This window comes from Streptomyces sp. MS06 (assembly GCF_047200655.1).
Classification (GTDB): Bacteria; Actinomycetota; Actinomycetes; order Streptomycetales; family Streptomycetaceae; genus Streptomyces.
The window spans coordinates 1-50,415 of the sequence record NZ_JBJZOJ010000055.1 but is presented as its reverse complement, the minus strand read 5'-3'; the positions used below and the strand labels follow the sequence as shown (position 1 = coordinate 50,415).

The following is a 50,415-nucleotide window of genomic DNA, read 5'->3' as shown; positions in this document are numbered from 1 at the left end:
GCCGAGCACGTAGTCGGTGTAGTGGTCGCTCCAGTAGGTGCGCCCGAACTGCATCGGCCCCGTCGCGGCCCACGGCGTCGTGTAGGAGGTGGTGCCCTGCAGCCGGCCGTTGACGTACAGGCGCAGTTGCCGGGCCGACGCGTCGTACACACCCGTCAGGTGGGTCCACACACCCAGCGCCGCGGAGTCCTGGGAGAGGACCCGCTGGTACGACCAGGTGCCGCCGGTCGGTGCGTCCGAGTCGACGGCCCGGAAGCTCCACTGGCCGCCCTTCCATTCGTAGCCCAGGTAGAACTGGCTGCGGTGGCTGCCGTTCTGGCTGACGTAGGTGCGGTTGCGGCTGCCGTCCTCGAGACGCACCCAGGCCGACACGGTGTACGAGCCGCGGGTGTCGAGCACCGGTCCGGCAGTGGACGCGTAACCCGTGCTTCCGTCCAGGGCCAGGCCCTTGTCGGTGACCGGCGCCGGCAGGGGGCTGCCCGAGGCGTCCGTGGTCAGCAGCCCGCGCCGGCCGCGGTCGTCGCGCGTCGCCCCACCGCCCGGTGTCGCGTCGTACTGCGGGACACCGCCGTCGGTGGCGGAGTCGACGGCCGCACCGCTCGACTCGTCGAAGTGCCAGCGGCCCGCCGGTCCCGCGCCGGAGGCGACCAGGAAGTCCAGCTGCCTGGTCTCGCCGGGACGGCCGCCGTCCACGTCGTCCCGGGCCCGGACCCGGAGGGAGAACGTGCCCGAGTGCTGCGGGGTCGTACTCACGGTGGCCGTCGACCCGCTCACCGTGGACCAGGTGTCGTCGGTGGAGAACTTGTACTCGTAGGAGACGATGTTGGCGTCGCCCGCCGCCGGGCTGATCGTGAAGGTGGCCGTCTGGCCCGGCCCGCCGTGGGCGGCGCAGTCGTTGGCGACGCACTCCGTGTACGGGGACGCCAGGGACACCTGCGGGGACTTCGGTGCCGTGGAGTCGACCTTGAAGTAGCAGAAGTAGGTCGTGCCGTAGCTGGTGAGGTGGCTGGCACCCTTGTTGTAGTACGACCAGGTCGCCGCGTGGTAGCGGTACAGCTTGCCGTCGGTCAGCGCCGACCACTTGAGCGCCAGGGCCGTGCCGTCCCCGACGTAACCGGTCGAGGGGCGCAGCTCGCCGTTGCCCGGGGTGGTGTCCGTCCAGGTGCCGTCGGGGTTCTGCTCGTCCAGATCGAAGTAGACCCGCAGTTGGGCGTCCTGCTCGCCGCCCGGCTTGGTCTGCGCCGTGCCCCGCAGGGTCGGCTGCGCGTCGGACACGATCGCCGGGTGCGAGACGTCCCGCTCGCAACTCGTGCCGGAAGCCGTCGCCACGCCGAGGGAGGTCGGCTTGTCCGGCAGGCCGACGTAGTCCACCACGAGTGCCGCGTCGTTCCTGAACCGCTTCCAGGCGGAGGTGTCCGACTCGTCGTGCGCACTGAGTTCGAGCGTCAGCCGGGAGAACTTGCCCGCCGCGAAGTCGCGGACGGTCGGCGTCAGGTTCTCGTTCGACTCGGCGGGGTTGTCGTGGAACTCGATCGGCGCGTCCGGCTGCGAGGGGTCGCAGGCCGTGCCGCGTCCTGCCGAGACGTTCCGGTCGACCATCAGGTCCCGTTCCGCCGGCCGGGTCGCCCAGGTCGTGGAGGAGGAGATGTTGTCGGTCCGGATCAGGTCCACCACCCGTGCGGTGCAGGTGAACGACCAGGTCTCGGTGGCCCGGAACGTGGCGTCGAGGATCTTCTTGCCGCTGAGCTTGGACGGGGAGAACTCGAAGTACAGGCGCTGCGTGTAGCCGGGGCCGCAGTAGTAGCCGTTCCAGGTGCCGCAGTGGCCGACGCCCTCGCCCTCGTTGTCGGAGCCGTTGCCCCAGCCGTAGGACTCGTAGCCGTCGCTGCGCAGCAGGGTCCGCTCCGACGCGTCCAGGCTCACCTCCGGGTCGATGAACAGCGGGAACGCCGAGGCGTCGGTCCCGGTCAGCATGCGCCGGTCCGGTACCACCGACAGCGCGTCGTCGGTGACGGCCACGTCCATGTCGGCCACCTTGTCGCCCTGCCCGGGCGCCAGGCCCGAACGCCTGGGCGCGGCCTCCGCAGGGTCGGACGGCGCTGCCTTCTTCGGGGCGGACGGCACGGCCTCCTGTGTGCCGGACCGTGCGGACTGCGCTCTGCCGACCGCCTTGGTCCTCGCGGTCGGTGTCCGCTTGCCGGTCTCTTCCCCGGCGGAGTCCCACATCCGGGCGGGCGGCGCCCGGAACACCGTGCGGCCCGCGCCGTCGACCGCCGCCAGGCTTCCGGCCGCGTTCTTGTGCAGCCGCAGGTTCTCGGCGTTCAGCTCGAAGGTGAGCTTCTTCAGCTTTCCACTAACCGCGGCCTGCGGGGTCTTCACGACGAACACCGGCTGGAGGCTCTCCGGGGTCGTGTTCACCCGCAGGTCGACGCCCGGCAGCACCTCCGGGTACACGGCGCTGGCGCCGTCCAGCGTCGGCGCGGGCAGCTTGCCCGGCCACCGCAGCTGAAGCGACCGGCCATGATCCGTGATCCGGGCCAGAGGCGCCTTGTCACCACCGCCGGACAGGGCGATCTGCACGGCGGCCGCCTTCGGCGCCACCGAACCGTCCGCCCGCTTCACCAGCGTCGCGTCCGGCGCCTGCCAGCCCCCACCCGACGCCGGCACCCGCACCGGCGCCGTCGCCTCCTCCAACGTGAAGGTGTAACCGTCCGGGTTGGCGTACACCGTCGTCCGCTCCGTACGCTCCCCCGTCACCTCGACCCGGTGACCGGACTCCGCGGCTTGCGCCAGCGCCCGCTGCCCCTCCGACAGCGGCGCGGAATCCGACTCCGCGGCGGAAGCCCCCGCCTGCTGCACCGGTAGCGCCAGTAGGGACAGCAGCGTGGCGAAGGCGATCGCCGCGGTGCCGCTCCCCCTCCGTCGCGCGCTCCCACGACGTCTTGTCACGCCGTGTCTCTTCCACCCTGCCTGCACGGAAACCCGCCCCCAGAATCTCAAGATCTTCAAAATGCCTGAAGATTGAAACCGCCCGCCGGCCTAGGGTCAAGGGACGATCATGCCGGGCGGCGCAGGGGTGGTTGCCGCGGCAGGGTTGCGGCTTGCGCCGAACGGCACTCGCGCCACCCGCTCAGCCCTGCCGCACCCCCCGCCGCCACACCTCCGCCACCAGCGGCACGCCCGGGCGGTACGCCAGGTGCACGTGGCTCGGTGCGTCGAGCAGTGCCAGGTCGGCGCGGGCGCCGGGGGTGAGACGGCCGATGTCCTCGCGGCGCAGGGCGGCCGCGCCGCCCGCGGTCGCCGACCACAGGGCTTCGTCCGGCGTCATCCCCATGTCGCGGACCGCCAGGGCGATGCAGAACGGGACGGAGGAGGTGAAGGAGGAGCCGGGGTTGCAGTCCGTGGAGAGGGCGACGGTGGCACCGGCGTCGAGGAGGCGGCGGGCGTCCGGCCACTCGGCGCGGGTGGAGAACTCGGCGCCGGGCAGCAGGGTGGCGACCGTGTTCCCGGCGGCCAGGGCGTCGACGTCGGCGTCCGTCAGGTGGGTGCAGTGGTCGGCGCTGGCCGCGTCGAGTTCCACGGCGAGCTGCACGCCGGGGCCGTAGCCGAGCTGGTTGGCGTGGACGCGGGGGTGCAGGCCCTTCGCCCTGCCGGCGGTGAGGATCGCGCGGGCCTGGTCGCCGTCGAAGGCGCCCTTCTCGCAGAAGACGTCGATCCAGCGGGCGTGCGGCGCGCAGGCGTCCAGCATCTCCCCGGTGACCAGGGCGACGTAGCCGGCCGGGTCGTCGGCGTGGTCCGGGGGGACGATGTGCGCGCCGAGGAAGGTGACCTCGTCGGTGTGGCGGGCCGCGATGCGCAGGGCCCGGGACTCGTCCTCGACCGTGAGGCCGTAGCCGGACTTGGTCTCGAAGGTGGTGGTGCCCTGGCGGAGCGCCTCGGCGAGGTAGCGGGTGAGGTTCGCCTCCAGTTCCGCGTCGGCGGCGGCGCGGGTCGCGGCCACCGTGGTGCGGATGCCGCCCGCGCTGTAGGGGCGTCCGGACATGCGGGCGTTGAACTCCCGGGTGCGGTCGCCCGCGAAGACGAGGTGCGAGTGGGAGTCGACGAAGCCGGGGATCACCGCCCGGCCGGCGGCGTCCACCCGGTGGTCGGCGGCGGGGGCGCTGCTCGCCGCGCCGGCCCAGGCGACGCGGTCGCCGTCGATGACGACGGCCGCGTCCTCGATCTGCCCGAGGGGGGATCCGTCGCCGAGCGAGGGGTCGTTGGTGACCAGCGTGGCGATGTTGGTGATGACGGTGCTGGTGCTCATGGCGTCCTTGGGGTTGCCGGGGCGGTGGGGGCGTCGGTCCCGCGGGGGTCTTCCCGGGGGGCGGGGGCGTCAGTCGCGCAGGGCTGCCAGGGCGGACGTGAGGGCCTGCGGCACGTCCGGTACGAGGGTGTGGGCGCCGTCGCGGACCACGTGCCGGCCGCCGACGACGGTGTGCCGGACGTCGGCGGAGGTCGCCGCGAACACCGCGGTCTCGGTGCCCAGCCGGGCCGGCGGTCCCGCGGTGCGCACCGAGTCCAGGGCGACGGTCGTGAAGTCGGCGAGTGCGCCGGGGACGAGGGTTCCCGCGTCGGGCCAGGCCAGGGCGGAGTGGCCGTCGGCGGTGGCGGCGCGCAGCAGCGCGGCGGCCGTCCAGTGGCCGCGGGTCCGGGTGCGCAGCCGCTCGTTCAGCTCCATCGCCCGCGCCTCCTCGAGCAGGTCGATGACGGCGTGGCTGTCGGAGCCGAGGGAGAGCGGCGAGCCGGCCCGTTCGAGGGCGGCGGCGGGGCCGATGCCGTCGGCCAGGTCGCGTTCGGTGGTCGGGCACATGCAGGTGCCGGTGCGGGAGCCGCCGATCAGCTCGATGTCCCCGGCGGTCAGGTGGGTGTTGTGGACGCCGGTGGTGCGCGGGCCGAGCACGCCGTGGTCGGCGAGGAGCCGGGCCGGGGTGCAGCCGTGGGCGGCCAGGCAGGCGTCGTTCTCGGCGGTCTGCTCGGACAGGTGCACGTGCAGCGGGGCCCGCCGGTGCTCCGCCCACTGCGCGACGGTGGCGAGCTGGCCGGCGGGGACGGCCCGGACGGAGTGGACGGCCGCGCCGATGCGGGCGTGCTCGCGGTCCTCCAGGGCCGAGCAGCGTGCGGCCCAGTCCTCCGCGGTGCCGTCGGAGAAGCGGAGCTGGTGGGTGTCGGGCGGCGCGCCGAAACCAGCCGACAGGTATGCGGTGTCCAGCAGGGTGATGCGGATGCCGGCCTCGGCGGCGGCCGCGAGGAGCGCCTCGCCCATCGCGTTGGGGTCGGCGTACGGGGTGCCGCCGGGGGCGTGGTGGAGGTAGTGGAACTCGCCGACGCAGGTGATGCCGGCCAGGGCCATCTCGGCGTACACCGCGCGGGCGAGCGCGTGGTACGTCTCGGGGGTCAGCCGGTCGGCGACCGAGTACATCACCTCCCGCCAGGTCCAGAAGGTGCCGCTGCCCACCTGCACCGTGCCGCGCAGGGCGCGGTGGAAGGCGTGGCTGTGGGCGTTCGCCAGGCCGGGCAGGGTGAGCCCGCGCAGGACCTCGGCGCCGGGCGGCGGCGCGGGCACGCCGGTGCGGAGGGCGAGGACGCGGCCGTCCCGCACGTCCAGCGCCACGCCCGACTCGATCCGGTCGCCGAGCCAGGCGTGCTCCAGCCAGTACGCCGGCGTGCGGTGCGTCGGCTGTGTGGGCTGCTGCGTGGGGGTCACCTGCAGGCCAGTCCTTCCAGTACGTCGGCGAGGGCGAGCACCCCGGCGACGCAGTCGTCCTCGGTCGCGGACTCGGCCGGGGAGTGCGAGACGCCGGTGGGGTTGCGCACGAACAGCATGGCGGTCGGGATCCGCCCGGACAGGATTCCGGCGTCGTGTCCCGCTCCGGTGCCGAGGACCGGCACGGTCAGGCCGGTCTCCTTGCCCAGGATGCGGGCGAGTTCGTCGCGCAGGGCGTGGTCGAACTCGACGACCGGTGTGAAGGACTCGCGGACCACGTCGAGGTCGGTCCCGTGGGCGCCGGCGTACTCGCGGGCGGCACGTTCGACGGCCGCGACGACGGTGTCGAGGGCGTCCTGGCCGGGGGCGCGGGAGTCGAGCCAGCCGCGGACGAGGGAGGGGATCGCGTTGACGCCGTTCGGCTCGACGGCGATCTTGCCGAAGGTGGCGACGGCTCCGGCGAGCGCGGCCTCGCGGCGGGCGGCGAGCACCGTCTCCGCGTACGGCAGCATCGGGTCGCGGCGGTCCGCCAGGCCGGTGGTGCCGGCGTGGTTCGCCTCGCCGCGGAAGTCGAACCGCCAGCGGCCGTGCGGCCAGATCGCGCTGGCCACGCCGACCGGGTCGCCGGACAGGTCCAGTGCCCGGCCCTGCTCGACGTGCAGTTCGACGAAGGCGCCGATGCGGCCCAGCCGGTCCGGGTCGGGTCCGATGGCCTCGGGGTCGTGGCCGGCGGCCTCCATGGCCTGCGGGAGGGTGGTCCCGTCGCCGTCGGTGAGCCGGTGCGCGTCCTCGACGGTGAGCTGTCCCGCGGTGAGCCGGGAGCCCACGCAGGCCAGCCCGAAGCGGGCGCCCTCCTCGTCGCCGAAGTTGACGACGGCCAGGGGCTTGGTGAACCGCGCTCCCCTCCCGCGCAGTTCGTCCAGGGCGGCGAAGGAGGACACCACGCCGAGGGGGCCGTCGAAGGCGCCCCCGTCCGGTACCGAGTCCAGGTGGGATCCGGTGACGACGGCGTCGCCGGCGTCCGGGTCGCCGAGCCAGGCCCACTGGTTGCCGTTGCGGTCGACCTCGTAGGCGAGTCCGCGCGCCCCGGCCTGCTCCCGGAACCAGGACCGGCAGTCGGTGTCGGCCGCGGTCCAGGCGTAGCGGCGGTAGCCGCCGGAGGAGGAGCTGCGGCCGATCGGCCGCAGCTCCTCCCACATGCTGTGGAAACTCAACGGTCGCCGCCCTCGCGCATCGGGACGCGGACGCCCTTGTCCGCGGCCACGGACTCGGCGATGTCGTATCCGGCGTCCACGTGCCTGATGACGCCCATGCCGGGGTCGTTGGTCAGCACCCGGCGGATCTTCTCGCCGGCCAGCGGCGTGCCGTCGGCGACCGTGACCTGCCCGGCGTGGATCGAGCGGCCCATGCCGACGCCGCCGCCGTGGTGCAGGGAGACCCAGGAGGCGCCGGAGGCCACGTTCACCATGGCGTTCAGCAGCGGCCAGTCGGCGATGGCGTCGGAGCCGTCGAGCATGGCCTCGGTCTCGCGGTACGGGGAGGCGACGGAACCGCAGTCGAGGTGGTCGCGGCCGATGACGATCGGCGCGGACAGCTCGCCGCTCGCGACCATGTCGTTGAACCGCTCGCCGGCCCTGTCGCGTTCGCCGTAGCCGAGCCAGCAGATGCGGGCGGGCAGGCCCTGGAAGTGGACCCGCTCGCCGGCCATCCTGATCCAGCGGGCCAGCGACTCGTTCTCCGGGAAGAGGTCGAGGATGGCCCGGTCGGTGCGGGCGATGTCCGCCGGGTCGCCGGACAGGGCAGCCCAGCGGAAGGGGCCCTTGCCCTCGCAGAACAGGGGCCGGATGTAGGCGGGGACGAAGCCTGGGAAGGCGAACGCGCGGTCGTAGCCGGCGAGCTGGGCCTCGCCGCGGATGGAGTTGCCGTAGTCGAAGACCTCGGCGCCGGCGTCCATGAAGCCGACCATCGCCTCGACGTGCCGGGCCATGGACTCGCGGGCGCGGGCGGTGAAGCCGGCCGGGTCCTTGGCGGCCGCGTCGGCCATGTCCTCGAAGGGCACGCCGACGGGCAGGTAGGCCAGCGGGTCGTGGGCCGAGGTCTGGTCGGTGACGATGTCGACGGGTGCGCCCATGGCGAGGAGCTGCGGGACCAGCTCGGCCGCGTTGCCGAGGACGCCGATGGAGAGCGGGCGGCGTGCGTCGCGGGCCTCGACGGCGAGCTGGAGCGCGTGGTCCAGGGAGTCGGCCCGGACGTCGAGGTAGCGGTGCTCGATCCGGCGGTCGATGGCGCGCGGGTCGCAGTCGATGCAGAGCGCGACGCCGTCGTTCATGGTGACGGCGAGCGGCTGGGCGCCGCCCATGCCGCCGAGGCCGGCGGTCAGGGTGATCGTCCCGGCGAGGGTGCCGCCGAACTTCTTCGCGGCGACGGCGGCGAAGGTCTCGTAGGTGCCCTGGAGGATGCCCTGGGTGCCGATGTAGATCCAGGAGCCCGCGGTCATCTGGCCGTACATGGTCAGGCCGAGCGCCTCCAGGCGGCGGAACTCCTCCCAGTTCGCCCAGTCGCCGACCAGGTTGGAGTTGGCGATGAGGACGCGCGGGGCCCACTCGTGGGTCTGCATGACGCCCACCGGACGGCCGGACTGGACGAGCATCGTCTCGTCGGCCTTCAGCGTCGTCAGGGTGCGGACCATCGCGTCGAAGGAGCGCCAGTCCCGGGCCGCCTTGCCGGTGCCGCCGTAGACGACGAGCTTGTCGGGGTGCTCGGCGACCTCGGGGTCGAGGTTGTTCTGCAGCATCCGCAGCGCGGCTTCCTGCTGCCATCCTCGGGCGCTCGGCTGCGTGCCGCGCGGCGCTCGGACGGGACGGGGTCCTGACATGGTCTGCCTCCTGGGCGGATCGCTACCGGCTGTTGTCGCGGCTATTCACATCCTGACGGGATGAATAGAGCTAGTCAATACGGCGCGGGGCACCGCCGGGGCACCCGAGGCGATCGGCCGGTGCACGACGCACGCGCGCGGGCGAGAGCGTCGAGACCGTGGGGCACACCCCTGACGACATCGGCCGCCCGCCCCTCGCCCACGCGCGCCGGCGAGGGCGCGGATACCGCCGCTCGCGTCCGTCCGGCGACGACTTCGAGGTGAACAACACCGGCAGGCTCGGACCTGCGGTACGTCCGCCCGCGCCCCTCGGGGATTCGACCGGGATACATCCGAGTTCCGAGCGAGACCTCGCCGCACTCCTCCTGCGCGCAGCCGCGGGTGCCGCGCCCGGCGACCACCCCCGTGACGCGGGGCACGGGCACGGGCACCGATGCCCTGTGACCTCGGTCTCAGGGTGCGGAGCCGTGCTCGCGTCCGGAGGGTGTACGGGTCCGACCCGCCGCCTCCCCCGCCGCACGGCAAACGCACAGATCAGCCCGGTGGCGCCCACCGGAACCGCGAGCGGGTGAGGGGCTGCCGTGCCCCGGCCGGACGATCCTCGGCAACTCGCCGCGCATACCAGGATTTTCCTTGTCCCTTGCCGACGGTGCATGCATATGGTGATCGCCGCGCCCCGCGGACTTGACCACTTCGCGTCCGGGCGCTCACCAGCAGGCGCCTGTGGGGGAAGCGTCACGCACACGGAGTTCCACAACCGGGAGCCGCCGCTCTCCCCGGCTGCGCCTTCACACGTTTCGTGGAGGGACATAGGTGTGCATTCCACAAGATCGAAACCACCGATGACGGGGGAACGAAAGCACCGTGGAACCGCCGTCGAACGGTGGCGGCGACTCGCCGCCCTGACCGCGTTGGTCACGGCCGCCGGTGCGGCCTTCTCGGGACTTCCCGCCTCGGCGGCGGACGATTCCCTGCCCGACACCTCCTACGCCACCTCCGGCACCACCGCGGACGAGCAGCTCCGCTCGGACCAGTGCCGGATGGACATCGCGCTGCGGATCGGCGGACCGAAGGAGAAGGAGGTCGCCGCCCAGGCGCTGGACGGCACCCCGGCGCAGCTACGGGCGGTGGCGAAGCTCGGCTCCGGCGCCGACGACGAATCCGCGCTGAGCAAGGCGTGGGACGCCGACTTCAAGGCGGGGTTCAACGCCGGAATGTCGGACAAGCTGTCGGGCCGCAGAAAGGTGTGGCAGGAGTACGTACCGTCCGACACCCCGCCGCCCGGCTACACCAACGCCAAGTGGAGCTGGGCGCCGGACTTCTTCAACACGGTCGGCCTGTCCGACTGGGTGTACAACTCCTTCGCCCGGTCCGCCAGCGACCTGTACGGTCCGACGATCCGTCCCGCGTCGCAGCAGGACCAGGACGCGGCCATCGCCCTGGGCAAGAAGCTCTACACCGAGGGGCACGGTGACACGGCCGAACAGAACGCCTGGGGCAGCTGGGTGTTCGCGCCGAAGGACTTTCCGCTCGCCGCGGACGACGTGCGCCTCTTCCTCCAGGACGGCGGTTTCGCCCGCTCCGCGCCGAAGCCGGACACCCTGGAGTTCCGGCTCGCGGTGGAGGCGCTCAAGGCCCGGTTCGCCTCCTGCGACTGGCGCAACCCTCCCGACCCCAACGGGGTGCTGGGGCAGGAGACGTCCACGGCGGCCGCCGAGTGGCAGCACGAGATCTCCTCGCAGCAGCCGCAGCGCGACACCATCCTGGCCACCAACCGCGACGCCACCCGGGTGCTGGCGAAGGCCGCCGGCGACCTCGGTGAACTCCTCGGCCGCTCCTGGCAAGCCGGCCGTCTGACGACCTGGCTGCACTACTGGCAGGGCCCGGGGACGCTGGGCACCGCCCCCATCACCTTCCACCTGTCCGAGGCACACGGCATGTGCCTGGACGACCCCGGTTCCAGCAAGAAGCGGGGCACCCGCGTCTGGCTGTACACCTGCAACAAGAGCGTCGCCCAGCAGTGGACGTACGACCAGGACACCGGCGCCCTGAAGAACAAGGGCGGGAAGCTGTGCCTGGACGTGGACGGCACCCGCGGCACGCCCAAGCCGGGCTCCAGGGTGCAGCTGTGGAGCTGCAACGGCACCGGTAACCAGCGCTGGTACCTGGCCAAGGGCGGGACCGTGCTGCACAACGTCGGCACCGGCCTCTGCCTGGACACGCACACCGCGAAGAAGCGGCAGTACTCCCAGGTGTGGTCCTGCAACGGCACGAAGGCGCAGGGCTGGGACGCCTCCGAGGACAACACCGGCACCGGCGCGGGCACCGACTCGATGTTCTACCCGAGCAAGAAGTCCCGGGACGCCGTCAGCTCGCACCTGACCTCGATCCGCAGGACCGCCAAGTCCCGCCTCGACGACCTCGCCGCACAGCTCAAGACCGCAGAGGCGGACGCCGGCAAGGTCAAGGACGCCGAACGGGCCGCCTACAAGACCGCCGACGCCGAGGGCGCGCCGCGGGGACGGGGTCTGCTGGGCGCCCAGCAGGCCGCACAGGTCGCGCTCGCCACCTCCGCCGCGGTGCAGGCGGTGGACAAGGCGGGCGCCACCGCCTACCACGCCGTGACCGCCGCGGCGGACCAGGGCAGGACCCTGCGGGACCTTGCCGTCTCCCAGGCCCACCAGACCCGGGCCGAGTTCCGCGCCGCCGCCGCCAAGGAGGCCGACGCCCAGGCCGAGGCCGCCGCCGAAGGGGCAGCGGCCCAGGCGAGGACCGCCGCCGCGGCAGACACCACCGCCCACACCGAGCTCGCCGCGGCCACGAAGGCGCAGGCCGTCGCCAAGGCCGCCGCCGCCACCGCGCACGCCAAGCGTCTGGCCGCGGAGAAGAACGAGAAGACCGCTGAGGCGGAGAAGGAAACGGCGGCGGCCGAACAGGCGCGGGCGGCTGCGGACCGGGCGACGGCGCAGACCGACGCCGCAAGCGCGAGCCGGGCCGAGCAGAAGGCCGAGTCGGCCGCGGCCACGGCGGCCGCCAAGCGTCAGGCCGCCGAGGACGCGGACACCAAGGCGGCTCAGGCACGCGGAAACGCGTGGGCCGCCGCCCGCCGCGCCGACGCCGCCCAGGCCAAGGCAGCGGCCAAGGACGCCTATGCCGACGCCCACGCGTCCGCGTCCGATGCGAAGGCCTCCCGCGCGGCGGCGAACGAGGCGGACCAGGCTGCGAACGAGGCGGAGGCGGACGCGAAGGCCGCGCACGCCGCCGCCGACGACGCGACCAGCGCCGCCACGGCGGCCGACGCCGCCGCCACACGGGCGGAGGCCGCGGCCGAGCGGGCCCGAGCCGACGCCGGCGCCGCCCAGGCGGCCAAGGACACCGCCGACGCGGCTGTGAAGGAGGACACCAAGGCGGCAGCGGAGGCGATCCTGGCATCCAGGACCGCCGCCCGGGCGGCGCGTACCGCCAGCGGCCTCGCCGACGAGGCCGAGAAGCACGCCAAGGACGCCAGGGCACAGGCCGACGGGGCTGCCGAGGAGGCTGGGAGCGCCGTCGCCGCGGCCGCCGAGGCTGCCGGGTATGCCAGCACCACCGCGTCGGCGGCAGAGGCGGCCAGGGACTCCGCCTCCCAGGTGGCCGAGCCCGCCAACGATGCTGTCCAGCTCGGCTCGCCGTACAGCGACACCGACCCGGCCGCGGGTCTCGCCGTGCTGACCGGGCAGGCGTCGAAGACGATCGGCCAGCAGCAGGCCGCCGTCGCGCAGGCCCGGGCGGACCAGGCGAAGACCGAAGCCGGCCAGGCGAAGGCGGCGGCCGACGCGGCGACCGGTGACGCGAAGGCCGCCTATGAAAGTGCCGCCTCCGCTGCCGGGCATGCCGCCGACGCTCGGGCATCGGCCCGGGACGCGATGGCGTCCGCAGCCGACGCCGCCCAGGCGGCGGCGGACGCGGCAGCGACGGTGCCGCCCACACTCGCCTACGACAAGGCGGCCGGAGCCGACGCGTCGGCAGCGGCCAAGGCCGCGGACACCGCTCAGGGGTACGCCGACCGAGCCCGTGGCTCCGCCGACCAGGCAGCCCTGGACGCCGACGCGGCCCGCGCCGCGGCCGCCCGGGCGGAGCAGGCCGCCGAGCACGCGCGCGCGGCGGCCAAGCGTGCCGACGCCGACGCCACTGCCGCCGAGGCGGCGGCGAAGGACGCCCGGAAGCAGGCCGAGGACGCGCAGAAGGCGGCGGTCCAGGCCGAGAAGCAGGCCGACCGGAAGAACGTGGCGAGCCGGATCGCCGCCAACGGCGGTCTCTACACCAAGTACACGATCACCAGCGAGAGCGCCGACCCCAACGGGGACTGCGTCGGCACCGGCACCGGGTCCCACATCGGTTGCGACATCTCGATGACCTTCCACATCTCCGGAACGGTCCAGTACTGGCTGCTCTCCCAGTGCACCGTCACGTCCTCGGACGGAGACAGCTGCACCGGCCACTACATCTACCTCGACAGCAAGCCCTTCCATGTGGACTACACCAAAACCGTTCACATCAACGGCCTCAAGCTCACCGAGTCGGTCGTCAAGGGCCTGCTCAAGGGCATCACGCAGGACTTCGTCGACTGCAGCCACGGAAGCGTCGGCGGCTGCGCCTGGGCCGCCTCGGTGCTCATCCCGCCGGACAGGATCCTCCAGGCGTCCAAGCTGGTGGCGGCGGTCGAAGAGGCTCTCCGAACGGGCTCCGGCATCGACAGGGCCGTGGACGCGATCAAGTCCTCCGTCGCCGCCGGCAAGGTGAACGAGGCGCTGAGCACGACCGTCATCGCGCGGCTCGAGGAGGAGACCGGCATCGCCGCGGCCGGCGGCTCGGTCGCCGAGCGGCTGTCCCACCTGGTGCACGCCTTCCAGCTCGGCTGGGACGTCAGGAAGGAGAAGTTCCTGGCCGACGAGGCCCACACCGGCCTCCTCTTCGAGGAGCAGACCGGCACCGACCTGATCAGGTACGAACCCCCGGCTCCCGTGCCGGGCGAGGTCGACCCGCCGTCGCCCGACTGGGTCGACGCGTCCGGCCGGACCTACGATGCGATGGGCCGCAACCTCACGCCGTCGCTCTTCAAGATGATGTGGGCCAAGACCGGTAAGCGCGGACTGCGGACGACGATTGCCAAACACGTGGGCAAGGCCGACGTCACGGTCTTCGACGTGACCAACATCGGGGCGGACGACATCGCGACCCTGAAGACCTACCTCACCGACAACGACCTGCTCCAGAAGGTGACACTCGTGGGCGAGCACAGTTGACCGGCGACGGAGGACGACGATGAGCAAGGAGATCTCCGTCTCCGACGAGTACGTGTGGACGACCACCACCGGCATGTACCAGTGGATCATCGAGTACCTCAGGAGCCGGGTTCCGGACAGGGGACTGTGGGATTTCGTCGAGGAGGAGGGCTTCATCGCCGTCGACAACTTCTTCGTCAGCGATCTCCCCGAGCCGTACCGGCACCGTGTGCTGCGGATCCTGGCCGACGAGGTGCCGCAGGCGTACGCCGACGAGCGGTGCGAGACACCCGACCGGTGGTCCGTGCACGGATACGCGGTGCGCAGTCTGGAGATCCTCGCCATGATGTGCGCGGAGGTCCTGCGGGAGTCGGGAGAGCCGGACCGGCCGCGCGGGGGCGAAGCCCTGTGAAGCTCTACGACGTGGGAGTCTCGGCCGAGTACGGCTGGATCATGTACTACGGGTCGGCGCCGATGTTCGACTGGCTGGTCGGGTTCCTGTCCGAGCGTCTGCCCGAGGGTCCGCCCGCTCTGCGTGACCGGGCCGTGCGCGAGTCGGCGAACGCCGCCCACCTGTATCTGCCCGACCTTCCGCCGGACCGGTACCGCAAGGCCCTGGAGATCCTGGCCGATGAGACGGTACCGGCCGCGCGTCGGGCGATGCGGACCACCCTGGCCGGGGTCTACCCGGAGACCCACGGTTTCGATCCGGCGGTCCCGGCTCTGGGCGACGTGAAGACCGTCGCGCTGATCGCCCGGCACGTGCTGCGCCGGGAGGCGGGCGGCTGAACGAAGGCCACCGGGCCCGCACCCTTCGCCGGGGTGCGGGCCCGTCCGTGTGTCCCGGCTCGGCCACTCGCCCCGCGACCCGGTCGCCCGCCGCCCGCACCGGGCGAGCGTCGCGTCCGCGAGGACCTCCGGTCCGGACGGGCGTCAGACCAGCGTCGCGGTCCTCCGCCGCGAACCGCCCGGCGCCGCGTCCCCGGCCGCGACCCCGGTGGCGCGGTAGCCCTTCACCGCCTTGCCGGCGGGGCGGCCCCCGGACCGGCCGAGCCAGTCGACGCGCACCCACAGCAGCGCGTCCTGCGCGCGTTCGCGGTGGCCGAGCCAGGCGGCCTTGAGGCGCAGCCCGGCGCCCGCGCCCGCGAGCAGCATGCCGCCGGCCGCGGGTACGGCGAAGGAACTCCCGAACGCGGCGAGGAAGGCGAGCAGCAGCCACCACCGGTGGCCGCGCCGCCAGTTCCGCACGGTCACCTCCCGGTCCTGGAGGACGTCGTGGCGGCCCGCACGGCCGGGCGTCCGGGACAGCTCGCGGTAGCGCCCCCGGCGGGCGCAGACCACCGCTGCGGCGGTGACGAGGAACACCGCGGCGCCGGCCAGGACGCCGATACGTCGCCCGGTCAGCCCGGGCAGCGGCAGGCCGATGCCCGCCGCGAACACTCCCAGCCACCACAGCGGCGCCGCCCCTGCGCGTACGACGACGGCCACCCGAGCCAGCCCCTGACCTCCGCGTGCCACGTTCCGCCTCCTCGTCACTTCGCCATTCCTGCACGGTCGTACCGGCACGGTCGTACCGGCACGGGAGGGTAGTGGCGGAAGGTGAGACGAGTCTGAGAGCGGGCGCCGGCACTCCGCGGCACCCCGCGCCCGGCCGCGGGACTACTCCACGAAGAGGCCGCGCGCGGCGGCCCGGGCGTCGAACTCCTCCAGGCGGGCCTGCGCGTCCGGCAGGTCGTCGCACATCGCCTCCAGCAGCACGCGGCCGAGCAGCATGGGCGAGCAGGCCGTGTCGAAGGCGAGCCCGGTACCGACGGCCGCGGGCAGCAGCAGGTCGGAGGCCTTGGCGACGGGCGCGAAGGCGGAGTCGGCGACCGTGACCACGGTGAGGCCGGCCTCCCTGGCGTCCTGCAGCGTGTCCAGGACCTCGCGCGGGTACCGGGGCAGGGCGAAGCAGAGCAGCGCGGTGGCTCCCGCGCGGACGGCCGCGTCGAGCCGGTCCTGGACCATGGTGCCGCCCTCGTGCAGCAGCCGTACGTCCGGATGCACCTTGGCGGCGAAGTAGGCGAAGCCGTAGGCCTGGGAGGCGGCGGCCCGCAGGCCCAGCACGGGCAGCGGGCGACTCGCCGCGAGGACCCGGCCGGCCCGCTGCACCGGCCGCGGATCGGCGAGGGCGTCGGCGAGGTGCCGGAGGTTCTCGATCTCGGCCTCCACCGCCTGCTGGTACGCGTTGAGCGAGGCCGCGCCGGCGGTCTGTTCGGCGGGCGCGGTCTCGCGCAGGTGGCGCCGGAGCGCCGGGTAGCCGTCGAAGCCGAGGGCGACGGCGAAGCGGGTGACCGAGGGCTGGCTGACCCCGGCCAGCTCGGCGAGTTCCACGCTGGACAGGAACGGCACGTCGGCGGCGCGGCGCACCATGCTGTGCGCGATGCGCCGCTGGGTCGGCGTCAGCCGGTGGCCCTCGAAGAGCGCCTGAAGCCGTGCGCCAGGGCTGTCGGTCAGGCTCATGGACGTGCTCCCCCTCGGTCGTCGCGGTGGTCGACGCCCGGGAGCGTACTCCGGGACCGACCACCGCCTATTCAGTCACCAAGAACTCTGCATGAGGCCATACAGGACCGGCAAGGGGCGGGACCCGGCCGCATCCGCCGAGATCCGAGGGGGCACGACGCCGTGCGCCCGGACTACTCCCTCTGCGAGGGGCGCAGAGCGACCAGCGGCACGCCCTCGCGGCGGTCGGCGCCCAGGGCCTCGTAGTCCGCCTCCGTACGCGGGTCGTGGCCGACGGACCGCATCAGCCGCTCCGCCGTCCGCGGGTGGCGGCGGGCGTACTCGGCGAGGGCCCGGCCGGACTCCTCCGGCGGCAGCGGCACGGCCGTTCCCCGGTACGTGCGGCGTCCCACCTGGTAGCGCACCTGAGGCGTGGCGAGGACGTTGCGCAGCCACTGCGAGCGTTCCCCGTAGCCGGAGGCGATCAGGAACGCGCCGGACTCCGGAAGCCTGGCGACGACCTCCAGCACCACTTGGCGGGGTTGACCGGACTTCCGGCCCGTGTGGGTGAGCAGCACCATGCGCTGCCCCAGCAGCCCGCCCAGCCCCATGCGGTAGAGCTTGATCGGCGCGCGCAGCACCATGCGGCGGATCCCCCTGTCGGGTGGTCCCCCCTTGAGCGGATTGAACATGTCAGCTACCCCTCCTCTTCTGCGGAACACGCGATTTCTGCGGAACATGCGGCAGGGAGGCCGCCGGTCGTCACCGGCCGGGCGGCACCAGCAGGGAGACGATCGGTTCGGCGAGGGCGGCGAGGTCGAGGGAGGGGTCGAACAGCGCCTGCAGGACGCATCCCTCGATCGCACCGACGATCACGGTGGCGCGGGCCGCCGGATCGACCGCTTCGACCGCTTCGATAGCTTCGGCGGCTTCGACCGCTTCGGCGGCTTCGGCGGCTTCGGCGGCTTCGGCGGCTTCGGCGGCATACCCGTTCCCCGTCGTCAGCAGTGCGGTGACGGCAGCGCGGTAGTCCCGGTAGAAGGCCGCCAGGTCGAACCAGGCCGGTGTCCGCACACCCATGGACCAGACGTCCAGAAGCACCCGGGAGAGATCCCGCTCGTCCGCCAGCAGCCGCATCACGGAGCGCACCAGGAACCGCAGCCGCTCCGCAGGGTCGCCCGGGCGCCGGCCGACTTCGGCGAGCAGGTCCCGGGAACGGGCCGCGAGGCCGTCGAACGCCGCTACCAGCATCTCCTCCCGGCTGTCGAAGTAGAGGTAGACGCTGCCCTTCGCGATGCCGGCCTCACGGGCGATGTCCTCGATCCGGCTGCCGCCGTAGCCCTGTCGGGCGAAGACCCGGACCGCGGCGGTGAGGATCTCCTCGCGCCGTGCCGCGCGATCGACGTGTCTGGGCATCACCGCTCCCGAATAACGACTGACCGGTCAGTCATTATTGTAGACGCTCGCCCTGCCGACGGGACGGGAGGACGGCCGGGGGCGGCGGGCGCACCTCCGACGCCCCGGCCGCACCCGCGGCGGACGGCACTGCCTCCCGGCCGCCCGCTGCCGCCCGCGGCCGGCGGCGGTTGCGGGGCGGGGCCACCCGCCGTCAGCCAGGCCGTCCGGGGGGCGGCGGTCCGGCAGGCCGTCCGGGGGGCGGTGGTCCGGCTGGTTCGTGGGTGATCAGGTCTCCCGGCTGGCAGCGCAGGGCCTCGCAGATCCGCGAGAGCGTCGAGAAGCGGACGGCCTTGGCCCGCCCGTTCTTCAGCACCGACAGGTTGACGACGGTGATCCCCACCCGTTCGGACAGTTCGGTGAGCGTCATGCCTCGCTCGGCGAGGAGACGGTCCAGGTGGATCCGGATCGCATGGAGTTCCTCCTCGGGCATCAGATGGTCCCTTCGAGGTCCTCCCGCATGCGCACACCCTCACGCATGACCCTCCCCATGACCACTGCGGCGAGGCCGGCGAGGACGAGCGCCATCGGCCCGGAGACGGTCGGCCCCGAGCCGGCGGCCGACGCCATGCTCCCGGCGAGCCACGACCGCGACGAGCCGACGACGAGGCCGGTCAGCAGCGTGCCCACGGTGACGAACCAACCTAGGACGGTGAGCCGTTGCGCGACCGGCGCGGTGAACGGACCCTGCTGCACCACGGCCCTGAACAACCGGGAGAAGAGCAGCAGTGCGAGCGCGCCGAACAGCAGCCACGGCAGCTCGCCCCCGAGGTCGGCGGCGCGCTGCCCCGCGGAGGGACTGCCCTGGCAGAGGCGGGTGGCGCTGCCGGAGACCTCCACGCCGGTGCCCACCGGCAGCGGATCCGCGGGACGGATGTTGCGCCAGTAGTCCGTCTGCACGCAGACCGCCCCGTCGTCCAGCGCGTGCGCGACCCCCGTGCCGACGAAGGCGAGCCCGCAGAGCACCGCCAGCCCAAGGGTGACCGAGGCCAGAGCCCTGGTGAGTCGCGTGTCCATCGCACCCCTCCTTATCGATTTTCGATATGTTCAAACTAACCGAGCATATCGATATTCGACAAGTCCAGGGCTGCCGGGCGTGTCCGGGTCCCGTCCGCCGCACCGGGCCGCGCCCGCCGCCGGCAGCTGCGGCTCCCGCTCCCGCAGCCCCCGCCGGAAAGGGGAGCTAGCCCCAGTGCGCAGGACGCCGGGGGTCCCTACGTTGGTGGGCCTTGGCGGCAAGGGGAGACGACGTTGAACGGCCACGAGACGGACCTGAGTGAAGACGCCGGCCTGAGGAAGGAACTGGACGCGACGCTGAACGCCCGCCGGGAACTGGGCGAGGAGTACGAGTCCGCGCTGGTCGACTCCTTCCTGGAGAAGGTGGACCGGCGCATCGACGACGCGGTGGACCGCAGGGTGCGGCGGCAACTCGCCGAGCAGCAGACGGTGGCCGCCCGCAACGCACGGGATCCCGGGACGACGGACTCCTTCGGTGAGCGCTTCGGGTTCGGCATCGTCTCGCTGGTGCTGGCCGTGCCGCTGTCCGCGATCGGCGGGGGCACCGCCCATCTGGAGGGCCTGCTGATCGCCTGGACCGGCATCGTCGGCGTCAACGTGGTGCAGGCCGCGCGCACCACACCTGGCCTGTTCGGCAGGCGGCGCGGCGAACGCCGGGGCTCCGAACCGGAGGGCTGAGGGCCGGCCCACCGGACGCCGGGGCCCCGAACCGGAGAACGGACGGCGCGCCGGGCTCCGAGGCTCCGACGGACCGGATCGCGAGGACCGGGAGGACGGCTAGGACCGCGAGGACCGGCGGGACCGGGCGCGGCGCAGCCCGCCGCGTCCCGGGGCCCGGCACCGGACGCCCTCGGGCCGCGCACGGCGGCACGCGTCGCCCCCCGCGGCAGGCTGTGCCGCGGGGCGACGTGGAGGTTTGTGCGCGGGGACCGCCGCACCCCCATCGCTGGGGGGCGGGACGACGGCGGTCCCCGCGAGGGACGCGAGACCGGGTCAGGGCCTGGCTGCGCGTCCGTGGCGTCCATGGAGGTCCGGGAGCCGCTCCGGAGGTCCGTGACGCCGTTCGGCGTCGGTCGGGGCGGGGAGCCTCCCCCAGTGCTCAACGCCTGGGAGGTACCCCCATCGCCCTGCCGACGACCACTAATCTGCCTGAGCCGTGTTAAGCGGGTGCTGCGTGGACGTGACGCCCTCGTACCACTTCCGCTCCGCGGCGATCAGCCGCGGCCACCACAGGTTCGCCGCCGCGGCGGCCCGTTCACCGCAGGTTCGCCGCCGCTTCCCCGCCTCGGCGAGAAAGCCGCTACTTCCCCGTCTTGGCGAGAAAGGCGAGCAGGTCCTGCCGGCCGATGACACCGGTCGGCTTGCCTTCGACGAGGACGATGGCCGCGTCCGCCCGCCCGAGCACCCCCATCAGGTCCGCGACCGGTTCGCCGGAGCCGACCTGCGGCAGCGGACCGGACATGTGCTTCTCCAGCGGGTCGTCGAGGGAGGCCTTCTTGCTGAACAGGGCGTCCAGGAGTTCCCGCTCGACGACGGAGCCCACGACCTCGGCGGCCATCACGTCCGGGTGGCCGGCGCCGGGCTTGACGACCGGCATCTGCGAGACGCCGTACTCGCGCAGCACCTCGATCGCCTGGCCCACGGTCTCCTCGGGGTGCATGTGGACGAGGGAGGGGATGGCGCCGTGCTCCTTGTCATCGAGGACGTCGCCGACCCGGGCGCTGGGGCCGGTGTCCTCCAGGAAGCCGTAGTCGGCCATCCACTCGTCGTTGAAGATCTTGCTGAGGTAGCCGCGCCCGCTGTCCGGCAGCAGTACGACGACGACGTCGTCCTCGCCGAGCCGCTCGGCCACCTTCAGTGCCGCGACGACCGCCATCCCGCAGGAGCCGCCCACCAGCAGCCCCTCCTCCCTGGCGAGGCGGCGGGTCATCTGGAAGGAGTCCTTGTCGGACACGGCGACGATCTCGTCGGCGACGGTCCGGTCGTAGGCGGTCGGCCAGAAGTCCTCCCCGACGCCCTCGACGAGGTACGGCCGCCCGGAGCCTCCGGAGTAGACCGAGCCCTCCGGGTCCGCGCCGACGACCTTGACCCGGCCGTCGCTGACCTCCTTCAGGTAGCGGCCGGTGCCGGAGATCGTCCCGCCGGTGCCGACGCCTGCCACGAAGTGGGTGATCCGCCCCTCGGTCTGCTCCCACAGCTCGGGCCCGGTGGAGTGGTAGTGCGACAGCGGGTTGTTGGGGTTGGAGTACTGGTCCGGCTTCCAGGCGCCGGGCGTCTCGCGCACCAGCCGGTCGGAGACGTTGTAGTACGAGTCCGGGTGCTCGGGGTCCACCGCGGTCGGGCAGACGACCACGTCGGCGCCGTACGCGCGCAGCACGTTGATCTTGTCGGTGCTCACCTTGTCGGGGCACACGAAGATGCAGTGGTACCCCTTCTGCTGCGCCACGATGGCGAGCCCGACCCCGGTGTTGCCACTGGTCGGCTCGACGATCGTGCCGCCCGGCCGGAGCTCCCCGCTCTGCTCGGCGGCCTCGATCATGCGGAGGGCGATGCGGTCCTTCACGGAGCCGCCCGGGTTGAAGTACTCCACCTTGGCCAGGACGGTGGCCCTGATGCCCTTGGTGACGTGGTTGAGCCTGACCAGCGGGGTGTTGCCGACGAGGCTGATCATCGAGTCGTGGAATTGCACCGTTGTCTCCGGATGCTGCACAGGATGCGGTCGTGGTGGTGCCGCCAGCCTATGGCCTGCGCGGGAACGTGCGGGCCGATGACGATCGTTTGCCGGGAACGCACGGCGGGGCGGTCGTTCACTCCCCGTCGAGATTGGGCGACGGTCCGTACGGGGCAAGGAGTGGGTGTAGGGGCTACGAGGAGGTGGCGGCGACGTATGAGCAGCATGTCGAGGGCGCGGGTGGCCCGGCGCATCGCGGCGGGCGCCGCGTTCGGCGGTGGCGGTATCGGCCTGGCGGGCGCGGCGGTGGCCGGCCTGCTGCTGGCCGAGGTGCGGCTGGCCAGGCGCCATGTGGGCATCGGTACGACCCCGCACGTCCCGCACGCCGAGGGCCGGTACGGCCGGGTCTGGGACGCCCCGGGCGGGACCGCTCTGCGCCTGGCCATGCTGGGCGACTCCACGGCGGCGGGGCAGGGCGTGCACCGCAGCGGGCAGACGCCCGGCGCGCTGCTGGCCTCGGGGCTGGCGGCGGTCGCCGAGCGCCCGGTGGAGTTGGCGAACGTGGCCCTGCCGGGAGCCCGCTCGGACGACCTGGACCGGCAGGTGGGGGCGGTGCTGGCGGACCCCGCCCGGATCCCCGACGTCTGCGTGATCATGATCGGGGCGAACGACGTCACCAACCGGATGCCCGCGACCCGGTCGGTGCGGCATCTGGCGGGGGCCGTGCGGCGGCTGCGTACCGCGGGGGCCGAGGTGGTGGTCGGCACCTGCCCCGACCTGGGCACGATCGAGCCGGTGCAGCAGCCGCTGCGCTGGCTGGCCCGGCGGGCCTCCCGCCAGCTCGCGGCCGCGCAGACGATCGGGGTGGTCGAGCAGGGCGGCCGCACCGTGTCCCTGGGCGACCTGCTGGGCCCGGAGTTCGCGGCCAACCCGCGGGAACTGTTCGGCCCCGACAAGTACCACCCGTCCGCCGAGGGCTACGCCACGGCGGCGATGGCCGTACTGCCGACGGTGTGCGCGACCCTGGGGTTGTGGCCCGCGGAGGAGGAGCGCCCCGACCTCTCCCGCCGCGAGGGCTTCCTGCCGGTGGCGAGGGCCGCGGCCGAGGCCGCCTCGGAGGCCGGCACGGAGGTCGCCGCGGCGATGCCGACGGGGCCGCGCGGCCCGTGGGCGCTGCTGAAGCGCCGGCGGCGCAGGCGGGTGGCGGAGGCCGAGCCGGCGTCCGCGCGCTCGACCTGAGGGCAGCCGCCGGAGGCACGAAAAAAGCAAGCGCTTAGAAAATTGCGGTCAGGGTCACACCGCGCCGACCGTGACCCGGGCAGTACGTACGGGTAACTTCCCAGGGAGTCCGCCGCCCCCCGCACGCCCCGGCGCCCCGCCCGACGACCGCCCCTATCGACTGGAGCCGTGATGCCCGAAGCCGTCATCGTCTCGACCGCCCGCTCCCCCATCGGCCGCGCTTTCAAGGGCTCCCTCAAGGACCTGCGGCCCGACGACCTCACCGCCACCATCATCCAGGCCGCGCTGGCCAAGGTCCCCGAGCTGGACCCCCGGGACATCGACGACCTGATGCTCGGCTGCGGCCTGCCCGGCGGTGAGCAGGGCAACAACCTCGGCCGGATCGTCGCCGTGCAGATGGGCATGGACCACCTGCCCGGCTGCACCATCACCCGCTACTGCTCCTCGTCCCTGCAGACCAGCCGCATGGCCCTGCACGCCATCAAGGCGGGCGAGGGCGACGTGTTCATCTCGGCCGGCGTGGAGACGGTCTCCCGGTTCGCCAAGGGCAACTCCGACAGCCTGCCGGACACGCACAACCCGCTGTTCGCCGACGCCGAGGCGCGTACCGCCGCCGTCGCCGAGTCGGAGGGGTCGACCTGGCACGACCCGCGCGAGGACGGCCTGGTGCCCGACCCGTACATCGCGATGGGCCAGACCGCCGAGAACCTCGCCCGCGCGAAGGGCATCACCCGTGAGGAGATGGACGAGTTCGGCGTCCGCTCGCAGAACCTCGCCGAGGAAGCCATCAAGAACGGCTTCTGGGAGCGCGAGATCACCCCGGTGACCCTCCCGGACTCCACGGTCATCAGCAAGGACGACGGGCCGCGCCCCGGCGTCACGATGGAGGGCGTGCAGGGCCTGAAGCCGGTCTTCCGCCCCGACGGCCTGGTGACCGCCGGCAACTGCTGCCCGCTGAACGACGGCGCCGCGGCCGTGGTCGTCATGTCCGACACCAAGGCCCGCGAACTCGGCCTGACCCCGCTGGCCCGCATCGTGTCGACCGGCGTCTCCGGCCTCTCCCCGGAGATCATGGGCCTCGGCCCGGTGGAGGCCTCCCAGCAGGCGCTGCGCCGCGCCGGTCTGGGCATCGGCGACATCGACCTGGTCGAGATCAACGAGGCGTTCGCCGCGCAGGTCATCCCCTCCTACCGGGAGCTGGGCATCCCGCTGGACAAGCTGAACGTCAACGGCGGCGCCATCGCCGTGGGCCACCCCTTCGGCATGACCGGCGCCCGCATCACCGGCACGCTGATCAACTCCCTCCAGTTCCACGACAAGCAGTTCGGCCTGGAGACCATGTGCGTGGGCGGCGGCCAGGGCATGGCGATGGTCATCGAGCGGCTGAGCTGACCCGCCGCCCGCGGGCCGGCGCCTGAGCGCCCGTCAGGCGCCCTGCGTAGCCGCCCCGGCACCCGCCGTGAGCGTTCGGCCCGGAGTCCGGCCTTCCCCCGGACCCCGGGCCGTTCTGTGATCCAATCTCACCCAGGATGTGACCTATCTCCCCCGGGAACGGGATACCCGCAGGTCAGATGGGTGCACTGGGGGCGGTCAAGACCAGCGTCCCGCCCGTTTCGTGACGTTACGCACTGACAGGTTGATAGTCCGCCCTTCAAGCTGATGTAGGAAGTCGGGGGTCGACTTTGAACCGGGAGTACGTCAGTGAGCGCCATGCCGATCACCTTGCTGGTCACCACGGCCGCCACGGGCGCCGTGGGCGTCGCCGTCCTGCGGACCGTCGTGTTGCTGCGCCGCCAGGTGGCCGCCCTGCAGGACCAGCTCGCCCGGAACGCTCGCACCGCCGAGCGGGACGCCGCCGCGGTCCGGAGGCTGCTGCCCTCGGCCCGCTCCACGGCCGACGCCGAGCACATACGCGCGGCGGTGGCCGAGGCGCTCGCCGAGGAGCGGGAGCGGGAGCTGGCCGAGGCGCGCGCCTTCTGGGCGGCGCAGGAGGCCCGTGACGGCGACGGGCCGGCCGCCCTGCTGGGGCTGCCCGACAGCGAGCTGTTCCTGCCTCGGCAGGCCGACCACGCCGGCCTGGAGCCGGTCAGCGAGCTGGGCCACGAGACGGCCGCCGAGGCCGACGAGTTCGCCGGCGAATCCGCGGAACTGGCCGCGGCCCGGCGCCGCCACCCCTCGCACCCGGACTTCGTACCGAGCCCGTCACCGGCCGTGAACGACCACGAGCGCACCGTCTCCACCCTGGAGGAGCTGGCCTCCGCCCGGGTCGAGCTCACCGACGTCCGGCCGGGTCCGCTCGGCACCCTCGACGTCTACGTCTTCGCCGACGGCACCACGCTGTGCATGACCCCGGGCCACCGCGAGACGGCGGAGCGCCTGTCCGGCGCGCTCCGCAGCGGGCAGACCCCGTACCTGCTGGGCGGCTCGGGCATCTCCGGCGCCTACACCCTGACCTTCGCCTGCGGCGGGGAGAGCGTGTACATCCTGGCCGACCGGGTGATCGCCTCCCTGTAGCGGTCCGACGCCCGGGACGTGCGGTCCCGGTGCGGGACCAATGGCCCTGGGCGACAGCCGTGCCCCGCGGGACAGTGGAGGCAGGAGCGGCACCGGTCCCCCGCGGTGTCGCTCCGTTCCGCGATCAGCGGTGTCGCTCCGTTCCGCGATCACCGCCCCCTCCGGGAGCCGGGCACCCGCCGGACCGTCAGATTCCCGCCCGCTTCTGCGCCTCCTGGACCGCCCGCACCGCGTCGGCGACCTCGGACTCGCTCCCGAGGACGACCGCCAGATCCCGCCCCGCGACGGTGACCTGGTCGGCGGCGGCGAACATCCCCGCGTCCGGCATCTCCCGCGGCTCCTCCCCGGGCTCCTCCACCAGCTGGGCCCACCGGGCCAACTCCCTCGCCAGCTCCAGCGCTTCGGCGGCGGCACCGCGCTGCAGGCGGCTCTGCGGGGCCGCGCGCAACCGGTCGGCGAAGTGATCCACCGCGCGGGTCAGGGGTGTCGTATCAACCACGCCGCGAGCCTACGCGCCGTATCGGGACTGTTGCCAACGCGCGAACACTCAGGCACCGTGGCCTGAAGGACCGGCTTACATCCCCTGCGCACGGAGGCGCCGATGTCCCAGACCTTCTCCGAAGAGACCCATCGCAACCTGCTCGCCCGCATCCCCCAGTGCACCGGTCGTGCCATCGCCGACTGGCTGCGCGCCGTCGAGGAGGGCCCCGCCCTCGTCCGCTTCGAGGAGAAGGTCAGCTGGCTGCGGCACGAGCACAACCTCGCCTACGGCCACGCCAAGGCGATCGTCCACGAGTACGACCTGAGAAGGGCCGCGCGCAAGCTGCTCTGAGCGGCCCCGGGCGCGCACCCCGCTCCAACACGACGGAAGGGCCCCGGGTGGTCACCCGGGGCCCTTCCGTCGGCGGAGTGCAGAGGACGTGCTCCGTCGGCGGAGTGCAGAGGACGTGCCGGCCGTGCGGTCGGTCCGGCCCCGTCCGGTGCTGCTAGTCGCTCTGGTTGAGGATCGCGATGAGCCGCAGGAACTCCATGTAGATCCACACCAGCGTCACCGTCAGTCCGAAGGCGGCCAGCCACGCCTCCTCGCGCGGGGCACCGTAGGCGATGCCGTCCTCGACCTGCTTGAAGTCCAGGGCGAGGAAGCAGGCACCGAGGATGATGCCGATGATGCCGAAGACGATGCCGAGCGGACCGCTGCGGAAGCCGAGGCCGTCACCGCCGCCGATGACCGCGAACAGCAGGTTCACCGCCATCAGCAGCACGAAGCCGATCGCGGCCGCCATCACGAAGCCGTAGAAGCGGCGGGTGACGCGGATCCAGCCCGCCTTGTACGCCACCAGCACGCCGGCGAACACCGCCATCGTGCCGAGCACCGCCTGCATGGCCGCGCCGCTGGCGATGCGGTTGTCGACGACGCTGGAGATGACGCCCAGGAAGACGCCCTCGAAGGCCGCGTAGGCCAGGATCAGACCGGGCGAGGCCTTGCGCTTGAAGGACTGGACGAACGCCAGGACCATGCCGATCAGACCGGCGACGGCACCGATGCCGTAGCTGCGGCTGAGGTGGGCGTTGTCGACCGGCAGCAGAGCCCAGGCCAGTGCGGCGGTGAAGACCAGCACACCGAGCGTGGTGGCAGTGCGCAGGACGACGTCGTCCATCGTCATGCGGCCCGCGGTGGCGGCCGGCGCCGGCGGGGCACCGGTCTGCGTCCCGGACTGGGCGTACGGGTTCTGCGCGTAGGGGTTCTGCGCGTACGGGTTGCCCTGCGCGTACGGGTTGGCCTGCGTGCCCACGGCGGGACCCCCGGCCTGCGGCGCGGTGTTGAAGCCCGCGTAGCCGTTGTCGCGGCTGAACCCCCGTCGCGAGAAGACCGGGTTTCTGCTCCTCATCTCACTCCTCCATGGCCGCCGTGCGCGGCCTTGGGCTCAAGAGTAATGGAAAGGCAAAGGGTCCACCCTAGTACCTGGGGAGGATCTTTCCCTCATCGTGCTGGCCAACACGCTACGCGGCGCCGCGATTCCCGGCGAGGACCGGCACCCTTCATGACCAAGCTGCGACCTGGCCGGAACCTGGCGGAGATCACCCGGCGGCCCCGGCCGACCACCCGTCCGGCTCCCCGCCGACGCCCCGGCGGTGTGCCGCGCGTCACACGCCCCGGCAGTGGTCGCCCGCACGGGGGCGCCATCGGCTCGGCGCGGGCACACGAGGGCTGACGGGTCGATGGGTCGACGGGGGATGGGGATGGGGATGGGGATGGGGATGGGGGGCGGGATCGGCGTTTCCGCCGCCGCAGCGGGTCCGGCGCACCGCCGATCCGAGGGGACCGACGCCTCGCCGCAGGCGAGGGAGTGCCCGGAGCCGGACTTGAACCGGCACCCCCGCGAAGGGGCAGCGAGGTTTAAGCTCGCCGTGTCTGCTTTCCACCATCCGGGCAGGCCGTGGGCTCCGCTTCGATGGTCGAGCCTATCGTTGCGTCATCCCCCGAACATCGGTCCGGTGACGCGATGTTGTCTTATTTTATTGAGGTCTGAGGGAGCATCAGCCACCGGAACGGGCCGTCAGCACTTGCCACCAGCGTTACCCGTGACGGACGCCCGCGTATGCGGAATGACGGAATTTCACCGTCTGGACAAGGGTGCTCCACCTGTTCTCGAGGCGCACTCCCCTCAGGGCCGACCGGGGTCCCGCTCCTCGCGGGCAAGGGGGACCCCGGTCGCGCCCGTTTCCGCACCCGTTTCCGCACCCGTTTTCGCACCCGTTTTCGCACCCGTTTCCGCGTCCGGTCCGGACCGGAGCCCGGCTCCCGGCTCCCGGCTCCCGGCTCCCGGCTCCCGGCTCCCGGCTCCCGGTCCAAGAGTCCGGGGGGTCCGGGTCCGGAGTCCGGGTCCCGTCCCGGGTTCGAGGGGGCCAGGTCAGCTCCAGGTGCGGGCCCGCAGCGGCATCCCGGAGGTGCCCGGTTCGGGGGTGCGCACCGCCAGGACCTGGTTGACGCCGATCCGGTTGCGTTCGAAGGAGAGCGCGGAGGCCGCCATGTACAACCGCCAGACGCGGGCGCGTCCGGGGCTGGTGAGCCGTACGGCCCGGGTCCAGTCGGCCTCCAGGTTGGCGACCCAGCGGCGCAGGGTGAGCGCGTAGTGCTCGCGGAGCGCCTCCACGTCGCGCACCTCGAACCCGGCGGACTCCAGCTGGCCGACGGTGGCGCCGATCGGTTGCAGCTCCCCGTCCGGGAAGACGTAGGCGTCGATGAACGCGTCGACGTGGTACGTGGACTCGTCGCGCTGGGGGCGCCGGGCGATCTGGTGGTTCAGCAGCCGCCCGCCGGGCCGCAGCAGGGCGTACAGGGTCCGGGCGTACTCCACGTACCGTTCGGCGCCGACGTGCTCGGCCATCCCGATGGAGGAGACGGCGTCGTACGGCCCGTCGGTGACGTCCCGGTAGTCCTGGACCCGGATCTCCACCCGGTCGGTGAGTCCCTCGTCGGCGACGCGCTTGCGGGCGTACGCGGCCTGCTCCCGGGAGAGGGTGACGCCGACGACGCTGGCGCCGTGCTCGCGGGCGGCGTGAAGGGCCATGGAGCCCCAGCCGCAGCCGACGTCGAGGAGCCGCTGTCCGGGCTTCAGGCCGAGTTTGCGGCAGACGAGTTCGAGCTTGTCGCGCTGGGCCGTCTCCAACGTGTCGCCGGCGTCGGGCCAGTAGGCGCACGAGTAGACCATGGACGGGCCGAGGACGATCTCGTAGAAGTCGTTCCCGACGTCGTAGTGGTGGCTGATGGCCCGCCGGTCGGTGCGGCGGGTGTGCAGATGGCCGCCGCGCCGGCGCACCTCCTCGGGGGGCGGGGCGGGCGGCAGCGGGGGTCCGGCGAGCTTGAGCAGTCCGCGCACCCCGGCCCGTACGTCCGGATCGCGCACCGCCTGCCGGAGGGTCCGCGCGTCCTCTCCGCGGTCCCAGATCAGGCCGGACATGGCGTCGAGGGCGGCGAACAGGTCGCCCTCCACGTCCAGGTCCCCCGCCACCCAGGCGCGGGCCAGGCCCAGTTCGCCGGGTTTGAACAGCAGCCGGCGCAGGGCCCGGCGGTTGCGCGCAACCAGGGCGGGTCCGTCCGGCGGTCCCGCCTGGGAGCCGTCCCAGGCGCGGACGCGGATCGGAAGGGGGGTTCCCAGCACCTGTTCGACGAGCTTCTTCAGCCGCGGTGCGGCATCGGCCATGGCGCACACCTCCGTGAGGAGAGATCCGGATGTCCGGTCACCACGAAAACACCAAGACGCCCGCGGCGCAGTCCCGCCACGGCGTCATTACCGAGCAAAAACCGGCGCAGGCCGCCGTTCGGCCGCTTCGGAGGGTCGCGCGGCCGGACGGGCCCGACGGCCGCGGCGGGCCAGGCGGTCGGGCTGTCGGGCGGGTTCGACGACTGCGACGGGTCAGACGGTCAGACAGTCGGGCGGGTTCGACGACTGCGACGGGTCAGACGGTCGGGCGGGTTCGACGACTGCGGCGGGTCAGGCAGACGGGGTCGGTCAGACGAGGGGCGGGCGGATGCCCGCGGACGCGCCGAAGGGGCCGCCCGCACCACGGATGGCGGGCGGCCCCTTCGGGGTGTCGCGTTGCTGACCGGAGGTCAGGAGGCCTTGGCCTTCTCCTCGGTCCGGGCGGCGGCCGGGGCGGGGGCCGGCTTGGCAGCCTCGTAGAACTCCTCGCGGGGGGACTCCAGGGCGCCGAGGGCGACGACCTCGCGCCTGAGGAACATGCCGAGGGTCCAGTCGGCGAAGACGCGGATCTTCCGGTTCCAGGTCGGCATCGCCATACCGTGGTAGCCGCGGTGCATGTACCAGGCGAGCCGGCCCTTGATCTTGATCCTCATCTTGCCCATGACGATCATCGCGACGCCCTTGTGCAGGCCCAGGCCCGCGACCGCGCCCTTGTTGGCGTGGCTGTACTCCTTCTGCGGGAAGCCCCGCATGCCGGAGACCACGTTGTCGCCGAGCACCCGGGCCTGGCGCAGCGCGTGCTGGGCGTTCGGCGGGCACCAGGCGTTCTCGTTGCCCGCCTTGCGGCCGACGAGGTCGGGGACCTGGGCGTTGTCGCCGGCGGCCCAGATGTAGTCGGTGCCCTGCACCTGGAGCGTCGCCCCGGTGTCGACGTGGCCGCGGGGGCCGAGCGGCAGGCCGTAGCGGGACAGCACCGGGTTCGGCTTGACGCCGGCGGTCCAGACGATGGTGTGGGAGTCGACCTCGAGGCCGTTCTTGAGCACCACGTGGCCGTCGACGCAGGAGTCCATGGAGGTGGAGAGGTAGATCTCCACACCGCGGCTCTCCAGGTGCTCCTTGCCGTAGGCGCCCAGCTTCGGGCCGACCTCGGGAAGGATCTTGTCGGCGGCGTCGACGAGGATGAAGCGCATGTCCTCACGGGACACGTTCTTGTAGTACTTGGCGGCGTCCCGGGCCATGTCCTCGACCTCGCCGACGGTCTCCGCGCCTGCGAAGCCGCCGCCGACGAAGACGAAGGTGAGCGCCTTGCGGCGGATCTCCTCGTCGTTGGTGGAGTCGGCCTTGTCGAGCTGCTCGAGGACGTGGTTGCGCAGGCCGATGGCCTCCTCGACACCCTTCATGCCGATGCCCTGCTCGGCGAGGCCGGGGATCGGGAAGGTGCGGGAGACGGCGCCGAGCGCGACCACCAGGTAGTCGAACGGCAGCTCGTACGCCTCGCCCACGAGCGGGGCGACCGTGGCGACCTTGAGGTCCTGGTCGATGGTGGTGACCCGGCCGGTGAGCACCTCCGCCTTCGGCAGCACGCGGCGCAGCGGGACGACGACGTGGCGCGGGGAGATGTTGCCGGCGGCGGTTTCGGGGAGGAAGGGCTGGTAGGTCATGTACGAGCGCGGGTCGACGACCGTGACGGTCGCCTCGCCGTAGCGCATCTTCTTCAGAATGCGACGAGCTGCGTACAGGCCTACGTACCCACCGCCTACTACGAGGATCCTGGGACGCTCCGTGGTGCTCATGCCATCGAGTATCCACCCGCCCCAGGGGGGTCCCTCGTGCGCCCCTTCACAAGCTCCGACAGGCTCTGTGTTACACTCCCCCGCTCACATGATCGACATCATGCGGGCACAGGGGGCTCGCGATGCCGCCCTGTCCGTTGTCAAGGCCGCGTGAGCTGCCTCTCCGGGATGCGGCGGCCACTGTGAGGGCTCCGCGGCACCCGCTCCGCAGCAGCCCGCGGGGCGCGCCGCACACTCCCTTCTGAACACGTTCAAGGGAGAGTTGGGGCCCGACCGGGGCCCATCGACCCCTTGCCGGGGCTCCACCGGGCCCGATTCCTTGTGAAGAACTTCACGAACTTTCTCGCCGGACCGTCGCCACGAGTCCCCGAAGGACCCCGCCGGACCGCTCATACGTTACCCGACCTGCTCAACCTGAGGCTACCAGCCAGTAACAAATCAGGGCTCCCCACCACCCCGCAACGCCGTCGAGGACCGCCCGCGAACGCGACTCCCGGCACAGCGGCACAGCGTCGGCTGCGAGCCATCAGCCGATTCGACGCCGTGCGCATCCTGACCGCACTGACCGCGCTGACCGCGCTGACCGCACTGACCGCGCTCGGTGACGATCCGTACCGCCAGGACGCCGACGACGAGAAGCCGTACGGCCCGTAGGGCCTCTACCGGCTCCGGGTCGGAAGCAACCGGGTGGCCCACCGGATCGACGACGGTGAACTTCTCGTCCTCGTCGTCAAGGTGGGCGACCGGCGGGACGTCCACCGCAGCCCGTGACGCTCCGCCCGACGCCACCGCCGTCGGGCAGCGTCCCTCAACGCGCCTCGGCCGCCGCGTGGAAAGCGATGCCGTCGAGGATGTCGTGCTCGCTCACCACGACCTCCTCGGCACCGATGCGCTCCATGATCGACAGCAGGACCAGCGCGCCCGCCGCGATCACGTCCACCCGTCCGGGGTGCAGGGACGGCACCGCCGCCCGCTCGGCGTGGGTGGAGCGCAGCAGTCGGTCGGTGATCTCGCCGACCCGGGCGCGGGAGACCCGCGAGTGGTGGATGCGCGCCGAGTCGTAGGCGGGCAGGTCCTGCGCGATCGCCGACACCGTGGTCACCGAGCCGGCGAGCCCCACCAGGGTGCGCGCCTCGCGCAGCGGGACCGTCTCCTCGGCCAGGTCCAGCGCCCGCTCGATGTCGGCCCGCATCGCGGCGACCTGCTCGGCGGTGGGCGGGTCGGCGACCTCGCCGCCGTGCACCAGGTGGCGCTCGGTCATCCGCACGCAGCCGACGTCGACCGAGCGGGCGGCGCGCACCCGGTCGTCGCCGATGACGAACTCGGTGGAGCCGCCGCCGATGTCCACGACCAGGTAGGGGCGCGGGAGGTGGTCGGCGCCGGCGAGTTCCCGGGTGGCGCCGGTGAAGGAGAACTCCGCCTCGCGGTCCCCCGTGATGACCTCCGGCTCCACGCCCAGGATGTCCATCACCCCGCGCACGAACTCGTCCCGGTTCTCGGCGTCCCGGGAGGCCGAGGTCGCGACGAAGCGGAGCCGCTCGGCACCGTGCTCCTTGATCACGGCCGCGTACTCCCGGCACGCGGCGAAGGTCCGCTCCAGGGCCTCGGGGGCGAGCCGTCCGGTGCGGTCCACCCCCTGGCCGAGCCGCACGATGGTCATCCGGCGGTCCAGGTCGACGAGTTCGCCGGTGGCCGGATCGGCGTCGGCGACCAGCAGCCGGATGGAGTTCGTACCGCAGTCGACGGCAGCCACTCGGGTCACTGCCCCTCCTCCTCGCGCTCGGTCCCGGCCGCCACGCACGGCCCCTTGCGCCACCACTCGGGCAGCATCTCGATCGCCTCGTCTCCGAGCGGGTTCACACCCGGCCCCGCGGCCAGCGAGTGCGCCACCAGTACGTGCAGGCACTTCACCCGGTCCGGCATCCCGCCCGCGCTGGGGAAGCCGGCCAGCTCCTCGATCTCGTCCCGGCGCCGGACGTAGTCCTCGTGCGCGGCCCGGTATGCGGCGGCCAGTTCCGGATCACGGGCGAGCCGCTCGGTCATCTCCTTCATCACGCCGTTCGCCTCCAGGGTGCCGATCGCGGAGGAGGCGCGGGGGCAGGTGAGGTAGTAGAGCGTGGGGAAGGGGGTGCCGTCCGGCAGCCTCGGCGCCGTCTCGACGACGTCCGGCTGCCCGCACGGGCAGCGGTGGGCGATGGCGCGCAGCCCGCGCGGCGGCCGCCCGAGCTGCTGCTTGAAGGCCTCGACGTCCGCGTCGGTCGGCTCGGTGCGGTCGGTGGTCGGCGGGGGCGTGTCCATGACTGTCTTCGGATGTCTTTCTGTCGGTCACTGGTCGGAGGCGTCGGCCTTGTCGACGCCGTCCCAGACGTTGGAGTACCAGGGGCGGTCGGTCGCCCGCCGGTCGGTGTGCGTCTGCTCGGCCGCGCCCCGGTCGACGACGATGTACCCGGTCTCCCCGGGCATCACGTAGTGCAGCCGCCGCCGGATCTGCTGCTCGGCGTAGGCGTCGTCCTGCCAGCGCGCCTTGAGGTCGCGGAGTTGCTCCACGCGCTGCTCGGCCTGCTGCCGCTGTCGCTTCAGGTCGGCGATGTCCGCGCGCTGGGACACGTACTGCCGTATCGGGTAGGCGAGCGCCACGACGAGCGAGCACAGCACGAGGGCGAGCAGGGCCGCGCGGCCGGTGAGGCGGGAGCGGCGGGCCTGCCGGCGGGTCTGGGACCGGTAGACCCGGGCCGCCGTCTGCTCGCCGAGCAGGCGCAGTCTGGTCGTGGTGGAGAACCGGTCCCGGTCGTCCCTCCCGGCCATGTCCCCGCCTCCCCTCCGAGCGTGCTCACACGTGCGTACGTCCCCGCACACGGTACGGGACCGGGTGCGGGGACGTACGGAGGACTGGCTGGAGCGCGGTCCGGCTCGCCGGGTCAGCCCTTGAAGCGCGGGAAGGCGCTGCGGCCGGCGTACACCGCGGCGTCGTCGAGGATCTCCTCGATGCGCAGCAGCTGGTTGTACTTGGCGACGCGCTCGGAGCGGGCCGGGGCGCCGGTCTTGATCTGGCCGCAGTTGGTGGCGACGGCCAGGTCGGCGATGGTGACGTCCTCGGTCTCGCCGGAGCGGTGGGACATCATGCACTTGAAGCCGTTGCGCTGGGCCAGCTCGACGGCGTCCAGGGTCTCGGTCAGCGAGCCGATCTGGTTCACCTTGACGAGGAGGGCGTTGGCCGAGTTCTCCTCGATGCCGCGGGCCAGGCGCTCGGGGTTGGTGACGAACAGGTCGTCGCCGACCAGCTGGACCTTCTCACCGAGCTTCTCGGTGATGATCTTCCAGCCGTCCCAGTCGTCCTCGAACAGCGGGTCCTCGATGGAGACCAGCGGGTACGCCTCGACCAGCTCGGCGTAGTACTCGGTCATCTCGGCGGCGGAGCGGCTCTTGCCCTCGAAGGAGTAGGAGCCGTCCTTGTAGAACTCGGACGCGGCCACGTCCAGGGCGAGCGCGATCTGCTCGCCGGGGGTGTAGCCGGCCTCCTTGACGGCCTCCAGGATGAGGTCGAGGGCCTCGCGGTTGGAGCCGAGGTCGGGGGCGAAGCCGCCCTCGTCGCCGAGGCCGGTGGCCAGGCCCTTGCTCTTCAGGACCTTCTTCAGCGTGTGGTAGACCTCGGCGCCCCAGCGGAGGGCCTCGGAGAAGGACTCCGCGCCGATCGGGGCGATCATGAACTCCTGGATGTCCACGTTGGAGTCGGCGTGCGAGCCGCCGTTCAGGATGTTCATCATCGGCACCGGCAGCAGGTGCGCGTTCGGGCCGCCCAGGTAGCGGAACAGCGGCAGGTCGCTGGCCTCGGAGGCGGCGTGGGCGACGGCGAGGGAGACGCCGAGGATGGCGTTGGCGCCGAGCGAGCCCTTGTTGTCGGTGGCGTCCAGGTCGAACATGGCCTGGTCGATGAGGCGCTGCTCGGTGGCGTCGTAGCCGACCAGCTCCGGGCCGATCTGCTCGATGACGGCGAGGACGGCCTTCTCGACGCCCTTGCCCTGGTAGCGGTTGGGGTCGCCGTCACGGAGCTCGATGGCCTCGAAGGCACCCGTCGAGGCACCGGACGGGACGGCGGCACGACCCGTGCTGCCGTCGTCGAGGCCGACCTCGACCTCGACCGTGGGGTTGCCTCGGGAGTCCAGGATTTCCCGGGCTACGACGACGTCGATGGACGGCACGAGCATCTCCTTCTTGGGATGTGACGCTGGAAGTGCGGGGCCACGTGAGCCTTGCGACTAGAGCCTAACCGTCTCAGGGCCATCGGCCAGCCGACCGACCGGCCCGTGGACAGGACCGACCGTACCCTTTGTTTTCTAACGGAACAAAGGGGAGGGCGCCTTTTCGGAACGACGGCCCGGCGGAACGGGTGCGGGGCGGAGGGGCCGCGCAGGGCGGACCGGGTGCGCGGTGGAAGGGCGACGCAGGGCGGACCGGGTGCGCGACGGAAGGGCGACGCAGGGCTGGCCGGGGTGCGCAACGGAAGGGCGGGCGCGCCGCGTACCGGGGTCGGCCGGCGCGGGGGCCGCACGGGGGCGTGCCGGGCGATCCGCAGAGGGGGTTGCGCGGCGATCCGGAGGGGAGCGGGCGCGGCGGCCGTAGGGGGCGGGGGAGGAAAAGACCCCGCCCCGGTGCGTACGGGGGAACACGCACCGGGGCGGGGAGCCCGTGGGGACGGGGCCGCTGAACCTTACTTCAGGTGCAGCTGCTGACCCGGGTAGATGAGGTCGGCGTCGTCGATGATGTCCTTGTTGAGCTGGAACAGCTTGTGCCAGCCGCCCTTGACGTGGTGGCTCGCCGCGATCGCGCTGAGGCTGTCGCCCTTGACCACCTTGTACTCGCCGTCGCCCTTCCTGACCTTCTTGCCGGTCGGGGTGGTGACGGTCTTGTGGCTCTGCTCGGTCTTGTGCGTCTGAGCCGGGCGCTCGGCGGAGCGGGAGGTGCTCTGCCCGGTGGAGCGCTGGGTGGTGGACTGGCTGCTCTGACCGCTCTGACCGCTCTGGCTGCTCTGGCTGCTCTGGCTGCTCTGCGTGGAGCCGCCGTTGTAGGCCGCGCCGGACAGACCGGTGCCGCAGACCGGCCAGGCACCCTTGCCCTGGCCCGCGAGCACCTTCTCGGCGATCGCGATCTGCTGCGACTTGCTCGCGAGGTCGGCGCGGGCGGCGTACTGCGTACCGCCGTAGGCGGCCCAGGTGGAGGCGGTGAACTGCAGGCCGCCGTAGAAGCCGTTACCGGTGTTGATGGACCAGTTGCCGCCGGACTCGCACTGGGCGACGGCGTCCCACTCGGAGGCGGTGGCGGCGGAGGCGGTGCCGGACGCGATCAGCGGGGCGGCGACGGCGGCGCCGGCGACACCGGCGATGGCGATGGCGCGGCTGGCCTTGGACGGACGACGGTGCTTGCCCTTGCCGGAAAACAGCATGGAAGGATCCCCTCACCGACGCCTGCGAGGTGAGCTGTCGGGTTCGGGCCTGGTGAGTTGCCCGGCCGGCCCCTCCTGGGAGGCACGGCTTCACCCCAAGCCGGTCCGGTTCGACTGCCCGGCACGGCACTTACCTTGGGTCCCCCGCTCCTGCCTACGGCGCTCGAAGCGACGACTGTTCCCGAGCGGCCGCTGGCAGGATTCGGCGTTGCGGCAGCCGGGGCTCGCGGTGACGAGCGATCCTGACGGTAGACACGCGATCCGCCGGAATTCAAAGACGATCAGGGCTTCTGAGACTCATCCCACAGTTTCGCCAAACCGGACATCAGACATCGAACGGGGCGTTAACTCCCAGTGTTTTTGCCCGGTTCAGGCGACCTGCCGGAAACCGGCTACGCGTCGGCGTGCAAGGTCTGACCGGGGAGGATGTGGCCGGGGTCGGCACCGACGACGTCCTTGTTCGCGGCGTAGAGCGCGCGCCAGCCGCCGTCGACGCCAAGGGAGTCGGCGATGGAGGCCAGGGTGTCGCCGGCGCGGACGGTGTACGAGTCACCGCCGTCCGCGGCATGCCGACCACCGGAGGCGGCGGCATCGGTTCCGGCACCCCTGGCATCCGGCACACTCGCGACATCTCCGGCACCGGGGGCATCCTCGTTCGCCCTGGGGCCGCGATGCCGGCCGGTACCCAGCGCACCGGTGTCCACAAGGTACGAAGAACCGGCGCTCTGCCCCTCGTTGCCCGGATCGCCGGTTTCCTCACTTTCTCCGGAAGTCGCCCCGGAAGTCCCGTCGGCACCCTGCGGGTCGGCGACACCCGACGGCGCCCCGGCGGGGGAACCGTCACCCGCCGCACTCCCCCCACCAGAGGAGGGCGACAGGGAGGGCGAAGCGGACGAAACATCCCCGGACGGTGCCGAATCCGGCGAACCCGTCGAAGTGCCGGAAGAGGACGAAGCGCTGCCCGGCGAAGCAGAGGAACCGGCTACCCCCGAGGATCCGGCCGGGGCCGACCCCGCCCCATCGGACGCGCCCGAGTCGCCGAAGTCGCCGGAGCCGTCCGGCGATCCCGGTGAATCGGACAGCCCGTGCGAGCCGGACGAGCCGGATGAAATTCCCGAACCCGCCGAACCGGCCGAACCTGCTGATCCGGAGGATCCGGACGATCCGGATGCTTTGCCCGAGGTTGCGTCACCCGCGACACCGGTGTCGACATCGGCCGATCCGGAGTCCTGGGCGAGACCCGAGACCGGCCCGCACAGCGGCCAGTGGCCGACGCCCTGGTCCGCCAGCACCTTCTCGGCGACCGCTATCTGCTGGGAGCGGCTGGCGAGGTCGGGGCGGGCCGCGTACTTCAGGCCACCGTGCGCCTCCCAGTCCGCCTGGGTCAGGTGCAGTCCCCCGTAGACGCCGCTGCCGGGGTTCGCACTCCAGGAGCCGCCGGTCTCGCACTCCGCCACCTTGTCCCAGGTGCTGCCGTCGGCCGCGTGCGCGCCGGCGGCGCCGAGGAGCGGGATGGCGATGGCGGAACCGGTCACTCCGGCCGCGACGACGAGAGCCGGAGCCTGACGGGGGCGACGGTGACGGCCGTTCCCGGTGAGCATGCAGGGGCCTTTCGCGAGACAGCGGGGACCGGCGTGGCAGGTGATGCGATGCGCCACGCTGACGAGTGAACGTATCGGCTGACGATCAGTTGTCACAAGTTAATGCCGCGCAGATCACGTGAAGATCACAGAAGTGAGCATGTGTCAGGTCGGTGGTGTGGGTTCCGTGTTCCCGTCGGGCCCGGGACCGGGAGGCGCGGTACGGCGGCGGACGCCACCGCCGGGTCACGGCACCGTGCGCCCCCGGTCGACGGGCGTGAACTCCACCGGCAGGGTGCGCAGTCCACGCATGATGAGTCCGCCGCGCCACCGCAGATCCGCCGGATCCGCGGCCGGTCGCAGGTCGGGCAGGCGGGTCAGCAGGGTGGCGAGCGCGGTACGGCCCTCCAGCCGGGCGAGCGGCGCTCCGAGGCAGTAGTGGATGCCGTGCCCGTACCCGAGGTGCTGGTTGTCGCCTCGGGACAGGTCGAGCGTGTCGGGGTCGGTGAAGCGGTCCGGGTCGCGGTCGGCGGCGGCCAGGACGACCAGGACCGGGTCGCCGGGTGCGATGTCCCGGCCGCCGATACTGACCGGCCGGGTCGCGAAGCGCCAGGTGGCGAGTTCGACGGGACCGTCGTAGCGCAGCAGTTCCTCCACGCCGGTGGCGAGCAGAGCCTGGTCGCCGGCGGCCAGCGAGGACTGCAGCCGGGAGCGCTGGCCGGGGTGGGTGAGCAGGGCGTGGGTGCCGTTCCCGATCAGGTTGACGGTGGTCTCGAACCCGGCGAACAGGAGGATGAACGCCATCGCGGCCGCCTCGTTCTCGGTCAGGTGCTCACCGTGGTCGGAGGCGCGGATGAGACCGGAGATCAGGTCCTCGCCGGGGGCGGGTTCGGCGGGCAGTGCCTCGCGCTTGCGGTGGATGAGGTCGGCCAGGTAGCCCCGCATCTTCTTCACCGAGCGCGCGACGCCGCCGCGGGGCCCCTTGCCGTGACGGATCATCATGCCCGCCCAGTCCCGGAAGTCGTCCTGGTCCTCCCTGGGCACACCGAGCAGGTCGCAGATGGCGTAGATGGGGAGCGGGAAGGCGAACTCGTGGATGAGGTCGGCGCTGCCCCGCGCGGCGAACCCGTCGATGAGCCGGTCGGTCAGCTCCTGCACGCGCGGCGCGAACTCCGCGACCCGGCGCGGCGTGAACGCCTTGGACACCAGGCGGCGCAGGCGGGTGTGGTCCGGCGGGTCGATGTTGAGCAGATGGGTCATCAGCTCCGCCTTGCGCTCCCCCGGGATGCCCGTCTTCCCCTTGGCGTGCGCCGGCTCGTCGTGGTGCGCCGGGTTCTTGCTGAGCCGCGGGTCGGCCAGCGCCTGCTTGGCGTCGGTGTACCGGGTGACCAGCCAGGCCTCCACGCCGCTGGGCAGCCTGGTGCGGTGCACCGGCGCGTGCTCGCGCAGCCAGGCGTACGCCGGGTACGGGTCGCTGGCGAACTCCCAGCCGAAGAGTTCGGGGGCGGGCTCGGGGACTGCGGCCGCGTCCGGGTCCGGGTCCCCATTCGGGTCCGGGTCCGCATTCGGGTCCCCGTCCGGCCTCGGGTCCCCGTCCGGACTCGGGTCCCCGTCCGGCCTAGGGTCCCCGTCCGGCCTCGGGTCCCGGTGCGGGTGGGGATCGGGCCGGGGGTGCGCCTCCCGGTGCTCCCGCTGGAGCGGACATCCGGGCGGGGGAGCGGAGGACGGATCCGGCTCCGGCTCGGGGCCGGGCGGGGGTGCGGGGTGGGGCTGGTCGGTCACTCCTCGACGGTATCCGCCGGACGGTGCGACTCGACGTCCCGGTGGGCGGACCCCGCCGCCGGCGGGACGGTGTCCGTCTCCGCACCGCCGGGCCCGCCGGGCGCGGACGGCACGCCTCCCCCGACGGCGCGGGCCGCCTCCGCCTCCCGGATCGCGTCCCGGTAGGCGCGGGCCGCCGCACGCAGCGCCGTCTCCGGGTCCACGCCCTCCGCCTCGGCGCGGGCCGCGAGCGCCAGCAGCTCGTAGCCGGGACCGCTGCCCGAGGGCAGCGGCACCGCGAGGTCCGCCGTGCGCGCCCGGGAGGCCAGCTTCGCGGCGAGGGCCAGCGCGGGCTGGTGCAGCGGGATGCCCTCGGTGACCGAGCCGCGCTGCTTCTCCGCCGCCTTGGTGCGCAGCCAGTGCGCCTTCACCTCGTCGGGGGTGGTGGCCGTCTCCTCCCCGAAGACGTGCGGATGGCGGCGGATCAGTTTGGCGACGATGCCGCCGGCGACGTCGTCGACGGAGAACGGCTCCTCGGGGTCCTCCTCCGCGATCCTCGCGTGGAAGACGACCTGGAGCAGCACGTCGCCCAGTTCCTCGCGGAGCTCGTCCCGGCTGCCGTCCTCGATCGCCTCCACCAGCTCGTACGCCTCCTCCATGGCGTACTTCGCCAGTCCCCGGTGGGTCTGCCGCACGGACCACGGGCACTCGGCGCGGATGCGGTCCATGACCTGCACCAGGTCCAGCAGCCGGGCGCCGGGCAGGTCGTACGAGCCGGGCAGCAGCTCCAGCTCGGGCATCGCCACCCGGCCGGAACCGGCGAGGCGGGCGAGGCCGTCGGTGAGGGCCGGTTCGCCCTCGCCGGCCGCCACCAGGACGACGGTCCGTCCGCCGGCGCACGCGTCGACCAGCTCCTGCGCCGTCGGCGCCGCCTCCTCGACGACCAGCCCGGCCTCGCGGAGGTGCGGCAGCTGCGGGTGCGCGGCGTCGGCGCAGAGCACCAGGTCGGCCCCGCGCAGCACCTGCCAGGCCGGCCAGGACAGCAGGCCGGGGGCGACGCGGTGGCTGGTGGTGAGCAGGACGAGGCGGCCGGGCTCGGTCGCACGCGGCTCCCGGTCCGGTCCGGGGGCGGCTGCGGGGCTGGTTGCGTTCACGGTCCGAACGTAACCCACGGCTCCGTACGCACCGCCGGCCCGCCCCCGCGGCCGGCGGGGAGGACTGGGCGGGGGCGGGGAAGGCACCGGGGGTCCGGGTGCGAAGTGCGGCGGGTAGGCGGCCACGGCACCGCCGCGCCCCCTTCGGTCCGCCGGCGCCCAGGTCGGCCGTCATCGCGGCCTCGGCCGGTACGGCGGTGTCGGCCGTGTCGCCCCGGCTGCCGTCAGGCGGGCTGCCGGCTCTTCGCCGAGGTGACGTCCCGGACCCACGGCGTCTCGACGTCGACGCGGCCGGCCTTCTTCACGTCCCAGGCGCCGTACCGCGGGTTCAGGTCGACGGCGAGCTCCTCGGAGGCCCGGGAGAGGGCCTTCCAGAAGGCGGGCTTGCTGGTGTCGGTGCCGAGCGCGCCCGCGAGTTTCTGGGCCTCGACCTGGAGGCGGAGGTTGTCGTCGAGGCGCTGCGGTGCCACGTTGTACTGCTGCAGCCAGGCCGTCCGCAGGTTCTCGGCACCGCCCAGGCGCTGTTCGAGACCGGTCCTGAGCTGCTCCACGTCGCTGCGGGAGACGGTGACGCCGGCGTCCTGGGCGGCACGGTGCAGCACCTGGTCCAGCACCATGGTGTGCAGGGTGTCCCGGGTGAGGTTCCCGGTCCCGGAGACCACGCGGGCGTACTGCGCCGGGTCCGGCACCGCCTCGCGCTGGGCCGAGCGCACCTCGTTCACCCTGCCCTCCAACTGGGCCACGGTGATCCGCTGACCGCCGACGACGGCCGCAGCGCCGGGGTGCGCGTCGTTTCCGCAGGCGGTCAGGGACGGCACCGCGGAGGCGATCACGGCGGTGAGCAGGAGCGCGGTGCGACGGCGGCGGTGCAAGGAAACCTCCCGAGGAGATTGTGCGGCGGTGCACAAAGTCTTGCGGTGATCGATGGTATGCAGTGGCCCAGCTCTGGCCAACCCATTCGACCAACGATTCACCGGCACTTCCGTTAGCGCCGCGCGCCCGTGCGAAGCCGGTACTCAGTCCCGACTGTCCACCGCCTGCTCGACGGCGCCCGCGACCGCGGCGCGGAGTCCGTCGCCGGCGGCGACCGAGGTCACGTTCGCCGCGGTGTGCCCGCCGCCGTCGCCGACGAGCACGAAGTCCACGTCCTTGTGCCCGGACGCCGCGTCCCGGGCCGCCGGGACCTCGGCGGGGCCGACGGCGAGGACGACGTCGCAGGAGCGCTGCAGGAGGCTGTTGAGGAACGGGCGGGCGCTGCCGACGCTCTGCTTCCCGGTCACCGGCGCGTAGCTCACCCGCGCGTGCGTCTTCAGGGAGGCGTCCTGCATGCCCTGCCAGACCCGGGCGGCGGTGGTCCCGGCGGTGATCCCCTTGTCGTCGGTGAGCAGGCAGGCGTCGATGTCCTTGTAGGCGCGTGCCCGGGTGTCGGGGAGGGGCGGACGCCCGTCGTCGTTCCCGAACAGCAGGAACGCCGCCCCGGCGAGCGCGCCGGCCACCAGCAGTGCCCCCGCCGCGAGTGCGACACCGCGCCCGCGCGCCGCGCGCAGCCGGTTGGCGGCGGCGCGCCCGACGGCGGCGAACCGCCCCGCGGGCTCGTCGCGTGCCGGTCGTGACTGCGACACCTGTCTGACTCTCTTGACCACGTGCTGCCCGCTTCCCCGCTCCGCCTGCCCTGCCACCGCCGTCCCGGCACCACCGCCGTCCCGGCGCCACGACCCTCCCGGCACCACCGCCGGTGCCGCGATCCGATCTCCGATACGGCGTACGCTCCCGGCGCGTCAGCGCCCTTCGTCCGCCTGGGGCCACGCCCTCCACACATGGAGCGACGCACCCACCATCGACAGCAGGACCAGCACGAGGTCGGCGCCGAACTCCCATCCGTGCGTGACCTCGGGCGTCAGGCGGAGGTCGGCGATCCAGGCCACCAGGACCGCGCTGAAGAAGCCGAAGGCCCACCAGTCGGCGCGGTCGCGCCGCCGCAGCGCGAGGACGAGGGAGGGTACCGGGCACAGCAGCCCGACACTGAGCACCGGCAGCGCGGCCAGGCCGGCCCGCAGGGTGAACGGCCGGAGCACCGGCGCGGCGATGACCTTCATGACCCTACTCTCTGCGTATGTCGGGTAAGTGACCGGGCGTCCGGCCCCCGAGGCGGATCGCAACCTAACCGACACGGTCACCCTGGTCGGAAAACCCCACTTCCCGGAAATCACAAGAATCCCTCAAGGCCCGGCAAAGCCTGGGGCTCAGGACCTCTCCTTGACCATTGCTTGAGGCGCAGGACACCTGTTCGTGTCCCTGGTCCGCCTAACTTCGACAAGTTGTCGATCACCCGGTCCGGCCGTCGAGGCCGCCGAACGGCATCCGCCTTCACCAACCTTCTCCAAGGATCCCGATGCGTCTCCCGTCCCGTGCCGCCGCGCTGCTCGCCGCCGCCGCACTCCCGTTCGCTCTGGCCGCATGCTCCTCCGGCTCCTCCGGCTCGAGCGGCTCCACCGGCTCCACCCCGGACGCCACCGCCTCCGCCAAGCCGGCGAAGAAGAAGGACCCCAACGCGGGGCTGCTGACGGGAGAACAGCTCAAGGCGGCTCTGGTCCCCGCCTCGTCCTTCCCGACGGGGTACACGCCCCTGAAGGACGGCTCCGCGGACACCGGCAAGGACTTCCAGGCGCAGGAGGTCAAGGCCATGGGCTCCCCCGACTGCACGCGACTGGGCGCCACCGCCTGGATCGCCACCACCGCAATCTCCGGGGTGTCGTTCGCGCAGAACGGCTACGGCACGAAGACCGAGGAGATGGACCAGGAGATCGACGAGTTCCGCGGCACGGCCGCGCAGCAGGTGATGGAGCGGATACGCAGCCTGGCCACCACCTGCGCGACGTACCTGGTCCCCGACGACCACACCAAGGTGACCGTCAAGGGACACACCCTGACCGGAATCGGCGACGAGGCCTTCAGCATGACGCTCACCAACCGGGCCTTCTCCGGCGACACCCTGGTCGCCGTACGGGAGGGCACGGCAGTGATCACCGTCCTCTCCTCCCGCGGCCCCGACGACGGCGTCTCCTCCGCCAAGAAGCTCGCGAAGGAGGCCGCCGCGTCGCTGAAGAACGCGGTCGCCAAGGCGCAGAAGGAGACCGCCTGACCCCCGGCACCGGGCCGGTACCGAACCGGTGCCGGCCCCGCGCCACCACCCGTGCACCCCGGTACCCCCGCTGCACAGGGGCGCCCGGGAACGCGTCTGCCCCGACGGCCGGTTGAGCGGTACCTTCCCGGCCGCAGCACCCCGGTCTTGCTCTACTCTTTCTGCACGTTCTCCACTGCTCTGCCGCCACCACCCCGGAGAACGTGGAGGAGGAGCACCGTGGAACGGCGTCTGGAAGCAGGCTGGTTCCAGCGAACGGCCTGGTCGGCCCTGGTCTGGGGGTCTCTGGGCCTGCTGGTCTGGGTGCCGTTCCTGTACGTCGCCATCCGCCGCGGACGCCCCTCCGACTGGGGCGCCTTCGCCTCGTTCGTGCTGTACGAACTGGTCACCGTCCCGCTGGCGATCTCCACGAGCGACGGCAGCGGCAGCCCGCTGCTCGGCCTGGCGGTCATCCTCACCCTGCTGATCGCCACGGCCATGCTGCTGTTCGCCGTGTTCGACAGGAAGACCGCGCGGACGGCGTACCCGGCAGGCCCGCCGGCGGCGCCGCCCGCCCCCGGGTACGGATACCCGTACGGCCGCTGACCCGTACGGCCGCTGACCCGGACGACGCGGGACCGCCGACCCGGACGACGTACGGCCCGCCGCCCCGGACGACGCACGGCGACCGGCACGGCCACCCGACCGGCACGAGCCACCCGTGCACCAGTGCCCACGTCGGTACGCCGCGCACCCCCGTACCGCCCGGCGCGGCACCGCCGGCCGGTTCACCCCCGCCGGGTGCGGCGCAGGATCCGTACGACCGGCCAGACCAGCAGCCCGGTGACGACCCACAGGAAGACCGCCGTGCCCACCCAGACCCCGGTGCCACCGGTCTCCGGGTCGTTCCCGAACAGCGTGGTCGACAGGGCGATCAGAGCGAACAGTCCGGCGAGAAGGCCGAGGACGACCACCGCCGCCGTCTGGCCCGCGGTACGCCGCCGGGGCGCGGCCGACGACCCGCCGCGGGCGGTCCCGTCCGCGGCTGCTGCCGTCCCGCCGCCCGCGGGGCTTGCGGCCGTCTCCGGCACCGGCCGCTGCTGACGGGGCGGCAGCAGGACCACCGCGGACGGGGGCACGGCGGCGTCGAAGGTCGCCATGGTGTGCGCGTCGACGCCGTACGGGCCCGGCTCCACGTCGACGACGATCCCGTCGGTGCCGATCAGCCGGCGCCCGCCGTCGGGCCAGCGCAGCACCGCCGCGCACGCCCGGTACGACACGGTCGCCGCGGTCTCCGTCCCGTCGGCCTCCCGGGCGACCAGGCTGACGCCTTCGGCGCCGATCACCAGAGCCGGATCGCCACCGCGCCCGGCTCCGAACCGGCGGCCGGTGACCGTGTACGGCGAGGTGGACGGGGCCTCCGTGTAGCCGGCCCAGTCCGCCCGGTGTCCCGCGGGCACCTGCATCAGCGCGGTACCGGCGGCCTCCAGGGCGACCGCGTGCACCTGCTCGGGTGTCACCTGCCACAGCTCGGCGCGCATCTCCTCGACGGACCGCGGAGCCCGGCCGACCAGCAGGTCCTCCGCAGCCCCGACCAGCCGCCGCACGGCGGCGTCCGGCGCGGTCAGCGCGGCGTCGGCCCTGGAGCGCACCGCCTCCACCTCGTCCTGCCCGACACGGCCTGCCTGGAGTGCGGCGAGGACGTCGACGAAACCGCCGAGCACGGCGTCCTGCTTGGCGGGCAGCGAGTCCGCGAACGCGGCCACCCGGGCGAAGCCGTCGCGGCGGGAGGCGTAGTCGGTGGCGGCCGTGTAGGAGTAGCCGCCCTCCTGGCGCAGCGCGCGGGACAGCGCCCGCTCCAGCACACCCGCGTACACCTCGGCGGCGGTGCCGGCGGTGACGACCGCGTCGAGCAGCACACCGCCCTTCCCGTCGGAGAAGTAGGCGGGGGTGACCGGGAGCGCGGAGGTGACGGCGGGCAGGGCGCGGCGCTCGCCGGGGGCGAGCTTCACCGAAAGCCCCGCCGGCAGCCGCTCCCCCGCGATCCACAGCACCGCGTTGCCCTGGGTGAACCAGCTTCGCGCCCAGTGCCGTACGTCGTCCGGGCGCAGGCCCGGCACACCCCACTCGGGGTAGCTGACCAGCCCGTAGCCCTGCGCTCCGTACCGCCACAGCGGGAGTTGGGGGTTCTCCCGCCGGGACTCCTCGGTGCGCAGGATGTCCTTCTCGGTCTCCAGGCGGTCCATGGGCAGGTCGGCGAGGGAGGCGCAGACGCCGTGCAGGTAGGCGACCACCTCGGCCTCGGTGCCCTCCATCAGGAAGTGCGTGAACGCGGCCTTCGTCGCCCCGTTGAAGTCGTGCGCGGCCAGTCCCATCCGGTGCAGCGCGAGATGCTCGACGAGGTGGGTGACACCGGTACGGGCGAGCGTCTCGTCGGCGACACCGACGCGGAAGACAAGACCGGCGCGCATCGGCCCGGCGGAGTGGGCGAAGAGGGTGGGGATGCCGTCGACCTCGGTGAGGTGGAGGGCGGCCTGAGGGTTCATCGTCGGCCTCTGTTCGGTGCGGTCATCGCCGGTCATCGCCGGTCATCCCCGGGCGAGAGCGGTGTCGCGGTGTCGGATGTAGGTCTCGGCGGGGTCCGCGCCCAGCTCCGCCCACGGGTACTCGGAGGCGAGGTTGCCCAGCCCGCGGAAGCAGGCGGCAGCACGGGGCAGGTCCCCCATGAGGGAGAACAACGCGGCGAAGTAGCCCTGGACGGTGACCCAGCCGTAGCCGCGATGGAAGCGCGGGTGGAGCACCGACCGCTCGGCGGCCTCGACGAGTTCGGCGCGCACGTGGTCCTGCCGCAGGTACGCCTCGCGGTCCTTGCTCGGCACGGAATGCCGGTGCTCCATGTGCACCTCGGCCACGAGCCCCCCGTTGAGGGCGCCTTCCGGCGCGGCCAGCATGCACTCCCGGGTGAACGCGTGCGCGGCCTCCCAGCTGCCGCCCCACTTGGGGCACAGCTTCTGCAGCAGCCGCGCCTGCCCGGTGAAGTGGTGCGGATGGTGCTTGGCCAGTTGGTCGTAGCGGCGCCGCGACTCGTTCTGCCCGAGCTGGAGCCCCATCGCGGTGGTGAGCCGCTCCGCCCAGGCCGCGTCGAACGCCGGGTCGAGCGCGGTCGCCCGGATCAGCAGCTGCTCGGCCTGGCGCAGATGCGCGTGCAGGCCGGCGAACTGCTCCCGGCTGACGTGCTCGGCGCGCGCCGTGGTCCGGATGCCCCAGCCGATCTGCACCTCGCGGGCGCCCAGCACGGTGAGTGCCAGCACGTCCCGGGGCGCGGCGGCGACGATGCCGCGCAGCCACTCCTCGATCCCGGCCACCTCCCCCAGCTGGCGCACGGCGAAGCTCCGGTCGGTCCCGTACGGCAGCCCGCCGACGTAGTCCCGTATCGCGTCCCAGTCCCGTGCGGTGGCGGCCCGCCGCAGCCAGTCCGCCTCGGGGAAGGCGGAAGCGATCTCGAAGTCCGGAGGCGGCAGCGAGCCGGTGGCGGGGTGCGACATGCGGCGCATCGTAGACGAGCCCAACGACATTGCCGGAAAGCGGGTTTCAACGCCGCGACCTGGAGAAACACCGACCATCGCTTGACTGTACGCGGACCATACGGACACCTTTCCGTCACCTGGCGTCCGTATCGTTCGCACCTCTGTGCCCGCGCTCCCCTGCCGACCCCGGAGTCCTCCATGGCCCTCAAGTCCCGCCGCAAGCGCCAGCTGCTGGAGGCCGCCGCACCGCTGATGCTCCAGGGCGAGCAGATCGAGCTGACCACCCTGGCGGGCGTGGGATCGGTCTCCGTCCGCAAGCGGGCCCTCACCGCGGCCGTGGTCGGCGTGCTGAGCGCGGGCACCGTGATGGCCACGGTCACGCCCCGCCCCCTGTACCTGGTCCTCACCGACCAGCGCCTGCTCTTCTTCGACGGCAACCGCGGCGGCAAGCCCGGCCCGCTGGTCCTCAACCTGCCCCGCCCCTACGTCACCGCGGGCGGCTCGAAGAAGGCATTCCTGGGCATGGGCTACGTCACCTTCCTGTCGGTCGCCGGCCAGGAGGGCGCCCTGAAGGTCGGCTTCCCGGTGCAGCACCGCGGCGACGGACCGCGCCTGGTCGCGGGACTGCCGGTCACACGGTGAGAGGTCGCGGACCAGCCGACCGGGATACGGCTGCCGTCGCCGCGGTGTGCGCGTCCCGCCTCCCGGGCGGCGACGAAGAGGCAGGGCCGGCAGGGACGGGCTGATCCGCGCTGCGGCCCCGGCGCGGCCGCCCAGTTGCCGCCCCACATGGCAGACCAGCAGCTCCGGGCCGGCGAGGTGTCGGGAAGGGGAAGCGTCCGCTTGCCCGCCTCCACCACGAGCACGATCCGCCCGTCGGCGGCGTGCGGCAGCCAACGGCAGGCCGAGGACCTGCGCCGCCCCTGGGGCAGCCCTATGAAAGCCGGACGCACGGCCGCCCCGGCCCGCCCCGGCCGGCGATGATTTGTCCGTCGGGGATCTGTCCGGCGAGGAGCCCGCAGCCCCGCCGGAAGACGGCCCGGCCGGCCGCCGCACCGCAACAACTGGGCACGCCCGGCCCCGGGCGGCCGCCCGGCAGCCTGGACCAGCACGAGGCCCCGCTTCCAGGATGCCGGCAGAACCTTGAAACGGCTTCGGCGACCAAGGAACGCGAGCAGCAGCCGGGCTGAACGCCGAGCTAGGCCGAAGTGGACTGACCGGACAGCGCGTCCGACGTCACGGCGTCCGCCGCGACGCCCGCCCGCGCGGCAGACACGACGGGCACCGCGTCAGCCGACGGGGCGTCGACTGACGGGGCGTCGGCTGCCGGGTGGGCGCCTGCCGCAGACACGTCGGCGTGAGGCTGGAAGGTGGCTTCGACCTCATGCCGCTCATGCCACAGGTGCCACACCGCGATACCGAAGATGACCGACCCCACGACGTTGGCGATGAAGTGCCACCAGATCCGGTACGTCCACAGCCCCTGCCCCGGCTCCAGCAACCCGAACCAGGTGGACAGACCGATGGCCTGTTTGGCGCCCAAGGCGACCGACAGGGTGAGGGCCAGGTGTTCCAGGCCGTGTATCCCCTGCATCCACATGCCCATCTTGCCCCACTTGCGGGCCTTGGTACGCATGGCCCGCCGGGTGATGACCACGACCCCGGCCAGGCCGGCCAGGAAGATGAAGTTGCCCGTCAGGTGAAGGATCTCCATGCCGAGCGAGGGCTTGGAGGTGTCCACCTGATCCATGCCGCGTGCCAGGCCGTCACCCCACGGCGTCATCCAGGGCGGTGACTGCGAGTTGGCGACCCAGTACCCGGCCTGGGCGAAATGTTCCTGTATATGCCCGATCTGCCCGACGATACCCAGGCCGATCACGCCCGCGGAGGACCGGTAGAGCCAGGGACGCACCGACCTACGGCTGGCGAAGGCCAACACCGCGACGGCGACCCACATGGCCACGGCCCAGAGGATCAGCACCACAGCTCCCGCTGTGTCCCAGAACGATGCAGGACCTCCCATAGTCCGCTCTCCTTTGCATCCGACGACGTGACGGAATGTGCGCCGGTAGCCAGAAGGGAGAGCCTTCTGGAGGATCCCCCCGGGCAGCGGCCTCCCACTACTTGAGCCGACAAAGCCGGGTGCGCGCGTCTTCCAGATTGCCGTCTCGCTCGGGGACGCCCGCGAAGGGAACACCACGGCAGCCACGGACCAGCCGCCCATCAAGACCACGGCCCCCAACCGGCCGCCAGGGCTTGGTCCTGCCCGGCGCTGCTCCGTCGCTCTCACGATCGGCCCAACAGAGCAGGTACGGGCCTGGCACCACAACCCGGATGCCGTGAAGCCTCTTCCATCTTCACTCTGCGCTGGCCACATGCAGGGTGAGCACGGCCTGAACAGGGCTCGTGATCCAGGTGGTCGAGCGCCGGGGATCGAATCGCCCTCGCGTCAGCATCGCCCCCTTGCGGGACTGCCGCAGCGGCCGTCCACGCTGGCCGGTCCGCAGCACCGGCGCAGGAAGCGTCACCCGTTCGTCTCCACGCCACCGGCCACCACAACATCGCCCCCACC

General features: G+C 72.8%; 42 protein-coding genes, 1 tRNA gene, 1 pseudogene and 1 riboswitch. Of the genes and pseudogenes, 12 read left to right on the top strand and 32 right to left on the bottom strand.

Annotated elements, in window-relative coordinates; all coding sequences use genetic code 11:
• The 5 genes from ACL02U_RS25430 to hutU all read right to left on the bottom strand — a co-directional run.
• Window positions 1-2,949, bottom strand: a 2,949-nt coding sequence (locus ACL02U_RS25430) for a LamG domain-containing protein (RefSeq protein WP_412793260.1), incomplete at its 3' end; no start/stop codon positions are given.
• A 181-nt stretch (window positions 2,950-3,130) separates the two neighbouring features.
• Window positions 3,131-4,306: an imidazolonepropionase gene (gene hutI, locus ACL02U_RS25425; protein ID WP_412793259.1), complete on the bottom strand. Its 1,176-nt coding sequence runs from the start codon at window positions 4,304-4,306 to the stop codon at window positions 3,131-3,133.
• A gap of 69 nt (window positions 4,307-4,375) precedes the next feature.
• On the bottom strand, window positions 4,376-5,746 hold the full coding sequence (locus ACL02U_RS25420) for a formimidoylglutamate deiminase (RefSeq protein ID WP_412793258.1): 1,371 nt from the start codon (window positions 5,744-5,746) through the stop codon (window positions 4,376-4,378).
• On the bottom strand, window positions 5,743-6,960 hold the full coding sequence (locus tag ACL02U_RS25415) for an allantoate amidohydrolase (protein ID WP_412793257.1): 1,218 nt from the start codon (window positions 6,958-6,960) through the stop codon (window positions 5,743-5,745). Before ACL02U_RS25415 ends, ACL02U_RS25420 begins: the two co-directional genes overlap by 4 nt.
• Complete coding sequence (hutU, locus tag ACL02U_RS25410) at window positions 6,957-8,621, bottom strand: urocanate hydratase (RefSeq protein ID WP_412793256.1); 1,665 nt, start codon at window positions 8,619-8,621, stop codon at window positions 6,957-6,959. Before hutU ends, ACL02U_RS25415 begins: the two co-directional genes overlap by 4 nt.
• Before the next feature lie 842 nt (window positions 8,622-9,463).
• On the opposite strand from hutU, the gene ACL02U_RS25405 reads away from it, so the two are divergent.
• From ACL02U_RS25405 to ACL02U_RS25395, 3 genes are read left to right on the top strand one after another with little or no spacing between them, the layout of a single operon-like run.
• Window positions 9,464-13,906, top strand: a complete 4,443-nt coding sequence (locus ACL02U_RS25405) for a ricin-type beta-trefoil lectin domain protein (RefSeq protein WP_412793255.1) — start codon at window positions 9,464-9,466, stop codon at window positions 13,904-13,906.
• Between the two features lie 19 nt (window positions 13,907-13,925).
• On the top strand, window positions 13,926-14,297 hold the full coding sequence (locus ACL02U_RS25400) for a hypothetical protein (RefSeq protein ID WP_412793254.1): 372 nt from the start codon (window positions 13,926-13,928) through the stop codon (window positions 14,295-14,297).
• A complete protein-coding gene (locus tag ACL02U_RS25395; protein WP_412793253.1) occupies window positions 14,294-14,674 on the top strand; it encodes a hypothetical protein in 381 nt (126 codons plus the stop codon). Before ACL02U_RS25400 ends, ACL02U_RS25395 begins: the two co-directional genes overlap by 4 nt.
• A 144-nt stretch (window positions 14,675-14,818) precedes the next feature.
• Here the strand turns inward: ACL02U_RS25395 and ACL02U_RS25390 are convergent, their stop codons facing one another.
• From ACL02U_RS25390 to ACL02U_RS25365, 6 genes are all read right to left on the bottom strand, one after another.
• Window positions 14,819-15,403 (bottom strand): hypothetical protein, encoded by a 585-nt coding sequence (locus ACL02U_RS25390; protein ID WP_412793252.1) that lies wholly within the window; start codon window positions 15,401-15,403, stop codon window positions 14,819-14,821.
• A 141-nt stretch (window positions 15,404-15,544) separates the two neighbouring features.
• A complete protein-coding gene (locus ACL02U_RS25385; protein ID WP_412793251.1) occupies window positions 15,545-16,387 on the bottom strand; it encodes a MurR/RpiR family transcriptional regulator in 843 nt (280 codons plus the stop codon).
• A gap of 173 nt (window positions 16,388-16,560) precedes the next feature.
• The gene (locus ACL02U_RS25380; RefSeq protein ID WP_412793250.1) at window positions 16,561-17,058 is read right to left on the bottom strand and encodes a nitroreductase family deazaflavin-dependent oxidoreductase; all 498 of its coding nucleotides are present in this window, start codon (window positions 17,056-17,058) and stop codon (window positions 16,561-16,563) included.
• A gap of 70 nt (window positions 17,059-17,128) precedes the next feature.
• On the bottom strand, window positions 17,129-17,782 hold the full coding sequence (locus tag ACL02U_RS25375; RefSeq protein ID WP_412793249.1) for a TetR/AcrR family transcriptional regulator: 654 nt from the start codon (window positions 17,780-17,782) through the stop codon (window positions 17,129-17,131).
• 193 nt (window positions 17,783-17,975) lie between these two features.
• The gene (locus tag ACL02U_RS25370; protein ID WP_412793248.1) at window positions 17,976-18,254 is read right to left on the bottom strand and encodes a helix-turn-helix domain-containing protein; all 279 of its coding nucleotides are present in this window, start codon (window positions 18,252-18,254) and stop codon (window positions 17,976-17,978) included.
• Window positions 18,254-18,838 carry a DUF2975 domain-containing protein gene (locus tag ACL02U_RS25365; protein ID WP_412793247.1) on the bottom strand — a complete coding sequence of 195 codons (585 nt, stop codon included), beginning with the start codon at window positions 18,836-18,838 and terminating at the stop codon, window positions 18,254-18,256. The genes ACL02U_RS25370 and ACL02U_RS25365 overlap by 1 nt, the downstream gene beginning before the upstream one ends.
• 234 nt (window positions 18,839-19,072) lie before the next feature.
• Between ACL02U_RS25365 and ACL02U_RS25360 the strand changes: the two genes are divergently transcribed.
• A complete protein-coding gene (locus ACL02U_RS25360) occupies window positions 19,073-19,516 on the top strand; it encodes a hypothetical protein (RefSeq protein ID WP_412793246.1) in 444 nt (147 codons plus the stop codon).
• A gap of 622 nt (window positions 19,517-20,138) precedes the next feature.
• On the opposite strand, the gene ACL02U_RS25355 is transcribed toward ACL02U_RS25360, so the two are convergent.
• Entirely contained in the window at window positions 20,139-21,527 is a 1,389-nt protein-coding gene (locus tag ACL02U_RS25355; protein ID WP_412793245.1) for a cystathionine beta-synthase, read from the bottom strand.
• A gap of 198 nt (window positions 21,528-21,725) precedes the next feature.
• Here ACL02U_RS25355 and ACL02U_RS25350 point away from each other — a divergent pair, with 198 nt between their 5' ends.
• The 3 genes from ACL02U_RS25350 (at window position 21,726) to ACL02U_RS25340 (ending at window position 25,262) form a co-directional block, all read left to right on the top strand.
• Window positions 21,726-22,748, top strand: coding sequence for an SGNH/GDSL hydrolase family protein (locus ACL02U_RS25350; protein WP_412793244.1), 1,023 nt, complete (start codon window positions 21,726-21,728; stop codon window positions 22,746-22,748).
• A 171-nt stretch (window positions 22,749-22,919) separates the two neighbouring features.
• Window positions 22,920-24,140, top strand: a complete 1,221-nt coding sequence (locus tag ACL02U_RS25345) for an acetyl-CoA C-acetyltransferase (RefSeq protein ID WP_412793243.1) — start codon at window positions 22,920-22,922, stop codon at window positions 24,138-24,140.
• Window positions 24,141-24,449: 309 nt separating this feature from the next.
• Window positions 24,450-25,262 (top strand): hypothetical protein, encoded by an 813-nt coding sequence (locus ACL02U_RS25340; RefSeq protein WP_412793242.1) that lies wholly within the window; start codon window positions 24,450-24,452, stop codon window positions 25,260-25,262.
• A 187-nt stretch (window positions 25,263-25,449) separates the two neighbouring features.
• Here the strand turns inward: ACL02U_RS25340 and ACL02U_RS25335 are convergent, their stop codons facing one another.
• Window positions 25,450-25,761 carry a hypothetical protein gene (locus ACL02U_RS25335; protein ID WP_412793241.1) on the bottom strand — a complete coding sequence of 104 codons (312 nt, stop codon included), beginning with the start codon at window positions 25,759-25,761 and terminating at the stop codon, window positions 25,450-25,452.
• Between the two features lie 102 nt (window positions 25,762-25,863).
• Between ACL02U_RS25335 and ACL02U_RS25330 the strand changes: the two genes are divergently transcribed.
• On the top strand, window positions 25,864-26,094 hold the full coding sequence (locus ACL02U_RS25330) for a DUF4287 domain-containing protein (protein ID WP_412793240.1): 231 nt from the start codon (window positions 25,864-25,866) through the stop codon (window positions 26,092-26,094).
• 154 nt (window positions 26,095-26,248) lie between these two features.
• On the opposite strand, the gene ACL02U_RS25325 is transcribed toward ACL02U_RS25330, so the two are convergent.
• From ACL02U_RS25325 to ACL02U_RS25310, 4 genes are all read right to left on the bottom strand, one after another.
• Window positions 26,249-27,151, bottom strand: coding sequence for a Bax inhibitor-1/YccA family membrane protein (locus ACL02U_RS25325; protein ID WP_412793239.1), 903 nt, complete (start codon window positions 27,149-27,151; stop codon window positions 26,249-26,251).
• A gap of 460 nt (window positions 27,152-27,611) precedes the next feature.
• A tRNA-Leu gene (locus ACL02U_RS25320) sits at window positions 27,612-27,695 on the bottom strand.
• Window positions 27,696-28,174: 479 nt separating this feature from the next.
• Window positions 28,175-29,467, bottom strand: a complete 1,293-nt coding sequence (locus ACL02U_RS25315) for a class I SAM-dependent methyltransferase (RefSeq protein WP_412793238.1) — start codon at window positions 29,465-29,467, stop codon at window positions 28,175-28,177.
• A gap of 410 nt (window positions 29,468-29,877) precedes the next feature.
• Window positions 29,878-31,260: an NAD(P)/FAD-dependent oxidoreductase gene (locus ACL02U_RS25310; RefSeq protein WP_412793237.1), complete on the bottom strand. Its 1,383-nt coding sequence runs from the start codon at window positions 31,258-31,260 to the stop codon at window positions 29,878-29,880.
• Window positions 31,261-31,776: 516 nt separating this feature from the next.
• Between ACL02U_RS25310 and ACL02U_RS25305 the strand changes: the two are divergent.
• A pseudogene (locus ACL02U_RS25305) lies at window positions 31,777-32,031 on the top strand (type II toxin-antitoxin system RelE family toxin).
• A 37-nt stretch (window positions 32,032-32,068) separates the two neighbouring features.
• On the opposite strand, the gene ACL02U_RS25300 reads toward ACL02U_RS25305, so the two are convergent.
• From ACL02U_RS25300 to ACL02U_RS25250, 11 genes are all read right to left on the bottom strand, one after another.
• Window positions 32,069-33,022: an exopolyphosphatase gene (locus ACL02U_RS25300; protein WP_412793236.1), complete on the bottom strand. Its 954-nt coding sequence runs from the start codon at window positions 33,020-33,022 to the stop codon at window positions 32,069-32,071.
• Window positions 33,019-33,558 (bottom strand): DUF501 domain-containing protein, encoded by a 540-nt coding sequence (locus ACL02U_RS25295; protein WP_412793235.1) that lies wholly within the window; start codon window positions 33,556-33,558, stop codon window positions 33,019-33,021. Before ACL02U_RS25295 ends, ACL02U_RS25300 begins: the two co-directional genes overlap by 4 nt.
• A gap of 27 nt (window positions 33,559-33,585) precedes the next feature.
• Window positions 33,586-34,065 carry an FtsB family cell division protein gene (locus ACL02U_RS25290; RefSeq protein ID WP_412793234.1) on the bottom strand — a complete coding sequence of 160 codons (480 nt, stop codon included), beginning with the start codon at window positions 34,063-34,065 and terminating at the stop codon, window positions 33,586-33,588.
• Between the two features lie 113 nt (window positions 34,066-34,178).
• Entirely contained in the window at window positions 34,179-35,459 is a 1,281-nt protein-coding gene (gene eno / locus ACL02U_RS25285) for a phosphopyruvate hydratase (protein ID WP_412793233.1), read from the bottom strand.
• A gap of 509 nt (window positions 35,460-35,968) precedes the next feature.
• Window positions 35,969-36,700, bottom strand: coding sequence for a transglycosylase family protein (locus ACL02U_RS25280; RefSeq protein ID WP_412793232.1), 732 nt, complete (start codon window positions 36,698-36,700; stop codon window positions 35,969-35,971).
• A 4-nt stretch (window positions 36,701-36,704) separates the two neighbouring features.
• A riboswitch (cyclic di-AMP (ydaO/yuaA leader) is annotated at window positions 36,705-36,872 on the bottom strand.
• A 220-nt stretch (window positions 36,873-37,092) separates the two neighbouring features.
• Complete coding sequence (locus ACL02U_RS25275) at window positions 37,093-38,235, bottom strand: transglycosylase family protein (RefSeq protein ID WP_412793231.1); 1,143 nt, start codon at window positions 38,233-38,235, stop codon at window positions 37,093-37,095.
• A 291-nt stretch (window positions 38,236-38,526) separates the two neighbouring features.
• Window positions 38,527-40,062 carry a cytochrome P450 gene (locus ACL02U_RS25270; protein WP_412793230.1) on the bottom strand — a complete coding sequence of 512 codons (1,536 nt, stop codon included), beginning with the start codon at window positions 40,060-40,062 and terminating at the stop codon, window positions 38,527-38,529.
• Window positions 40,059-41,195 (bottom strand): nucleoside triphosphate pyrophosphohydrolase, encoded by a 1,137-nt coding sequence (locus tag ACL02U_RS25265; protein ID WP_412793229.1) that lies wholly within the window; start codon window positions 41,193-41,195, stop codon window positions 40,059-40,061. The genes ACL02U_RS25270 and ACL02U_RS25265 overlap by 4 nt, the downstream gene beginning before the upstream one ends.
• Window positions 41,196-41,419: 224 nt before the next feature.
• Window positions 41,420-42,067: a SurA N-terminal domain-containing protein gene (locus ACL02U_RS25260; protein WP_412793228.1), complete on the bottom strand. Its 648-nt coding sequence runs from the start codon at window positions 42,065-42,067 to the stop codon at window positions 41,420-41,422.
• Between the two features lie 144 nt (window positions 42,068-42,211).
• Window positions 42,212-42,817 carry a hypothetical protein gene (locus tag ACL02U_RS25255; protein ID WP_412793227.1) on the bottom strand — a complete coding sequence of 202 codons (606 nt, stop codon included), beginning with the start codon at window positions 42,815-42,817 and terminating at the stop codon, window positions 42,212-42,214.
• 156 nt (window positions 42,818-42,973) lie between these two features.
• Window positions 42,974-43,291, bottom strand: coding sequence for a hypothetical protein (locus ACL02U_RS25250; protein ID WP_412793226.1), 318 nt, complete (start codon window positions 43,289-43,291; stop codon window positions 42,974-42,976).
• Between the two features lie 296 nt (window positions 43,292-43,587).
• Between ACL02U_RS25250 and ACL02U_RS25245 the strand changes: the two genes are divergently transcribed.
• Window positions 43,588-44,337: a hypothetical protein gene (locus ACL02U_RS25245; RefSeq protein ID WP_412793225.1), complete on the top strand. Its 750-nt coding sequence runs from the start codon at window positions 43,588-43,590 to the stop codon at window positions 44,335-44,337.
• Between the two features lie 219 nt (window positions 44,338-44,556).
• Window positions 44,557-44,922 (top strand): hypothetical protein, encoded by a 366-nt coding sequence (locus ACL02U_RS25240; protein WP_412793224.1) that lies wholly within the window; start codon window positions 44,557-44,559, stop codon window positions 44,920-44,922.
• 182 nt (window positions 44,923-45,104) lie between these two features.
• Here ACL02U_RS25240 and ACL02U_RS25235 read toward each other — a convergent pair whose 3' ends face one another.
• Complete coding sequence (locus ACL02U_RS25235; RefSeq protein ID WP_412793223.1) at window positions 45,105-46,898, bottom strand: insulinase family protein; 1,794 nt, start codon at window positions 46,896-46,898, stop codon at window positions 45,105-45,107.
• 6 nt (window positions 46,899-46,904) lie between these two features.
• Window positions 46,905-47,861, bottom strand: coding sequence for a hypothetical protein (locus ACL02U_RS25230; RefSeq protein WP_412793222.1), 957 nt, complete (start codon window positions 47,859-47,861; stop codon window positions 46,905-46,907).
• A gap of 180 nt (window positions 47,862-48,041) precedes the next feature.
• On the opposite strand from ACL02U_RS25230, the gene ACL02U_RS25225 reads away from it, so the two are divergent.
• A complete protein-coding gene (locus tag ACL02U_RS25225; protein WP_412793221.1) occupies window positions 48,042-48,485 on the top strand; it encodes a hypothetical protein in 444 nt (147 codons plus the stop codon).
• A 556-nt stretch (window positions 48,486-49,041) separates the two neighbouring features.
• Here ACL02U_RS25225 and ACL02U_RS25220 read toward each other — a convergent pair.
• Both ACL02U_RS25220 and ACL02U_RS25215 read right to left on the bottom strand, forming a co-directional pair.
• Entirely contained in the window at window positions 49,042-49,866 is an 825-nt protein-coding gene (locus tag ACL02U_RS25220; protein WP_412793220.1) for a DUF6008 family protein, read from the bottom strand.
• A 334-nt stretch (window positions 49,867-50,200) separates the two neighbouring features.
• A partial coding sequence (locus ACL02U_RS25215; protein ID WP_412793219.1) for a hypothetical protein occupies window positions 50,201-50,415 on the bottom strand: 215 nt, incomplete at its 5' end.

Bases quoted from the DNA above. Each gene is read 5' to 3' on its own strand.
- ACL02U_RS25220 (WP_412793220.1), bottom strand. From the start codon at position 49,866: ATGGGAGGTCCTGCATCGTTCTGGGACACAGCGGGAGCTGTGGTGCTG.
- ACL02U_RS25330 (WP_412793240.1), top strand. From the start codon at position 25,864: ATGTCCCAGACCTTCTCCGAAGAGACCCATCGCAACCTGCTCGCCCGC.
- ACL02U_RS25245 (WP_412793225.1), top strand. From the start codon at position 43,588: ATGCGTCTCCCGTCCCGTGCCGCCGCGCTGCTCGCCGCCGCCGCACTC.
- ACL02U_RS25280 (WP_412793232.1), bottom strand. From the start codon at position 36,700: ATGCTGTTTTCCGGCAAGGGCAAGCACCGTCGTCCGTCCAAGGCCAGC.
- ACL02U_RS25310 (WP_412793237.1), bottom strand. From the start codon at position 31,260: ATGAGCACCACGGAGCGTCCCAGGATCCTCGTAGTAGGCGGTGGGTAC.
- ACL02U_RS25325 (WP_412793239.1), bottom strand. From the start codon at position 27,151: ATGAGGAGCAGAAACCCGGTCTTCTCGCGACGGGGGTTCAGCCGCGAC.
- ACL02U_RS25375 (WP_412793249.1), bottom strand. From the start codon at position 17,782: ATGCCCAGACACGTCGATCGCGCGGCACGGCGCGAGGAGATCCTCACC.
- ACL02U_RS25250 (WP_412793226.1), bottom strand. From the start codon at position 43,291: ATGAAGGTCATCGCCGCGCCGGTGCTCCGGCCGTTCACCCTGCGGGCC.
- ACL02U_RS25295 (WP_412793235.1), bottom strand. From the start codon at position 33,558: ATGGACACGCCCCCGCCGACCACCGACCGCACCGAGCCGACCGACGCG.
- ACL02U_RS25315 (WP_412793238.1), bottom strand. From the start codon at position 29,467: ATGGCCGATGCCGCACCGCGGCTGAAGAAGCTCGTCGAACAGGTGCTG.
- ACL02U_RS25350 (WP_412793244.1), top strand. From the start codon at position 21,726: ATGAGCAGCATGTCGAGGGCGCGGGTGGCCCGGCGCATCGCGGCGGGC.
- ACL02U_RS25385 (WP_412793251.1), bottom strand. From the start codon at position 16,387: ATGAGCCTGACCGACAGCCCTGGCGCACGGCTTCAGGCGCTCTTCGAG.
- ACL02U_RS25380 (WP_412793250.1), bottom strand. From the start codon at position 17,058: ATGTTCAATCCGCTCAAGGGGGGACCACCCGACAGGGGGATCCGCCGC.
- ACL02U_RS25405 (WP_412793255.1), top strand. From the start codon at position 9,464: ATGACGGGGGAACGAAAGCACCGTGGAACCGCCGTCGAACGGTGGCGG.
- ACL02U_RS25365 (WP_412793247.1), bottom strand. From the start codon at position 18,838: ATGGACACGCGACTCACCAGGGCTCTGGCCTCGGTCACCCTTGGGCTG.
- ACL02U_RS25230 (WP_412793222.1), bottom strand. From the start codon at position 47,861: ATGTCGCACCCCGCCACCGGCTCGCTGCCGCCTCCGGACTTCGAGATC.
- ACL02U_RS25400 (WP_412793254.1), top strand. From the start codon at position 13,926: ATGAGCAAGGAGATCTCCGTCTCCGACGAGTACGTGTGGACGACCACC.
- hutU (WP_412793256.1), bottom strand. From the start codon at position 8,621: ATGTCAGGACCCCGTCCCGTCCGAGCGCCGCGCGGCACGCAGCCGAGC.
- ACL02U_RS25345 (WP_412793243.1), top strand. From the start codon at position 22,920: ATGCCCGAAGCCGTCATCGTCTCGACCGCCCGCTCCCCCATCGGCCGC.
- hutI (WP_412793259.1), bottom strand. From the start codon at position 4,306: ATGAGCACCAGCACCGTCATCACCAACATCGCCACGCTGGTCACCAAC.
- ACL02U_RS25290 (WP_412793234.1), bottom strand. From the start codon at position 34,065: ATGGCCGGGAGGGACGACCGGGACCGGTTCTCCACCACGACCAGACTG.
- ACL02U_RS25225 (WP_412793221.1), top strand. From the start codon at position 48,042: ATGGCCCTCAAGTCCCGCCGCAAGCGCCAGCTGCTGGAGGCCGCCGCA.
- ACL02U_RS25235 (WP_412793223.1), bottom strand. From the start codon at position 46,898: ATGACCGGCGATGACCGCACCGAACAGAGGCCGACGATGAACCCTCAG.
- ACL02U_RS25370 (WP_412793248.1), bottom strand. From the start codon at position 18,254: ATGCCCGAGGAGGAACTCCATGCGATCCGGATCCACCTGGACCGTCTC.